This is a genomic window from Microbacterium sp. UMB0228, from assembly GCF_002871415.1.
Taxonomy (GTDB): domain Bacteria; phylum Actinomycetota; class Actinomycetes; order Actinomycetales; family Microbacteriaceae; genus Microbacterium.
Genome location: NZ_PNFU01000003.1, coordinates 26,109 through 79,959, shown reverse-complemented (window position 1 = coordinate 79,959; position 53,851 = coordinate 26,109). Strand labels below are relative to the sequence as shown.

Genomic DNA, 53,851 nt, shown 5'->3' with positions numbered 1-53,851 from the left:
ACGTTCTCCAGCACGGTCAGCGAGGGTACGAGCTCGAACTGCTGGAAGATGAAGCCCACGCTGCTGCGGAGCTGTCGCAGCGCCCGCCCCTTCATCGAGGGAACGGACGCGCCGAGCACCTCGACGGACCCGGAGCTGGGCAGCTCCAGGCCGTCGAGATGCCGCAGCAGCGTGGACTTGCCGGAACCGGAGAGCCCGAGCAGCACGACGATCTCTCCCTGGGCCACCTCGAGCGTGACGTCCTTGAGGGCGGTGGTGCTGCCGAAGGTCTTCGTGACGCCGGCGAGGCGGATGAGGGTGTCGGATGCCGCGGTCATGGCTTCTCCTGTCGTCAGGCGCGGGGCGTCAGCCCTGGCACTGCTCGGCTGCGGTCTCGGCGCAGATGTCGCGGATGAGGTCGTAGTACGCGTCGTCCACCGGCTTGGTAGCGAAGAACACGCTGCGGAACGCGTCCGAGTCCGCGCCGTCGATGCCCGCCGCGATGATGTCGTCAATGGTGACCTCGCCGAGGGCGTCGACGAGCTGCGTCGCCACCTCGTCCGGCAGGGACGAGGAGTAGACGAGCGGAGCGCCCGGGACCATGGTCTCGGCGATGACCTTCACCTTGTCTGACTTCTCGACCTCGGAGTCCTCGGCGAACCCGGCCTCGCACTCGACGCCCTCGCCGACCTTCTGCACGCTGACATCGTGCTTGCCCGCGAACACGGGGGTGATGTCGGTCTTCGGGTCGACGCCCGCCTCCATGAGGTTGTACGACGGGAAGAGGTAGCCGGAGGTGGAGGAGGGATCCACGAAGCACACCTTCTTGCCCGCGAAGTCCTCGAGGCTGGAGATGTCGCTGTCCGCCGGCACGATCGCCTGCGAGTAGTAGCCGGGCTCCTGGCCCTCCTCGGTGACGATGGAGGAGATCGGGGTGAGCTTTGCGCCGTTGTTGGTCGCGGTGACGTAGGTGAACCCCGAGAACGAGGCGACGTCGACCTTGCCGGCGACGGCGGCCTCGATGAGCGCGGCGTAGTCGGTGGACTCGTGGTACTCGACGGTCTTTCCGGTGACCTCGGCGATGTAGTCCATGAGCGGCTGGTAGTTCGTCTCGGTGTCCACCGAGTCGGGGACGACGCCGAAGACGAGCGTGTTCTCGTCGACGGCGAATCCGCCGGCTGACTGTGCGTCGCCGGGGGCGTCGGTGGCATCGGCCGATCCGGAGCAGGCGGCGAGGCCGAACGCGAGGATCGCAGCGCCGGCGAGGGCAGGGAGAGCGCGGAGCTTCATGAGGACCTTTCAGAGTGGGAGGAGTGATCCAGGGACGACTCTCCCAGCTGCGCGGCCGAGATGTATACCTATCTCGGAAGAGTTCAGGCGGCGTTCACCCGGCATTCGCCTGGGTGAACAGGCATGCAACGCCCGCTGTGCGATGGCGTCGAACGAAGTAATGTACCTATGTGGCCGAAGCTGTGTACACCCAGATCGCCGACGACCTCCGCACACGGATCGCCGACGGGACGCTCCGCCCCGGGGACGACGTGCCGACCGAAGCGGAGCTCGCGGACCGCTGGCGCACGTCACGCGGCCCGATCCGCAACGCCCTGGCGGCCCTCCGCGCCGAAGGGCTGATCGAGACGGGCCGCGGCCGCCCCGCGCGCGTGGTGGCGCGCAAGGCGAACCAGGCCGTGGACGTCTCGGTTCCCTTCACCCGCTGGGCGCGGGACCTCGGCGTCGCGCCAGGCGCGCAGACGCAGGAGCTGAGCCTGCGTCGCGCGGGAGACCTCGCCTCGGCCCTGGGCGTGGGACGCGACGACACGATCGTGAGCGTGGTCCGGCTACGGCTTCTCGACGGTCGGCCGACGATGCTGGAGCGCCTCGCGTACACCGAGGACGTCGGGCGCCGGCTGTTCGAGGTGGACCTCGACGAGGTGTCGATCACCGAGTACCTCGCGTCGGTCGGGCATCCGATCGTCACGCTGCAGCACGTGATCGATGCCGTGGCCGCCGACGATCAGGACTCGGCGCTCCTGCGCGTGCCCCGCGGGACGCCCATACTGCGGCTGACTCGGACGTCCAGGGACGCGAAGGGGCGCATCTTCGAGGCATCGGAAGACCGCTACCTCAGCGAGGTGGTGCGCTTCACAGTGGCGGCATCCGGGATCTCGACGGACGGGCACTTCATGAGAGCGGTGGGCGGCTGAGGCCCGGAGACAGATTCGCGACCGCGGGCGCGGGAGTCTAAGAAGCCAGAAAGATCGCGCCCGCGATCGCAGCGCTGGGGACGCTTTATCTGGGGAGCCTTCAGGATATGTCGGCGTCGTGAAGGCGATGAAGTACCGAATGGCGAGACACTCGTAGACTTTCGTCTACGGTCTCAGGCCCGGAATCACGGGCGTCCTCTCAGACTACGTGGGGCTCACACCACCGGCAAAACGGCGGAGACGAGCCAATGCCCGTCCACCTCCCCGGCGCTGAACTCGCCGCTGGCTCCCATCACGCGTTCGGCCATCCGTCCGAGTCCGGTCCGGCTGGAGGAGAGCTCGCGACGTGGCGTCGTGGGCAGCGGGCTGCGCAGCGACAGGTGGGCCTTGTCGTCGTCCACGGCGAGACGGATCTCGACGGTACCGGGGCCCGCATACTTCAGGACGTTGGTGGCCGACTCGCGCACGATGCGCGCGAGCACGATCTCCACGGCCCGGGGGATGCGTTCGTCGCCGGGGTCGCCATCGAGGATGACGTCGTGCCCGGCCGCTTCGAACTCGGTCTGCGCCTCCTCGACCGCCGCGACGAGGTCGCCCGTCGGCATGCCCGCGGCGCGAGGCCCATCGTCGGCGAGGTCGATCACGAAACGGAGGTCGGTCATGGCTTTTCGAGCGGCGACACGGATCGCCTCCCGGGAGCCATCGCTTGCTTCGGGGTCTTCGAGCAGCTGCACGTGCAGCGACACCACCGTGAGGTGGTGCGCGATGCTGTCGTGCAGCTCGCCGGCGATCCATCGTCGCTCGGCGAGGACGGCTTCCCGCTCCTGCTCCGCCGCAGCCTCCAGCTCGTGCTCGAGGCGACGACCCCGCGCGAATGCGAGACGAAGCGCGAGCCCGACGGCACCGGCCGCGGTTGCGAAGATCAGATAGATGCCGACGTTCACCGGCACTTCCGAGTCACCGTAGGCGATCACGCCTGTCGCGACCAGGAATCCGGCCGTGTACGAGAGGACGAGTGACGTCCATCCCAACCGCATCACCAGGGCCGCCGCAAAAGCGGCGGTGATGAGCACCTGGGTCTCGGTTCCGGTGAGGAAAGAGAGTCCGAGGGCCACTCCCATCGCGCAGGTCGCGACGAGGGGGGACCAGAGAAATAGGGCAAAGACCGCGGTCGAAGCGATGCTCACCGCGGATGTGAGGGGATTGACGTCCGGATCGGTGATGAGTCCGCTCACGTCAACGGCGATCATGATGCAGATGATCGCGAGGATGACATAGCGCTCCACGCGGCTGAGCCGCTCTCCTCGACCGAGGCGGAAGATTTCGGGCGTCGCCCGTTTCGTCTGGTCGAAGGCCATGGTGCGCTATCTCCTATTTGCCAGCTATTCTAGCGGTAGAGACCGAAGAGCTTGCCAACCTGCTGCCAGAAAGACATACTGTTCACCTCCTTGATGTGGTCGTTTGTCGATGTCTGTATTCATCTTCTCGGCGGCGCGCGGAGCGCACATCTGGCGTTCGTCCAGACCTCGATAGCCAAAGGTCTACATCCTCAGAGCGCCCGCTTCACGCCGTTAGGCTTCCTCCATGCAGGAAATCCGCGTCGTGATCGTCGATGACGATCCTCTGGTCCGCTCCGCGCTGTCGCACTTCGTGTCGCGCGCGCCCGAGATCACGGTCGTGGCGCAGGCGGAGGACGGTGTGGAGGCCCTCACGACGGTCGAGCGCGAGAAGCCCGACGTCGTGATGATGGACGTCCAGATGCCGGAGATGAACGGCATCGAGGCGACTGCGGCGATCGCCGAACGGTGGCCCGACGTGCGCATCCTCGCCGTGACCACGCTCGATGGCAGCGACACCGTGCTGCCCATGCTGAGCGCCGGCGCCTCCGGCTACCTGCTCAAGGACTCCAGTGCGGAGGAGATCGTCACGGGTGTGCGCGAGGTGTTCGCCGGAGCGAGCTCGCTGTCGCCCCGCATCGCGTCGATGCTCATCCGCCACGTGCGCGACTCCACTCCCACAGCCGCCGCGGAGACCCTCGAACCGCTCACCGAGCGCGAGGAGGAAGTGCTGCAGTGCCTCGCGAAGGGCATGTCCAATGCCGAGATCGCCAAGGCGCTCATCGTCTCGGAGGGGACAGTGAAGGCCCACCTCGGTCGCATGATGTCGAAGTGGCACCTGCGTGACCGCGTGCAGATCCTCGTCACGGCCGCCCACGCCGGCCTCGTCACCTTCCGGTGAGCCTCCGCCTCAGAGCGCGAGCAGCACGATCCCGGTGAGCACGACCAGCGAGGCGCCGATCCGCCAGCCGGGCCGCGACTCGCGCAGGACGAAGGCGCCGAACAGGCTCACGAGCACGACGCTGACCTCCCGCAGCGGTGCCACGAGAGCCACCGGAGCGATCTGGATCGCGGTCAGCACGAGGATGTAGGAGAGCGGCGACAGGATGCCGAACGCGAGGATGCGGCGCCACTGCGTGCGCCCCAGCGCCACGACCGCACCCCATCGTCCCCGCACCGCCACGGAGTAGAACGGCACCTGCAGCAGAGTGGTGCCGACCATGAACGCCACGGGAGACAGCTCCCACTCCCGGACGGCGTGGGCGTCCCAGATCGTGTAGACCGCGATCGCGACGCCGGTGAGGGCACCGAACAGGAGCCCGGGGTCGACACGGCGCCGGCTGCCCGCCGGACGGCGGTCGACGAACCCGATCGCGACGACCCCGGCGATCACCGCCGCGACGCCGACGAGCGCCAGGGCCGAGGGGCGTTCGCCGAGCAGGAGCACGGCGACGATCACGGAGAGGAAGGGGCCGGTGCCCCGCGCCGTCGCGTAGACGGTCGAGAGGCTGCCTTCCCGGTAGCCGCGCTGCAGCACGGCCATGTACGCGACGTGCAGGACCGCGGAGACCGAGACCCCGAGCGCGAACGAGCCGAGGTCGGCCGCACCGAGTCCGCCCGTGAACGGCACGGCGCCGATCCAGACGACCGTGCTGGCGACCGCACCCCACCACAGGAACGGCGAGCCGGCGCGGCTGATGCCGTGCGCGATGACGTTCCAGGACGCGTGGGCGATCGCGGCGGCGAGGACGAGGACGAGAGCGACAGCGGACACGGCAGACCCTTCCCTCCGCCGCGGGCGCGACGAATCGGGTCCTCCGGGCTTTTGTCCTGTCAGATGACGGTCCCCCTGCGGAGGAGGACCGTGGCGCCGCTCGGACCAGACGGGCGCAGACCCCGGAACCCTAGGCGCTATCGCCACCACCCTATCCCCGACCGGGAAGGGCGCGGTGACCGGCGCGACTACGCTCGAAGGACACCCCGCGCAGGAAGGTCATGCCATGCCCGTCACCCCGGACGCCCTCGCCCACGCCGAGGACCTCGCCGACTTCGTCGCCGCTTCCCCGTCGAGCTATCACGCTGCCGCCGAGACGGCCCGCCGCCTGGAGGAGGCCGGATTCACACGACTCCAGGAGGAGGACGCCTGGCCTGCGCAGCCCGGAGGCCGGTACCTCGTGGTCCGCGACGGCGCGACGATCGCGTGGGTGGTGCCGGAGGACGCGACCGCCACGACGCCCGTGCACGTGTTCGGGGCGCACACCGACTCCCCCGGCTTCAAGCTCAAGCCGCAGCCGACCACCGGAGCCCGCGGCTGGCTGCAGGCCGCCGTAGAGGTGTACGGCGGTCCGCTGCTGAACTCCTGGCTCGACCGGGAGCTGCGCCTCGCGGGCCGGCTCGCCCTCGCCGACGGCCGGGTCGTCCTCGCCGACACCGGAGCCCTGCTGCGCCTCCCCCAGCTCGCCATCCACCTCGATCGCGGGGTCAACAACGGCCTCGCGCTCGACAAGCAGACCGAGACGCAGCCGGTGTGGGGTCTGGGCGATCCGACCGAGGCCGATCTGCTGGCCGAGCTCGCCGACTCCGCCGGCATCGACGCCGCAGAGATCCGCGGCTACGACGTCGTGGTCGCCGACGCCGCGCGGGGCGCCGTGTTCGGCAAGGACGACGCGTTCTTCGCCTCCGGCCGGCTCGACGACCTCGCCTCCGTGCACGCGGGCGTCGTGGCCCTCGCGGCACACGCCCCCGTGGCGGGCGCGCCGATCGCGATCCTCGCCGCGTTCGACCACGAAGAGCTCGGTTCCGAGTCGCGCTCCGGCGCCGCAGGCCCCTTCCTCGAGGACGTCCTGGAGCGGCTGTACGCAGGACTCGGCGCCGACGGCTCCGCCCGCCGCCAGGCGTACGCGTCGTCGTGGTGCCTGTCCAGCGACGTGGGGCACTCCGTGCACCCGAACTACATCGGCCGGCACGACCCCGTCGTGCAGCCCGTGCTCGGCTCCGGACCCATCCTCAAGCTCAACGCCAACCAGCGCTATGCGACCGATGCGGTCGGCGCCGCCTCGTGGCGGAACTGGTGCGATCGGGCCCAGGTGGTGACGCAGGAGTTCGTCTCGAACAACAGCGTGCCGTGCGGCTCGACGATCGGCCCGATCACCGCAACCCGGCTCGGCATCCGCACGGTCGACGTGGGCATCCCGATCCTCTCGATGCACTCCGCCCGCGAGCTCGCCGGGGTCTCGGACCTGCACGACCTGACCCGCGTGGCCGGGGCCTTCTTCGCCGGCTGAATCGGGCCGCGCGGAGTGCGCCCCCGGAGTGCCAGGATGTGAGGATGACCGACATCAGGCCGGCTCTCATCGAGCGTGCAGGCATCGAGATCATCCCCGAGTCCGAGCGGACCGCCCAGCCCCGTGACCTGTTCTGGCCGTGGTTCGCGGCGAACGTCTCGGTGTTCGGGATGTCGTACGGCTCGTTCGTGCTCGGCTTCGGCATCTCCTTCTGGCAGGCGACGGTCGTCTCGGTCATCGGCATCGTCGTGTCGTTCCTGCTCTGCGGGCTCATCGCGATCGCGGGCAAGCGCGGGTCGGCGCCGACGATGGTGCTCTCCCGGGCCGCGTTCGGCGTGCAGGGGCAGAAGGTGCCGGGGATCGTGTCCTGGCTCACGTCGATCGGGTGGGAGACGTTCCTCGCGATCATGGCCGTGCTCGCGACGGCGACCGTCATCACGCAGCTCGGCGGCGACGGCGACAGCCTGTTGCTGAAGATCCTCGCGACCGTGATCGTCGCCGCGCTGATCGTCGCGGCCTCCGTGCTCGGGTATCACACGATCATGCGGCTGCAGTCGGTGCTGACGTGGATCACCGGCATCGTGACGATCGTCTACATCATCCTCGCCGCGCCGACCATCGACCTCGCCGCGGTGCTGGCCCGTCCTGACGGGGGCATCGGCCAGGTCGTCGGCGCGCTCGTCATGGTGATGACCGGATTCGGGCTGGGCTGGATCAACATCGCCGCGGACTGGTCGCGCTACCAGAAGCGCACCGCGTCCGACGGGGCGATCGTCGCCTGGAACACCATCGGCGGCTCGGTGGCACCGGTCATCCTCGTCGTCTTCGGTCTGCTGCTCGCGGGATCGGACGAGGAGCTCATGGTCGCGATCGCCGCCGATCCGATCGGTGCACTGGCGAGCATCCTGCCCGTGTGGGTGCTCGTGCCGTTCCTGTTCACGGCCGTGCTCGCGCTCGTCTCCGGCGCGGTGCTCGGCATCTACTCCTCCGGCCTGACCCTGCTCAGCCTCGGCATCCGCATCCCGCGGCCGTCGGCGGCGGCGATCGACGGCGCGATCCTCACCGCGGGCACCATCTTCGTGGTGTTCTTCGCGACCGACTTCCTCGGCCCGTTCCAGAGCTTCCTCATCACCCTCGGCGTGCCGCTGGCCTCCTGGGCCGGCATCCTCATCGCCGACATCCTGCGTCGCCGGAAGGACTACGACGAGGAGGCCCTGTTCGACAGCCGCGGCCGCTACGGCGCCTGGGACTGGACCGCGATCGGCACCATGGTCGTCGCGAGCGTGATCGGCTGGGGCCTCGTGCTCAACGGTTTCGCCGACGCGGCGCCGTGGAACAACTGGCAGGGATACCTCCTGTTCCTCGTCGGCGGAACGGACGGGGACTGGGCGTACGCGAACCTCGGGGTGTTCATGGCGCTCGTGCTCTCGTTCCTCGTGACCTGGTTCGCGCGGGCGGGGAAGATCCGGCGGCAGGAGTCGTGAGCCCTTCGACAGGCTCAGGGACCCAGGGGGCGGCAGGCTCAGGGACCCAGGGGGCGGCGGGCTCAGGGACCCAGGGGGCGACAGGATCCGGGGCCGAGGAGGCGGCAGGCTCTCCGGGCGAGAGCTGGCTCGTGGTGGTCGATCCGCAGGTGATCTTCGCGTCGCCCGACTCCGCCTGGGGCTCGCCGTTCTTCGCCTCCGCGATGACGAACATCCGGCGCCTCGCGGACGCCTTCGGCGAGCGCGTGCTCGTGACCCGGTGGCTGCCGACGGCCGACCGCTCGACCTCCTGGGGCGACTACTTCGCCGCGTGGCCGTTCGCCGACCGCCCCGCCGACGACCCGTTGTACGCGCTCGTCCCCGAGGCGGAAGGCCTGTCTCCTCATCCCACCGTCGACCTCCCGACGTTCGGCAAGTGGGGTCCGGAGCTGGAGGCGATCGTGGGGCGCGGTGGTCGGATCGTGCTCGCAGGTGTGTCCACGGACTGCTGCGTCGTGTCCACCGCTCTCGCTGCCGCGGACGCCGGGGCACGCGTGACGCTCGCGGCGGATGCCTGCGCCGGCTCCACGGCCGAGAACCACGCCGCCGCCGTGCAGGTGATGTCCCTGTATCCCCCGCAGGTCACCGTGACCGACACCGCCCCCCTCCTCTCCCCCTGACCCCCCTCCCCAGGCCCGACCCGGCGTCGGGATCAAAAACGCACCCTTGTGCGGGGATTCCGGAACGTTTTCGATCCCACGAGGAGGGATGCTGGCACACTGAGGCCGTGGAAGACCTCAGGAGCAACGCCGCGCCCGCCCCCTCGAAGCCTGCCCGCAAGCCCTGGCGTCGCACGAAGATCGCCGTGGGCACCCTCGCCGCGGTCGCCGCCGTCGCCGCGATCGTCGGCGCGCTCACCCCCTGGCCGTCCGCGATGATCATCCGCTCCGTGTTCACGAAGGGCGGTGACGAGACCGCCGCCGAGATGACGAAGCATGTCCCGGACACCGCCCTCGACGAGCGGAAGAATGTCGCCTACGGTGACGCCGGCGCGGACACGACGATGGACGTCTTCCGCCCCGCGTCCGCCGACGGCGCACTGCCGACCGTGGTGTGGATCCACGGAGGCGCCTGGATCTCGGGATCGAAGGAGGACGTCGACCCGTACCTCCGCATCCTCGCCGCGGAGGGCTACACGACCATCGGCGTGAACTACACCCGCGGACCCGAGGGCGTGTATCCGCTCGCCGTCCACCAGCTCGACGAGGCCCTCGCCTACATCGACGCGCACGCGGCGGAACTGGGCGTCGATCCGCGGCGCATCGTGCTGGCAGGAGACTCCGCCGGGGCCCAGCTCGCCAGCCAGATGGCGACGCTCATCACGAATCCGGACTACGCCGAGATCCTCGGCATCCGCCCGTCGATCCGCGCCGATCAGCTCGTCGCGACCGTGTTGAACTGCGGCGTCTACGACCTCGCCGCACTGGCAGAACTCGACGGGGTCGCGGGATGGGGCTTCAAGTCGGCGATGTGGGCGTACTCCGGCACGAAGACCTGGGCGGAGGACTCGACAGGCGCCACGATGTCGACCGTCGACTGGGTCACGGCCGACTTCCCCGCGACCTACATCTCCGGCGGCAACGGCGACGGGCTCACCTGGCTCCAGTCGATCCCGATGTCGAAGCGGCTCCAGGAGCTCGGGGTCGACGTGACGCCGGTGTTCTGGCCCGCGCCGCACGAGCCGGAGCTCCCGCACGAGTACCAGTTCCACCTCGATCTCCCCGAGGCCCGGAAGGCGCTCGCGGACACCATCGCCTTCCTCGACGCGCACACCCGCTGACCCGGCCCCTTTCGTCCGGCGCGGGGCTGCCACCGTTGCACGACCCCGCCACGGACGCACGACTCGTTCCGCCGGACGTCTGTCCATCCGTCCCCCGGTCGTGCAGGCGGACCGGGCACGGGTGCACGACCCCGCCACGGATGCACGAGCCGGGCACGGGCGCACGACCGAACGCTCCGGATACCCGTGCCGCTGTCGCCGGGTCGTGCAGCTGGACCGGGATCTGGACATAACGTCTCTGTGACGACCGGCACGGAAGTGATATGTTCACGGGATGCACACCGAGAACGAACGCGCGCTCGAGTCCGGGATCGTCACGGACCTCTCCGGTCGCATGACCTACGGCTCGTACCTCGCGCTCGACCAGCTCCTCACGGCACAACACCCGGTGAGCGCCCCGCAGCACCACGACGAGATGCTGTTCATCATCCAGCACCAGACGACGGAGCTCTGGCTGAAGCAGCTGCTGCATGAGCTCAGCTCGGCGCGGGAGCTGCTCGCGGCCGACGACCTGCGCGACGCCCTCAAGCGCATCGCCAGGGTCAAGCGCATCCAGGACGTGATGACGCAGCAGTGGTCGGTGCTCGCGACACTGACCCCGACGGAGTACGCCCAGTTCCGTGGCGCGCTCGGCAACTCGTCCGGCTTCCAGTCGGTGCAGTATCGCGCCGTCGAGTTCGCGCTGGGCAACAAGAACGAGAAGATGCTGAGCGTCTTCCGCGACCACCCCGCGAACCTCGCGCTCCTCACGGCCGAGTGGGAGAAGCCCACGCTGTACGACGAGTTCCTCCGCTACGCGTCGCGCCGCGGGCTCCCCGTCCCGCGCGAGATCCTCGACCGGGACGTGCGCCAGCCGTACCGCGAGACCCCGGCCCTCGTACCCGCCATCCGCGCGATCTATCAAGACCCGCGCACCCACTGGGACCTCTACGAGGCCTGCGAGGACCTCGTCGACCTCGAGGACAACTTCCAGTTCTGGCGCTTCCGCCACCTCAAGACCGTGTCCCGGACCATCGGGATGAAGGCCGGCACGGGTGGATCGAGCGGCGTCGGCTTCCTGCAGCGCGCCCTCGACCTGACGTTCTTCCCAGAGCTCCACACCGTCCGCACCGAGCTCGGCTCCTGATGCTCGCGGCGACGTTCTTCGGCGGCGAGCGCTGGCGCGACGGCGTCGTCGGGCTCGGCGCAGACGGGCGCCCCCAGCTCCGCGACGAGGCACCCTCCCCCGGCACCCCACCCCTGGTCGGACGCATCGTCGGCGGCTTCACCGACCACCACGTGCATCTGCAGCTCGTCGACCATGCACTCCTGGCCTCGTCGCGCCTCGGGCGGGTGGTCGACCTCGGCGGCGATCCGTCCACGGTCGCGGGGATCGCCCGGCACCACTCCGGAGATTCGTCGACCCGACGCGATTCTGACGCGTCGCGCACCGTCGACTACGCCGGCGCGTTCCTCACTCCCCCCGGCGGGTACCCTTCGGACCGTGCATGGGCGCCGGCGGGTTCGGTCCGGGAGATCGCCGACTCCGCGGCGGCCGCGACCGTTATCGAGGAATTGGCGGCGGCCGGTGCCTCCGGCATCAAGGTCGCGAGCAACAGCACCGCCGGCCCGGTCTTCTCCGACGCCCTCTTCCGCGCGATCGTCGAGCTCGCCGCTGCGCACGGCCTCCCCGTCGTCGCCCACGCCGAGGGCCCTGGCGAGGCCCAGCGCGTCGTCCGCCTCGGAGCGAGCCAGCTCGCGCACGCCCCGTTCACCGAGCGTCTGGATGACGAGGAGATCGCGGAGCAGGCCGTCCGGGCCTCCTGGATCAGCACCCTCGCCATCCACGATCCCGCCGCGAGGGCCATCGCGATCGACAACGCCGCCCGCTTCCATGCCGCCGGCGGCACCGTCCGCTACGGCACCGACATGGGCAACGGTCCGACCCCCGTCGACCTGAACCCCGACGAGGTCCATGCCCTCCGCACCGCCGGGCTCGACGACGACGCCCTCCTCCGCGCCCTCGCGCCGGTCGACCCGCTCGATCCCCGCGCTCTCCTCCTCCTGCTGCCACCGCGATCCGCCGATCCCCTGGCCGCCCGCCCCCTCACCGCCGCCGACCTGAAGGTGTGACATGACCGACCGCTCCGCCGACACCGCCCTCCTCGACGCCGCCCGCGCCCTGGACGCGGCCGACCCGCTCGCCGCGCACCTCGACGCGTTCGTCGAGGCCCCGGGCGTCACCGCCTACCTCGACGGCAACTCGCTCGGGCGGCCGCTGCGCGACGTGCCGGAGAAACTCGCCGCGTTCGTGCGCGAGGACTGGGGCACCCGCCTCATCCGCTCCTGGGACGAGCAGTGGATGGCCCTGCCGATGGAGCTCGGAGACCGCATCGGCGCCGTCGCCCTCGGCGCGGGCGCGGGGCAGACGGTCGTGTCCGACTCCACGAGCGTCCTGCTCTACAAGCTCATGCGGGGGGCCCTTCGACAGGCTCAGGGACCCACGGGTGCGGCTCAGGGACCCACGGGCGCGGCTCAGGGACCCACGGGTGCGGCTCAGGGACCCACGGGTGCGGCTCAGGGACCCGCGGGTGCGGCTCAGGGACCCACGGGCGCGGCTCAGGGACCCACGGGCGCGGCTCAGGGACCCACGGCGGGCGCGGCTCAGGGACCCGCGGGGCGGACGGAGCTCGTGATCGAGGAGGGGAACTTCCCCACCGACCGGTTCCTCGCCGAGGGCGTCGCGGCGGAGATGGGGGCCACGCTGCGCTGGATCACGCCCGACCCGGTGCACGGCGTCACGGTCGACGACGTCGCGGCCGTGGTCTCCGAGCGGACCGCGCTCGTCTCGCTCAGCCACGTCGACTACCGCTCCGGCGCCCTCGCCGACATGGCCGCCATCACCGCCGTCGTCCATGACGCGGGGGCGCTCATGCTGTGGGACCTCTGCCACTCGGCGGGCGTCGTGCCGATGCAGCTCGACGACTGGGGCGTCGACATGGCCGTCGGCTGCACCTACAAGTACCTCAACGGCGGCCCGGGATCGCCCGCGTTCGCCTACCTCCGCCACGACCTGCAGGGCCTGCTGCGGCAGCCGATCCAGGGCTGGTGGAGCGCAGCCGACATCTTCGCCATGGGCCCGGAGTACGTCCCCGCCGACGGCATCCGTCAGCTCCTCAGCGGCACGCCCCCGGTGACCTCGATGCTCGCGATGCAGGGGATGATCGACCTCATCGAGCAGTCGGGGATCGACGGCGTGCGCGCGAAGTCGGAGTCGCTCACCGCGCTCGCGGTCCGGGCGTACGACGAGCTGCTCGCGCCGCTGGATGTCCGCCTGCTCAGCCCTCGCGACCCGGCGCGACGCGGCGGACACATCACGATCGGCCACCCCGACTTCCGCGAGGTCACCCGGAGGCTCTGGGCCGACGGCGTCATCCCCGACTTCCGCTTCCCTGATGGGATCCGGCTCGGACTGTCGCCGCTCAGCACCTCGCACGCCGAGACCGTCGCCGGGGTGCTCGCGGTCAGGGATGCGCTGGAGTCCGGTGTCTCCTGACCCCGCGGCGCCGGTCGTGCTCGATGACATCGACGCCCGCCCGGGCAGCACCGCCTCGCTCCTGCGCACCCTGATCGGCCTGTATCTGCGCCCGCTCGGAGGCTGGATCTCGGCCGCCGATCTCGTGGCGCTGGCCGCCGACCTCGGCATCCCCGCCGCTCCCGCCCGGACGGGCATCGCCCGCCTCAAGCAGAAGGGCCTACTCCTGCCGGAGCACCGCGACGCCGTCGGCTACCGGCTGAGCCCGGCAGCGGTGCCGATGCTGGAGCGCGGCGACCGCCGGATCTTCCGGATGCAGGAGATGACCGACGACGATCCGTGGTGCCTCGTGTCATTCTCGATCCCGGAGAGTGCGCGCAGCGTGCGTCATCAACTGCGCCGGCGCCTGCAGTGGATCGGCGCCGGCGTGGTCTCCCCCGCCCTGTGGATCTGCCCCGGGCACCTCAGGGCGGAGGCGGAGCAGATCCTCGACGAGCTCGGTGCCCGCCGCTGGGCGACGCTGTTCGACGCGTCGGCCCCCGCCCCGGCCGGCACGCTGGCCGAGGCCGCGGCGGCGTGGTGGGACCTGGACGCGCTGCGCGGCGAGCACGAAGCCTTCCAGGCCTCGCTCGCGGCGCTCCCCGATGCGCCGTTCCCCGCGTACGTGCACCTCATCGACCGCTGGCGGGTGCTGCCCTACACCGATCCGGGACTGCCTCCGGCGATGCTGCCGGCCGACTGGCCGGGCGGACGCAGCTTCGAAGCGTTCGCCCGGCTGTCGGCGGCGTGGGCGGCACCCGCCCTCGCGCATGTCCGCGCCGTGACGGCCTAGTCGGTCCGGGCGACCTCGCGCACGAATCCGGTCACGTGCTCCTGCAGCCGCAGGATGCGCATCTCGCGCGCGAGCTCGCGGTCGTACCCCGGATAGGCCAATGGCGGGAGCGTGCGCACCGCCGCGTTGCAGCCGAACTCCGCGCACGCGAGCACACCGACCGTGTCGCCCTTGCGACCGGCGGCCCCGGCACGGCGAGCCACGTAGAGCTGCACGTCGTTGCGGAGCGTCACGTCCTCGCACCACGAGCACTGGGCGCGGGCGAGCACGCGCTGCTCGGCGCGCTGCAGCACGACTCCCACAGGCTCGTCGTCGATCCACACGACGACATAGGCGCGCCGGGGCAGCTTCGGGTCGATCCACCCGAGGTAGTCGAGCCGGTCGAAATCGGTCTCGGCGAAGCCGGGCGGCAGGGTGATGTCGGAGACCTCCTTGCGGGAGGCGTTGCAGAAGGAGGCGCGCAGGCCGCGCTCGTCGATGGGACGCATGAGGAAGAGCTTTCGGTGTGATCGCCGGAACGGCGAGACGGATCAGAGGATCACCCGGACGATGCCGGGGTACGACGCAGCACCGGGGACGGGGTTCCGCCTCCGGCCGGTCCTCAGCCTCTGCCTGCGGCGCTGAACGCGCCTGCAGCTCCGCTCCGCGCCCTGGGGGCGCTCATCGACGACAGCACCCCGCGAGCCTACACCCGTTTGTTTCGCCGCGTGTCGGGATCGCTGCGGGATCCCGACACGGTCGACGTACTCTGGCCGGACGCCGATCCGAAGGAGTCCCCGTGTCCACGCCGCTGCACCGCCGTCCGCCCCTCGAGGTGCGTGAGCGTGCGACGTGCATGTGCCGGAACGGCGGCCGCTGCTCCTCGTCGGCCCCCGGCCACGCCCTGCACCTGATCCAGGAGCGCCTCGCGGCGGCGACCCCGGCGCGATGGGCGGACGCGTTCGTGACCGCAGCGGATCCGGTCGCCGGAGACCTCGTCGTCCGCACGCTCGACGGCACCACGCACACTCTGTGGAACGGCTCCGGCGCCGCGCTGGAGGCCGCCATCGGCAGCCCGGTCGCCCTCCACCTGGACTACGCCGTGCTCGCCGTGGGACGCACCCGCTTCAACGTCGCCGTCGTGTGACGAGGGCCTGATCCCCTCGGGTCAGGCGCTCGCCATCATCATGTCGCGGACTGCCATGCACGCGTTCATGCAGGCCTGGCACGCCTGAGCGCAGAGGCGGCAGACGTCACTGTGATCGGCGTGCTGCATGCACTCGTCCATGCACATCTGGCACATCGCGATGCACGCGTCCAGCATCGCCATCATCGTGGCCGGGGTCATCCCCTGCATGCGGAGCATCGATCGCATCATCGTGTGGCACATGTCCGCGCAGTTCATGCACGCGGGGGCGCAGTCCATCTCCTGCGTCGCGCACACGGTGCAGGCCTGCTCGCAGGCGGCACACGCGTCCATACAGGCCTGGAGCACCGACATGTCCATCATCGCCATGTCGGGCATCGACTCCATGTTCTTGGACATGGCACCCATCATCATCGCGTCCATCGCACACCGCTCCCTTCGTCCAGGACGACGGGCAGGACACCCGCCTGGCGCCAGGCTAACCCCTGTGCGGTCGGGAGTCGATGGGGGCGGAACGCTGACACGCCCGTCGGTGAATGTCAATCCCGTGGACGGACCGCGACGCCGGTGCGACGCTCGAAGAGCAATCGATCCGTCCAGGAGAGGAGCCTCTTATGAGTGGCGCAGATGACATGAAGAATTCCGCTGAGAAGCTGGGTGGCAAGGTCAAGGAAGGCTTCGGCAAGCTCACCGACAACGAGAAGCTCGAGACCGAAGGTCAGGCGGATCAGGTGAAGGCCGACGCGAAGCAGGCCGGCGAGAACGTGAAGGACGCGGCGGGCAAGGCCGGCGACAGCGTCAAGGACGCGTTCAACCGCTGATCCCCTACCCGCTGAACCCATGAAGAGGGGGAGGCTCGCCGATGGCGAGCCTCCCCCTCCGCACTCGGGTCAGACCTTGCGGCTGCCGGTGATCGCTCGGATCAGCCAGGCGATCACGGCGATGGCCAGGAGCACCAGACCGACCCACAGCAGGAACTGGAGCGACTGCACCAGTCCTCCGGTGATCGCGAGGATCACGGCGATGACGATGACGATGATCAGGAGGATGTTCATCGGTCTTTCCCTTCTCTGGGGGCGCGGGCGCCCGACTGCGGTGACCTCACGCTAGACCCGGACCACACCCTCTCTGGAGGGGGTTGACTTCCACCCTTTCGATGCGCGAAGGAGCAGAGCAATGCCAGGACGACGCAACAACTCGCTGAAGGATCCGGAGCTGTACGAAGAGCTCCGCGATGACGGGGCTTCGAAGGAGAAGGCCGCCCGCATCTCGAACGCGGCCGCACGAGACGGCCGCAGCTCCGTCGGCCGCCGCGGCGGGAAGCACGGGGACTACGAGGACTGGACCGTTCCCGAGCTGCGGAAGCGCGCCAAGGAGCTGGGCCTCACCGGCTACAGCGGCAAGCGCAAGGCCGAGCTCATCTCCGAACTGCGAAACCACTGACCCGGATGACGCGCTTCGGGATCGAGGAGGAGTTCCTCCTGCTTGATGAGGATTCGCTCGTCCCCGTCGCCCTCAGCGGTGACATCCTGGAGCGCATCGGCGATGACGTCACCGCCGGACGCGTGACCACCGAGTACCTGGCCTCGCAGGTCGAGGCGCTCACCGATCCGGTACGCAGCGGCACCGAGGCCGTCCAGCAGCTGACGGCGTTGCGCACGACCATCGGGAGGCAGGCCCGCGTCCGGCGCGCGATCGCGGCTCCGACCGGCGCGCCGTTCACCACTCTCCGTTCGCCGCGCCTCTCGCCGTCGGCGCACTACGACGACGTCGCGCGGCGGCTGGCGCACCTCACCCGCGAGCACGAGGTCAACGGCCTGCACGTGCACGTGGAGGTGCCGGACGAGGAGGAGCGGGTCCGCGCTCTGAATCGGCTTCGCGCGTGGCTCCCCCTGCTGCTCGCCCTCAGCACGAACAGCCCGTTCGGCAACGATCTCGACACGGGCTTCGCGAGCTGGCGGAGCATGCTCATCCGCCGACTCCCCTCGTCGTGGTGCCCGCCCCGGTTCGCCGACGTCGACGACTACCGCACGCGCGTGGACCAGCTCCTCGACATCGGGACCATCGGCGACGCGACCTCCCTCTCCTGGGCGGTGCGCCTCTCCGAGCGCTACCCGACCGTCGAGGCGCGCGTCGCGGACACGCAGCTCACCGCGGAGGACGCCGTCCTCTCCGCGCTGCTGACCCGCGGGATCGCCCTGTCGTCCGGCCAGCGGATCGTCGCCGATGAGACGGAGACGATCGACGCGTCGATCTGGATGGCGTCGCGAGCCGGGATGACGGCCCGCCTCCTGGATCCGCTCACGGGCGAGATCGCCCCGGCCTGGACCGTGGCGGAGCACCTGCTCGACGACATCGGCCCGGTGCTGGACGAGCTCGGCGATGCGGACGCGGTGCAGGCGGGCCTCGCGCGGATACGGGCCGACGGGACCGGCGCGGCCCGGCAGCGTGCGGCGCACGCACGGGACGGGCTCCCCGCGCTCCGACGGCTCCTGCAGGAAGGTACCGGAACACCGGCCGCCTGACCGGCCCTCGCGTCCGTCGCCCGGAGTAGGGTCGGCCTGTGTCATCCTTCGCCCCGCTCCAGCGGCTCGTCATCGCGATCGCCGTGCTGGCCTCGTTCGTCACGTTCCTCGACGGGACAGTGGTGAACGTCGCCCTTCCCGCCATCAGCGAGGAGCTCGGCGGCGGGATCACCACGCAGCAGTGGGTCGTCGACGCGTACCTCATCACCCTCAGCGCGCTGATCCTGCTCGCCGGCTCCCTGTCCGACGCCTACGGACGGGTGCTGGTGATGCGGATCGGCCTCATCGCCTTCGGCATCGCGTCCGTCGCGGTCGCCGCCGCGATCGACCCGCTCATGCTCATCGTGGCCCGCGGGGCCCAGGGGGCGGCCGGGGCCCTGCTTGTCCCCAGCTCCCTCGCGCTCATCACCGCGACCATGCGCGGCGATCTGCAGGCGAGGGCCATCGGCGTCTGGACTGCCTTCACCACGGCCGCTCAACTGGTCGGTCCCCTGCTCGGCGGGCTCTTCGTCGACTTCCTGTCCTGGCGCTTCGTGTTCCTCATCAACGTCCTCCCCATCGGGGTGACGCTGGTGCTGCTCGCCCGCCTGCATCTGCCGGAGCACCCGCGAGGCGTCCGCGTGGACTGGTGGAGCGGTGCACTGTGCGCCCTGGGCCTGGGCGCCATCGTCTTCGCCCTCATCGAGCAGCCGAATCTCGGGTGGGCCTCCCCCGCGATCTGGATCCCCGCCGTGGCCGGGGCCGCGCTCTTCGCCGTCTTCCTGTGGCGCCAGGGCCGCTCGGCCGCGCCGCTCATGCCGCTTTGGCTGTTCCGGGTGCGCGACTTCGGGTGGGGCAACCTCGCCACGCTGTTCGTGTACGCCGCGCTCTCCCTCAACGGCTTCGTCGTCGGCGTCTACCTCCAGCAGGGGGCGGGACTCAGCGCGACGGCGGCGGGGCTCGCGAGCCTGCCGATGACGATCCTGATGATCCTGCTGAGCTCCCGTGCCGGCCGGTGGGCAGGGCGCTGGGGCCCGCGCATCTTCATGACCGTCGGGCCGCTGATCATGGCCGCCGGAGCGCTGATGCTGCTGACCGTGAACGCCGCGTTCGACTACTGGGCGCAGGTGCTCCCGGCCATGATCGTGATGGGTCTGGGCCTGTCGCTCACCGTCGCCCCGCTGACGGCCGCGATCCTCGGGGCCATCGATGAGAACCACTCCGGCATCGCCTCCGCCGTGAACAACGCCGTCTCCCGCGTCGCCGGTCTGCTCGTGGTCGCGATGCTGTCAACCATCGTCGGCGGCACGCTCGACCTCGACGGCTTCCACAACGCCGCGTGGGTGACGGCGGCGCTCCTCGTGCTCGGCGGCGTCGTGTCGTGGATCGGGATCCGCCGGAACCCCTCGGAGGCCGCGGCCCCGCCCGCCGACGCCCCGGCGCAGCCGACGCCTCAGCCGCGATGAGCCTCCCTCGTCCCCCGCGCGGTCGCGTACACGGCCAGCTCCGACGGCGTCTCGGCGAGCTGTGCCCCGATGCGCTTGCCTGCCGAGCGCCTCGGCGTCAAGTCCCTGGCGGTCGCCGCTCGCGCGGGTGAGGATGCGGGTGATCGATCCGATGGGAGCCCCTCCTCATGACCGTTTCCACCCTCGACGCCGACACCGCCGTCGCCTTCTCGCCGCGCGGCCCCTTGTCGAGCGCCGTCCTCGGCGTCCTCACGGGTCGCGGTGACGACGCCGCCACCCTCCCCGACCTCGCCGCCGCAGCCGTCGCCGCGAGCGACGACGTGGTCAGGGACGACGACATCCAGCTCGCCCTGTTCATCCTCTACGCGTCCTCCTACGGCTCGCTTCCGCAGCTGGATGCGACTCTCGAGTGGGATGCCGGGGTGGTCACGGCACGCCGCATCCTCGAGGACGCCTTCGAGGCCGCGCTGCGTGACACCGTGCCGGTGCCCGAGCTTCCCGAACCCACGGTCGACGCCGTGGGTCGCGCCCTGTTCGCCCTCGCCGCCGCGGACACCGGCCCCAGCCTGTCGCGCCACATCGCCAGGAAGGCCACCCGCGAGCAGGCCGAGGAGTCCCTGATCCTGCGATCGGTGTACACGCTGCGGGAGGCCGATCCGCACTCGTGGGCGATTCCGCGGCTGACCGGGCGCCCCAAGGCCGCGCTCGTGGAGATCCAGTCGGACGAGTACGGCGGCGGCCGCCCGCAGCGGGTGCATGCGGAGCTCTACGCCCGAGCGCTGCGCGCCGCAGGACTCGACGACACGTACGGCGCCTATGTCGACGACGCTCCGGCGATCACGCTCGCCTCGCACAACATGATGAGCCTGTTCGGGCTCAACCGCCGGCTCGTCGGCGCGATCGTCGGTCATCTCGCCGCCTACGAGATGACCTCGTCCATCCCGTGCCGGTTCTACGCCGACGGTCTGCACCGGCTGGGGTTCGCCGACGAGGTCGCCGCGTACTTCGAGGAGCATGTGGAGGCCGACGCGGTGCACGAGCAGATCGCCGCCCGTGACCTCGCGGGCAGCCTCGCCGAGGACCGTCCGGAACTGCTGGCGGACATCCTGTTCGGCGCGGCCGCGTGCCTCACGGTCGACGGCTGGGCCGGAGCCCACACCCTCGACGCCTGGAGCGAAGGGCGCTCGGCACTGCGGGAGAGGACGACCGCATGAGCGGCCGGGACGAACCGGTCACGGTCACCGCGTACCCCGACGGCCCGCTGCTCGTGCGCGGCGAGATCGAGCTGCACGCGAGCGATGGCACGGTGATCGACCCGCGCCGACGCACCGTGGCCCTATGCCGCTGCGGGCTCTCCGCGCTCAAGCCCTTCTGCGACGGCACGCACAAGGCGGCCGGCTTCCGCACCGAGGACTGAGCAGGGTCAGCCCTCCGGCCAGTAGTGACTGTCGGGGACGGCACGCGCACCGAAGATCGCCTGCCCGACCCGCACGCACGTCGCCCCCTCCTCGACGGCGATCTCATAGTCGCCGGACATGCCCATCGACAGGGCGCCGTCGCCGATGAGTTCGGGGGTCTCCTCGCGCGCCCTGTCCCGAAGAGTGCGCAGCAGCGCGAAGCACTCCCGCACCCGGGCATCGTCCGGTGTGAGCAGCGCGAGCGTCATCAGCCCGCGGACACGGAGGGCACCGTAGGACGGCAGGGCCTTGAGGAACGCCGGGAGCTCCTCAGGCGGCATCCCGAACTTCGAGTCCTCGGCCGAGGTGTTCACCTGCACGTACACGTCGAGGCTGCGCCCCGCGGCCTGCAGACGCCGGTCGAGGGCCTCCGCGACCCGGAGCCGGTCGAGCGCCTGGAACTCGGCGGCGAAGGAGGCGACGTCTCTCGCTTTGTTCGTCTGCAGATGGCCGATGACGACCCAGTCCACGTCGAGATCGGCCGTCTCCCGGTTCTTCCGTACGGCTTCCTGCACCTTGTTCTCCCCGAGCCGGTGCAGCCCCGCGCCGATGGCCACCCGCACCCGCTCGGTCGAGACGGTCTTGCTCACCGGGAGCAGGTGCACCGCACCGGGTTCCCGTCCCGCACGCTCGGCGGCGGCGTCGATACGGGCGCGGACGGCGGCGAGGTTGGCACGGAAATCCGCGGCGGTGACGGCCGTCGGGTAGCGCGCGGCGCCGTCTCCGACATGCTCAGACTTTGACATAGGTCAAAATCTAACATAGCTTCGGGACCACGTCGCGCGCCTGCCGACACCCCCTTCGCGAAGGAGCCCTCTTATGTCCGCACCCGGCCTGTTCTCCGACACCGCACTGACGGCTCCGCGCCTGCGCACCGAGGTCCCAGGGCCGCGGAGCCGGGCGCTGCACGAGCGCCGGCAACGGGTCGTCCCCCGCGGCGTCGGCAGCGTGCTTCCCGTCTACATCGAGCACGCCGACGGCCCCTGGGTCACCGACGTGGACGGCAACCGGTTCCTCGACCTCGGCAGCGGCATCGGCGTGACGACGATCGGCCACACCAACCTCGCCGCCGTCACCGCCGCGGCCGAGCAGCTCGATCGGGTCACGCACACGCTCTTCACCGTCACCCCATACGAGGGCTACGTGCGCCTCGCGGAGCTGCTCGCGGAGAAGGTGCCCGGCACCCACGAGACCCGCACGGCCTTCGCGAACTCCGGCGCCGAAGCCGTCGAGAACGCGGTGAAGATCGCCCGGAGACACACGGGACGGCGCGCTGTCGCCGCCCTCGACCACGCGTTCCACGGGCGCACCAACCTCGCGCTCGCCATGAACCACAAGGCGGCGCCGTACGGGACCGGGTTCGGCCCGTTCGCTCCCGACATCCACCGTGTCCCCAATTCCTATCCCTACCGGGACGGCCTCGACGGGACGGAGGCCGCGGCGCGCACGATCGCCCATCTCGAACAGCGCATCGGCGTCCACGACCTCGCCGCCGTCATCGCCGAGCCCATCCAAGGCGAGGGCGGCTTCGTCGTCCCTGCCGCGGGCTACCTGCCGACCCTGCAGGAGTGGTGCACCCGGAACGGCGTGGTGTTCATCGCCGACGAGATCCAGACGGGCCTCGGGCGCACCGGGACATGGTTCGCGAGCACGCACTTCGACCTCGTTCCGGACCTCGTGCTCACGGCGAAGGGCATCGCCGGCGGGTTGCCCCTGGCCGGGGTGACCGGCCGCGCCGAGATCATGGACGCACCCGACCCGGGCGGCCTCGGCGGCACGTTCGGCGGAAACCCGGTCTCGATCGCCGCCGCCCTCGCGGTGTTCGACGAGCTGGAGCACGGGACCTTCTTCGCAGACGCCCGGCGGATCGGCGCGCACCTGTCCGCGCGGCTCGAGGGGCTGCGCGCCCGTCACGCCGTCGTCGGCGACGTCCGCGGGATCGGTGCCATGCAGGCCTTCGAGCTGAGCACCCCTGGCACGACGCGACCGCTGGCCGGGGCCGCCTCCATGGTCGCGGAGTTCGCCGCCCAGCGCGGCATCCTGCTGCTCACGGCGGGCAGCGACGGCAACGTGATCCGCTTCCTGCCGACGCTCACGACGACGGACGAGCAGCTCGACGTCGCGGTGGACGTCATCGACGAGGCCCTCAGCGCGCTCCGCTGAGCACTCGCAGGCACAGCGCCTCGCCGCTCCAGCGCACACGGGCGAGGTCGTGCACGATGAGATCGGGGTGGGCCGTCGCGGAGCCGGCGCCCACCCCGACCACGAGCCCCGCGCCGGCCGCCCGCGCCGCACGGATCCCCGGAGCCGAGTCCTCGAAGACCACGCAGCCCCGCGGGTCCCGCCCGAGCAGACGCGCGGCGCGGAGGTAGGGGTCGGGAGCGGGCTTGCCGCGGTCCACGTCTTCGGCGGCGACGAGCAGGGCGGGTGCCGGGATGCCCGCACCCCGCATCCGCGCGGTCGCGACCGCCCTGTTGCTGCTCGTCGCGACCGCCCAGAGCTCGGACGGCAGCGCAGCGAGCAGGGCAGCGGCCCCCGGGATCCCGGTGGTCGCCGGGGCGACGGCGAGCTCTCGCGCGAGGAGATCGACGGTCGCCTCGGCAGCCCGCTCCGGCCCGACGATCGCCGCGACCACCTCACTCGGTCGCATGCCGTGCGGGGCGTCTCGGAGGAAGTCGAATCCCGGGGCGTACAAGTGGGCCCAGGCGTCCCACGCGATCGCCGCCGAGGGGACCGAATCCACCAGCACGCCATCGCAGTCGAACAGGACCCCCGCGGCGTGCACGATCACCTCGGAGCCCTGAACCTCCTGTGCTATTTTTGGCATAGGTCAAATCTATCCGAGGAGAGTGCATGTCCGCGTCCCGCACGCCCCGCACGGCCGTCGCCGTCCGCCACGTCCCCTTCGAAGACCTCGGGATCCTCGCTCCCCTGCTGACGGAGCGCGGTTACGAGACCACCCTCCTCGATGCCGGCATCGACGAACTCGACGCGGACGCCGTCGCCGGAGCCGACCTGCTCATCGTCCTCGGCGGACCGATCGGGGTGTACGACGACGATCGCTACCCGTTCCTGCGCTCCTCGAAGGCCGCCGTCGCGGCGCGACTCGACAGCGGCGGCGCCACGCTCGGCGTCTGCCTCGGCGCGCAGCTCCTCGCCGAGTCCCTGGGCGCAGCGGTCCGGCCGACCGGCGCGGTCGAGATCGGCTTCGGTCCGCTCACGCTCACGCCCGAGGGCCGGGAGTCGGTCCTGGCCCCGCTCGACGGCGAGCCGGTGCTGCACTGGCACGGGGACGAGTTCGCGATCCCCGCCGGGGCGCAGTCCCTGGCGCACACGCCCGGCTTCCCGCATCAGGCCTTCGCGGTGGGGCGCACTCTCGGCCTTCAGTTCCACCTGGAAGCCGACCACCGCGTCATCGAGCGCTGGCTCATCGGCCACGCCCATGAACTGCATCACCACGACATCGACCCGCGGGTGATCCGGGAGCAGGCACGCGCCCTCGGCCCCCGGCTCGAGACGCTCGCCACCCGCGTCCTCACCGACTGGCTGGATGCGGTCGAGGCCTAGCGAGCCGGCCGGGGCAGCGGAAGAGGCCGGACCCCCAGCGAATCCGGCCTCTGCTCCCCTCGACCTCAGGCGGCGCGACGCAGCGGCACCGTCGGGAAGTCGATCGGCACGTCGAGCGCGATGTTCACGTAGTTCGTGAAGAGGTTCAGCGCGACCTGGCCGATGGTCTCGACGATCTGCTCGTCGTTCCAGCCGTGCGCGCGGAGGGCGTCGACGTCGGCCGAGCTCACCTGACCCCGCTCCTCGACGAGCTTGAGCGCGAAGGCCAGCAGTGCCGCCGTGCGGGGGTCGTCGGAGGCGCCGTCCTGGGCGGCGGCGAGCACCTCGGTCGACAGGCCGGCCTTCTTGCCGAGCGCGGTGTGCGCGGCAAGGCAGTAGCCGCACGAGTTGCGGTTCGCGACGGCGACGGCGATCTGCTCACCCAGGGCCGCACCAAGCGTGCCCCCACCGTAGGCGCCGAACGCGCTCCACATGCTGGTGAGCGCGGCGGGCGAGTTCGCGACCGCGCGGAACATGGCGGGGACGGCACCGAAGGCGGAGCCGATCTGCTCGAGCTGGTCCTTGACGGGGCCGGTGGCGGTCTCACGGTCGACGAGAGGGACGTTGGGCATGGGTTGCTCCTTTGTTCGAGACGAGCCGGGTTCGGCTTCCCCTTCAGTCTTCCGCGGCAGTGAGTACGATACGTATCATTTGATCTTGCATTCATGACACATCGTCCAGAAGAATGGAGGAATGCCGCCGCTCGACCGCCTCACCCCGTTGCTCGACCGCTTCCGGGTGCGCAGCCGCCTGTTCCACACCGGACCACTCTGCGGCACCACGGTCTTCGCGGCGAGCGCGGGCCACGGCTTCCTCCACGTGCTGCGTCGCGGCGAGATGGAGGTGACGCATCAGCGCCCGGACGGACGCATCGAGCGCGAGACCATCACCCGCCCGAGCCTGTTGTTCTTCCCCCGCCCGATCGATCACACCTTCCTCAACGCCCCGACCGAGGAGTCCGACTTCGCCTGCGCCACGATCGACTTCGACGGCGGGACGACGCATCCACTCGTGCGCACCCTGCCCTCCGTGATCGTCCTACCGCTCGACGAGGTGGCCACCCTCGCGCCTGCGCTCGACCTCCTGTTCGCCGAAGTCGACAACGTGCGCTGCGGTCGTCCCCTGCTCGCCGACCGGATGTTCGAGGTCGTGCTCATCCAACTCCTCCGCTGGATGCTCGACCACTCCGGTGAGCTGGCGCTTCCCCCGGGACTGCTGCCCGGACTCTCGGACGAGCGTCTGGCACCCGCGCTCGTGGCGATGCACGAGGCGCCCGGCGACCCCTGGAGCCTCGACACGCTCGCGCGCACCGCAGCCATGTCGCGCAGCGCCTTCGCCGCCCGCTTCAAGGAGGTCGTCGGCCGCGCGCCGGGCGACTATCTAACGGAGTGGCGGCTCACGATCGCCCAGGAGCAGCTGCGTGCCGGCATGTCGGTGAGCGCGGTCGCCGCCGATCTGGGCTACGCCAGCGCGTCGGCGTTCTCTCGCGCGTTCGCCCAGCGGCTCGGCCATTCGCCGCGCGCCTGGCTCGGCCTCGCGGCCTGAGGGCGGCGCGGGTATCGGCTCAGAGGTGGAGGCAGGAATCGAACCTGCGTGCACGGTCTTGCGGACCGCGACCTGGCCACTCGGTCACTCCACCGGGTTCGGGCGTCGTCAGTTCCGGGGCGGTGAGCACCCCTGCAGGAACCTGCCGAAGCGCTGCACGGCGTCGACGAGGACGTCGGTCTCGGGCAGGAAGGCGACGCGCACGTGGTCGGAGTCCGTGCCGTTGAAAGCCCGCCCGTGCACCAGGAGGATGCGTTCCGCATCGAGGAGGTCGAGCACCAGGCGCTCGTCGTCCTGGATGCCGTAGACCTCCGGGTCGAGCCGCGGGAAGAGGTAGAGTCCGCCACCGGCCTCCTGCACCGCGACACCGGGGATCTCCCGCAGCGCCGCCGTCGCCGCGTCGCGCTGCGCCGTCAGACGCCCCTCGTCGGCGACGAGGGCGTCGAGCGACGTGTCGTGCTCCAGCGCCGCCGTGATCGCATGCTGCGCCGGTACGGACGCGCACATCCGCATCGAGGCGAGCAGCCGCACCCCGGAGAGGAAGGCGTCGTCTGCCGCGAACCCGGTCGTCAGCGCCCAGGCCGCCCGATATCCGGCGACGCGGTGCGTCTTCGAGAGTCCCGCGAAGGTCACACATGGCACATCGGGCGCGACCTGCGCCGTAGAGAGGTGCGTGAAGCCGGGGTACACGACGCGGTCGTAGATCTCGTCCGAGAGCAGGAGGAGTCCGTGACGACGGGCGAGGTCGGCGATGCCCTCCAGCGTCGCGCGGTCGTACACCGCCCCGGTCGGGTTGTTCGGGTTGATGATGACGATGGCCACCGTGCGCGGTCCGATCGCCGCAGCCATGGCCTCGAGATCGGGACGCCAGCCGGCCTCCTCGACGCAGGGGTAGTGGACCGGCTCTCCTCCGGCGAGGACGGTCGATGCCGTCCACAGCGGATAGTCGGGGCTCGGGATGAGCACCTCATCCCCCGGTTCCAGGAGCGCCTGCAGGGTGAGGCCCACGAGCTCGGACACCCCGTTGCCGACGGTCACCGCGTCGATCCCCAGGGCCGGGAATCCGGGACGGCGCGCATAGTGCGCGCAAATCGCCTCGCGCGTCTCCGGCAGACCGGGGGACTCGGAGTAGCCGTGGGCACGGGGAAGCGCCGCTCGCAGCGCCTCCACGATGACCGGCGGCGCCACGAAGCCGAACGGGGCGGGATTGCCGATGTTCAGGCGGAGGATCTGCTCGCCGCGGGCTTCCAGCTCTGCCGCCCGCTCCGCCACCGGACCGCGCAGGTCGTAGAGCACGCCGTCCAGTCGCGACGACCGCCCGACCCGGAAGACACCCGCTGTTTCGCCCTGCGTCACGCGCCCTCCTCGGTCGAGACCGGGCCGGCAGCTGCGGCGACATCGTCGGCCAGGCGACGCAGCTCCGCATCGTCGAGATCGTGCACGGTCACCCGCACCTGGCGCCCCCCGGCGGATTCGTCCTCCAGGGTGAACTCGGAGCCCGGACGGACGAGCCAACCGCGGCGCGCCAGTCGATCCGCGACCACGGCGGCCTCCTCGCGGACGTCGACCCACACGTTCAGGCCGCTCTCCCCAGAGGCCACCACTCCGCGGGCGGCGAGGAGCGCCACGAAAGACCGGTTGCGAGCGGCGTAGCGGGCGCCCGCCGTCGCGATCAGCCGATGGACCTCCTCGTCACGGAGCATGGCCGCGGCGAGCTGCTGCATGACATGGCTCACCCACATCGTCCCGGGGCTGAGCCGGAGGGCGAGCCGCTCCGCCGTGACCGGGTCCGAGGCCGTCACCGCCAGGCGCATGTCCGGCCCGAGGAACTTCGACACCGACCGCACGAGGGCCCAGCGTTCGTGCGCCGGGCCGATGATGCTCGCGTAGGGCGTGGGGGCGAGCAGGGAGAAGTGATCATCCTCGATCAGGAGGACATGCGGATGGGGCGCGAGCACCTCCTGCAGCTCCGCAGCGCGGGCGGCGCTGGTGCTGACCCCGGTGGGGTTGTGTGCACGGGGCGTGCAGACGATCGCGCGCACGCCGGCCTCCAGAGCCTCGCGCACTCCCTCCACGGTCAGCCCCTCGTCGTCGACCGGGATGGCGACGGGCGCGTACCCGGCCAGCCGCGCGGTCTGGATGCTGGAGAGGAAGCAGGGGTCTTCGAGGCCCACCCGGTCGCCGTGCACGAGCGTCTGGGCGAGCAGCCGCTCCACGGCGTCGACGGCGCCCGCGGTGACCGAGAGCCGGAAGGGGCGCGGCTGGTCCTCTGCGATCCAGCGCGTCGCCCATTCGGCGAGTTCGGCGTCGATCACCGACTCGCCGTAGAGGACGGACCGGGGATGCACCGTCGCGAGCGCCGAGGCGAGATCGGGAAGGAAGGTCGCCTGGGGGTTCCCACTGGCGATGTCGCGCAGGGCCGTTCCGGGCGTGAAGCCCTCATCCGGCGTGGCAGCCGGTCCGAGCACCGTCGTGCCGGTGCGCCCGCCGGTGGTCGCGATGCGCGCCGTCACGAGGGAGCGATAGGCCGCGAGCACGGTGTTGCGATTGACGCCGAGGCGCTGTGCGAGCGTGCGGACAGGAGGGAGGCGGTCGCCGGCGACGAGGGTCCCCCGTTCGACGAGGTCACGCACGCTCTCGGAGATCTCGGCGGCGGTGACACCGCTGATCGCATCGGTCTCGCCGTCTCTGCTCTCCGCCGTGCCCATGACTCGACGGTAGGGGAGATTTTGACCTATGTCAAAACCTCCCCCACCGATCAGGGACGGTCGTCGACCTCCACGCCGTCCTCGATCTCCTCCGGCTCCAGATCGGTCACGTCGACCTCCGGGGCGTCGCCTTCTCCGTTGTTGGCGGTCGGGGGCTCCCCCTGGAACCCGGTCGTCTCGTCCTGGCGCGGATCGGTCATACTGCCTCCTCGGTCGATGGGGTTCCATGATCTCCGTACCGTCGGACGGCGGCGAGCGCCTTGACAACGCCGACTCCTCCCGCTCCCTGCGCACGCAGGCGGAGTCCAGGGAAGCGCGATACCGTGCAGAGGCGATGTCCGCTCCGACGGACCCGCTCTCCACGATCACCGCGATCCCCCGACAGAGGACACGATGACCCCCGGCACCCTGCCCCTCGCCGCTTCCACCCCCGGCTACGACGGATTCATCGGCTGGGTGCTCAGCCTCATCGAGACCCTCGGCGAGGTCGGTGTCGGCCTCGCGGTGCTCATCGAGACGTTCGTCCCCCCGATCCCGTCCGAGGCGATACTGCCCGCGGCGGGTTTCCTCGCCTACGACGGCCGGATGAACGCCTGGGGCGCCTGGGCCGCGGCCACCCTCGGAGGGCTCGTCGGCGCGTGGATCTGGTACGGGCTCGGCGCGGCGGTCGGCCGGGACCGCACCCGACGCATCGTCGGACGCATCCCCCTCCTCGACCACGACGACTTCGACAAGGCGGAGGCGTTCTTCGCCCGCTGGGGCGGCGGCGCGGTGCTGTTCGGCCGCTGCGTTCCTCTCGTGCGCTCCTTCATCTCGATCCCCGCCGGCATCGAACGCATGGCGCTGTGGAAGTTCACGCTGTACACCCTGGTCGGGTCGGCCGTCTGGAACGGCATCTGGATCGGCCTCGGGTTCGCGTTCGGCCCCGCCATCCGGCCGATCCTCGAGCAGTGGAGCGGCGTGATCTCCGACGTGGTCGTCGGCCTGCTCATCCTGCTGCTCCTGGTGTTCATCGCGCTGCGCATCCGCCGCCGCGTGCGGGAGGCCGCGGCACGGCGCGCGGAGGACAACGGGTCCGCCTGAGTGCCCTCCGTCCGGCGGCTTCACGGAGAAGTCCGCCGAGACGAAGGGCACCGGGAGTCAGTCCCTCGGAGTGGCGGAACGAGCCGCGGCGACGGCGTCGGAGGGGATGACCAGCGTGGGCCTCGTGGCGTGGTGGAGGACGTTCGCGGAGGTGCTGCCGAGAACCGTCGCGGCGAGTCCCCGTCGTCCCCGCGAGCCGAGGACGATGAGCGTGCTGTCGCGTTCCTCCGCGGCGGCGATGATCGCCTCCGACGCGGAGACGACGCTGGACGACACCAGCGGTTCGGCGCGGAGGCCGAGCGCGCGGGCGAGTTCCGCTCCTGCAGCCGCGACCTGCTCAGACGCGTCGAGGAGCGCCGCATCCACGCCCTCCAATCTCTCGAGCACCGGGTGCCCCTGAAGGTGCGCCGCGAAGCCCTCCATCGGCTGCCGGGCGAAGAAGATCACGGCCTCCGCACCCGGGAAGAGGGTCGCAGCGGCCTCCACGGCCGTGCGGGAGTTCGGGGATCCGTCGTAGGCGATCAGGACTCTCGGAATGGACATGGTGGTCTCCTTCGTTCGGCGCGGCAGTTCCGGTTCCGCGGTGTTCACAGCGTGCGGGTGGAGATCGTCTCCACCGTCCGGTCGGGTCGGCGGGTGCGGAAGAGCACCGCGACGAGCAGGGCTCCGACCAGGGCGATCCCCCCGGCCGCGACGAACGCCGCGGAGTATCCGGAGGTGAGGGCCGCGGCGTCGCCCAGGTGGCTCGCACCGAAACCTGCGGCGACCGCCGACACCGCTGCGAGGCCGATCGCCGAACCGACCTGATAGCTCGTGTTGACGATGCCCGAGGCGAGGCCGCCCTCCTCCGGCGGTGCAGCCGAGATGGCCACCTGCAGGGACGGGATGAACGCGAGCGCCTGCCCGAAGGCGACGACCAGCGACGGCCCGAAGGCATCGACCCAGTAGTTCCCGTCCGGGCGGATGAAGGCCATCCAGCCGAGGCCGGCGGCGAGTACGACCAGACCCAGGACGATGGGCATCTTCGGCCCGAACGCGGCGATCACCCGCGGAGCCAGCACGATCATCCCGAGCATGATGAGAGCGGTCATCGGCAGCAGGGCCGCCCCGGCGGGGAAGGCGCTGAATCCGAGCACCTGCTGCAGGTAGAGGTTGAGGAAGAACCACATCGGGATCCATGCGGCGCCGAGCAGCACCTGCGCGAGGTTCGCCGCACCGAGATTCGGCGACCGGAAGATCGACAGGCGCATGAGGGGTTCCCGCTTCACACGCTGGATGATCAGGAAGAGTACGAGCAGGACGACACCGGCGCCGATGGCGATCCAGGTCTCAGCGGCCGCCCACCCGACGACCTCGGCGCGCACGATGCCGTAGACCAGCGCGGCGAGCCCGAGGGTCACGGTGAGGGCCCCGAGGACGTCGACGGAGCCCTTCGCGCCGAGCGTGCCACCGGGAAGCGCACGCCACATCAGGGCGAGGACCAGCACCGCGATGGGGACGTTGATGAAGAACACCCACGGCCAGGAGGCGAACTCGGTGATGACGCCGCCGAGGAACACGCCCGCGGTGCCACCCGCCGGGGCCGCCGCCCCGTAGAACGCCATCGCCTTCGTGAGCTCGCGCGGGTTCTGCCCGAACAGCATCATCAGCAGCGTGAGCGCGGCAGGCGCGATGAGGGCGGAGCCGGCGCCCTGCAGCACACGGCCGACGAGTTCGGTGACGACGTCGCCGGCGAACCCGGCCACCAGGGACCCGGCTGCGAGGATGACCCACCCGGTCGCGAACATACGTCGCGGCCCGAACAGGTCGGACAAGCGCCCGCCCAGGAGCAGCAGGCCGCCGAGGGCGATCACATAGGCGTTGAAGACCCAGGAGAGGGTATTCGGGGTGAACCCGAGATCCTCCTGCATCCGCGGCAGCGCCACGCCGATGATGGATGCGTCCATGATGACCATGAACTGCGCCAGGGCGATGAGGGTCAGCCCCCACCAGCGCGCGGGACTTCTCGTTGACGATGACACGTCGTGCTCCATTTCCGTCGGGAGGAGGCGCCGAACGGCGCCTCTCGTGTTAATACCCTAGGGGGGTATGGTATTCCGGACAAGCGGAGAGATCATCGCCGTGAGCAGTCGGCGGAACCCTCAGCGCTTGCGATCAGAGCCGCTCGAACGCGCCGACGCGCCGAAGGAACCATTCGTCGTCCCACCAGCCGGTCGCGCGCGCATGCTTGACGTCGTCCCAGATCCGGAAGAGGCCACGCCGCGCTGAGGCCCCGCGGGCGAGTGGACGACGGGCCACCGCGCGCTCCCAGAGCCTGAGCCCCTCGGCCGCGTCGGCGAGGTGGAACAGGTCCAGCTCGCGGTGCGAGTACCGCGCAGCACCGGGATCGATCACTCCCGTCAACACGAACGCCTCCGGATCGACGAGGAAGTTGCCGGCGTGGCAGTCGTCGTGGATGAAGACGGGAGGGTCATCGGCGAGCGGGCGGAGGAGGTCGGGCACCGCGCGTGCCGTCCCACGGATACGCTCCCGGAGTCCTGGGTCGATGTGATCCGCCTCCTCGAGCCAGGAACCGAGGTCACGGACATCCGCGGAGTAGCTGGCGAGGAAGTCGGCATGGGTGCCGCCGCGAAGGTCCTCGAACGCGGCCCCCTCCTGCGCATGCCAGTGGGTCACGACGTCCACGACCTGCTCGGCGAGAGCGTGCGCCGCCGCGGACGACGGTTCCGGCGTGGCCTCGGCGAGGGGCACTCCCGGCACATAGGTCTGCACCATGACCTCGCGGTCGCCCTCACGCTGCAGCGCGATCAGCTTCGGCACAGCGATCCATGGCGGCGTCATCCGGCCGAGCGCGGCGAGGGCCACCGCCTCCCGCGCTGCGGTCCCCGGGCGATGGAAGGCCTTCACCACCCGGCGCCCGCCGAGGACGTCTTCGACACGGACGGTCGCATAGAACCCTTCGAAGACCTGCATCGACGCCCTCCCCGCGAACTCCATCTCGCCCTGATCCTCGAACGTAGTCGGCACGCGACAGCCGGGAAAGCGCGGCGGTGTCGGCGGGGCAGGGCACGATGGGGTCATGACGGACGGCTACGACCCCGGGTTCCTCGGCATCCCGCTCCCGCTCCCCGTGCCCCCGATGGCGGTGCGCACCCTGCCGGCGCCGCGGTTCACGGTGCTGCTGGATCCGGAGCGGCGGCTCGCCGCGGTGACGGCCGTCACCATCGACGGCGCGCGCCTGCGGGATCTCCCCCGGACGGGCGAGTGGCGTCTTGACCCCCGGGTTCCCGCAAGGGAGCAGACGGGTCCAGCGGTCTATGCGAGGAACGACCTCGACCGCGGGCACCTCGTGCGCCGCCGCGATCCGGGCTGGGGCGAGCGCATCGACGCCCGTGCGGCCATGGAAGCCACCTTCACCTACCCCAACGCGGCGCCGCAGGCGGCCGTGTTCAACCAGTCGAAAGACCTCTGGCTCGGACTGGAGGATCACGTGCTCACGTATGCCGAGACGACCGCACAGCGCCTGTCCGTCTTCACCGCCCCGGTGCTCGCCGACACCGACCCGCCGTACCGCGGCATCCGCATCCCCCTCCGGTACTGGAAGATCGCGGCCTGGAGCTCCGAGGGCCGACTCGCCGCCGCCGCCTTCCTCCTCGACCAGACCGAGCTCGTCGACACCCGGGAGGGCGCCCTCGCCGTCGCGTCGCTCCGAGCCTTCCGCACCTTCCAGGTGCCCGTCGCCGAGGTCGCCACCCTCACCGGAGTCGACCTCGGCCCGCTGCCCGACGCCGACGTCCTCCCCCGACGCGGGATCCGCGAGACCGCATGGCGCCCGCTGCACACGGCCGACGACATCGTCGTGTGACAGCGGGCGCTCCGCATCACTCGCCGGCGCGCGCGACCTCCAGCGACGGGTAGTCGATGTACCCCTCGGCGGTCGAACCGTAGAACAGCTCGGCGCGGGGTTCGTTCAACTCGGCCCCGGTCCGCCAGCGCTCCACCAGGTCGGGGTTGGCGATGACGGGACGCCCGGCCGCGACCGCGTCCGCCCAGTCCTCGGCCACCAGCTCCTCTGCCGCGGCACGGGTGGTCTCGACGCCGAAGCCGGTGTTGACGATCAGCGGCGCGCCCGCTGCCCGGCGGATGGCCTGGACGAGCTCTCCGGCGGGCTCGGGGTGCAGCACATCGACGAAGGCCAGCCCCAGAGGAGCGAGCCCTGCGGCGAGCGCGGTGTAGGTCGCGAGGACGTCGGCCGCGTCGTCCTCGATGACGCCCTGGATGCCGTGGGCCGGCGAGAGCCGGATGCCGGTCCGATCGGCACCCACGGCGGCGGCGACCGCCGTGGTCACCTCGATCGCGAAGCGCGCGCGGTTCTCCGGCGAGCCGCCGTACTGGTCGTCGCGGACGTTGGACACGGGAGACAGGAACTCGTGGACGAGGTAGCCGTTGGCGCCGTGCACCTCGACGCCGTCGAAGCCGGCCGCGATCGCGTTCCGCGCGGCCTGGACGAACTGCTCGACGACCACCGGGATCTCGTCGAGGGTGAGGGCGTGCGCGACCGGCAGGTCGGCCTTGCCCTGGGGCGTCCGCGTCTGGCCGGGTGCCGCCAAGGCGCTCGGGGCGACGACGCGGGGCTCACCGGAGATCTCCGGGTGGCCCACCCGACCGCCGTGCATGAGCTGCATGACGATGGTGCCGCCCTCGGCGTGCACGGCGTCGGCCACGCGTCGCCATCCGTCGATCTGGGCGGGGGTCACGATCCCCGGCTGCCCGGGGTACGACTTGCCCTCGAGGACGGGCCACACGCCCTCGGAGATGATGAGCCCCTGCCCCGCGCGCTGTCGGTAGTACTCCTCGATGATCGCGGTCGGCACGCCGTCGGCGTCCGCACGCGTGCGGGTGAGCGGCGCCATGACGACGCGGTTGGACAGGTGCAGCGAGCCGAAGTCGGCGGAGTCGTAGAGAGTCACAGAGGGACCAAGGACACGGCCGGCCGCTGTATTCCCGTGAATCGACCAGGTGTCCCGGTGTATCAACCGCCCAGATCGGCGACGAGGTTCGCGAAGTGGTCGAGGTCGGCGGCCGTCCAGCCGCGCAGGCGCTCGCCGATGCGCCCCTCATACCGGGAGCGGGCGAGAGCGACGCGCTCCTCGGCCAGCGGGGTCGCCACCAGCACCCGGGCGCGGCGGTCCTCGGGATCGGGGATGCTCTCGACGAGCCCGAGCTGCTCGAGCTGACGCACCTGCCGGCTCACGGCGGATTTGTCCGTCTGCAGGCGCTCGATGAGAGCCCCCGCCGAGGTCGCCCGTCCGGCGAGGATCGAGGTCAGCACCTGGTACCCGAGCGGCTGGAGGTCCGGATGCACGGTGGCGGCAGCCTCGCGCCACCCGACGCGGATGCGGGCGAACAGACGGCCGAGCTCGTGCTCGACGCGGGCGACCGCCTGGTCGAGATCGTCGAGGGGAGCGTCGTCAGCGGGATCGTCGGACGAGGCGCTCATATCGCCAGTGTACGGCGAAGCCCCGCGACCGCAGGCGGTCGCGGGGCCCGGTTCAGACCTCGGCGAGGAGCCGGAACACCTTGGACGCGGCGTCGATCTCGGCGGGCGTGAGCTCGTCGATCACGGCGCGGAGCCGGGTGCCGTACTCTCGCCGGACCTCGGTGAGTGCGGTGCACGCGGCGGGCGTCGCGGTGAGCACCCGGAGCCGGCCGTCACGCTCGTCCGGCACGGAGGCGATCAGCCCGAGGTCCTCCAGCATCCGCACCTGGCGACTGACGACGGACTTGTCCATCTCGAAGCGCTCGGCGAGCTCGTGCGCGCTGGCCGAGCCCGCCCGGTCGATGAACGTGAGCAGCTTGTACCCCGCCACCTGCAGCTCCGGGTGGACCCGGGACGCCGATTCCTTCCACAGCGACCGGGTCCGCGCGAAGATGAGGTTGAGATGCGCCTGGAGGTCGCTGAGGGCGGTGTCGACGTCGGGGGTGCCGACCGCCTCGGACGCGATCATGTCAGCGCTCCTGCTTCCGATCGTCGCGCTCGAGCACGCTCACCGACCCCGTGGTGGTCGCCGGTCCGGCCTGCCCGGTGCGGATCGTCCCCGTCGAGAGGTGGGCCCCGACCTCGGCCTCGGAGACCTCGATGACGGACTCCTCGGCCTGCTCGCGCAGCTGCTCCGCGGCGTTCTTGGTGGACAGCGGCTTGTTCTTGATGAACGCGATCGCGATGATCGCGATCACGGCCAGCGGGATGGCGAGGATGAACGCGTCCGCGATGCCGTGCCCGTAGGCGCTCTCGACGATCGTGCGGATCGTGTCGGGCAGCTCGCCCACCTTCGGCACGTCTCCGGAGCCCAGGCGCTCCAGGGCGCTGATCTCGTCGGGCGTGGTCGGGACGAAGCCCTTCAGGCCGTCCTTCATGAAGTCGGCCACGCTGGTCGACAGCAGCGATCCCATGACGGTCACGCCGATGGTGCCGGCGATCGTGCGGAAGAAGTTGACGTTCGACGAGGCGGCACCCAGCTGCTGCGGTGCGGTGTCGTTCTGCACGATCAGAGTGAGGTTCTGCATGACCATGCCGAGGCCGGCGCCGAGGACGAACATGTACACGGCCACCAGGGTGAACGGGGTGTCGTAGCGCAGGGTGGCCATCAGGCTCACACCGATGGTGGCGAGGATCGAGCCGGTGACCATCCAGCCCTTCCACTTGCCGAAGCGGCTGACGAGCTGTCCGATGATGATCGACGCGCCCATCTGACCGATGATCATGGGGATGGTCATCAGGCCCGACTCGGTCGGCGTGGCGCCACGGGCCAGCTGGAAGTACTGCGCGAGGAAGACCGAGGTCGCGAACATCGAGACGCCGATCGCGATCGAGGCGATGACCGACAGCGTGAAGGTGCGGTTGCGGAACAGCGACATCGGGACGATGGGTTCCTTGACGAAGAACTCCACGGCGACGAAGGCGGCGATGGCGACGCCCGCGGTGACGGCGAGGGCGATGCTGGTCCCCGAGTCCCAGTCGAACTGGTTGCCGCCCATGGAGACCCAGATCAGCAGGGTCGAGACGCCGACGGCGAGCAGGACGATGCCGAAGTAATCGATGGACACCTTGGTGCCCCGCTGCGGCTTGGGCAGGTGCAGGGTGAACTGCAGCAGGACGAGCGCGACGATCGCGAACGGGACGCCGACGAAGAAGTTGGCGCGCCAGCCCCAGGCGTCGGTGATGACGCCGCCGAGCAGCGGGCCGCCGATCGTGCCGAGGGCCATGATGCCGCCGACGACACCCATGTACTTGCCACGCTCGCGCGGGGAGATGATGAGGGCCACGGCGATCATGACGAGCGACATGAGGCCGCCGACGCCGATGCCCTGCACGACGCGGACCGCGATGAGCATGTTCGTGTCGGTCGAGAAGCCGGCGATGACGGTGCCGACCGTGAAGAGGATGAGCGAGATCTGGATGAGGACCTTGCGGTCGACGAGATCGGCGAGCTTGCCCCAGATCGGGGTCGAGACGGCGGTGGCGAGAAGGCTCGCGGTGATGACCCAGGTGTACTGCGACTGGGTGCCGCCGAGGTCGGCGATGATGACGGGCATCGAGGTCGAGACGACCGTGCCGGAGAGCACGGCGACGAACATGCCGACGATAAGGCCGGAGATCGCGGTGAAGACCTCGCGGGCCGAGCGCGCGGTCTCGGAAGAGGATGAGGTGTGTGTCACGGGGGAATGCTCCTGCATAGAAAGTTGATCGAGATCAACCATACGCCGATAGTTGCTGTTTCGCAACTATCGACTCGTACCGCACCCGCGGGATGCGGTCAAGGACGTCGCCGCAGCGGACGGACCGGACGACCCTGACCCCATGACCACCGCTGCCCCCTCCCGCCTCGACCGGCGCCTGCTGCTGTCCGGCTTCCTGTTCGGGTGCGGGGTCGCCGCCTCAATGATCGACCTCTTCGTCTTCCACCTCGTGCTGCACTGGCACCACTTCTACGATCTGTCGACCTCCGACGTCGCCCTTGTCTCCGACGGCTTCTTCCATGCGTTCGGCTGGTTCCTCACGATCCTCGGCGCCTTCCTCCTCGCCGATGTCCGCCGCCGTGGCCCCGTGCGCTGGACGCGCTGGACAGGCGCGGTGATCGCCGGGGTCGGGTTCTTCCAGCTCTTCGACGGCGTCGTCGATCACAAGCTCCTCCGGATCCACCAGATCCGCTATGGCGTCGATCTCGTTCTCTACGACACCGTCTGGATCGTCTCGGCCGTCGTGCTGCTGGCTGCCGGAGTCCTCACGGTGTGGCGGACCCGACCCGCCCCGAGAGGGTGACAGCCGTGCACGACGGGCACGACGGGCACGACGATGCACCGCGGCTTCCGGGCCTCGGTGCGGACGCGACGGGCGGGGGCGTCGACGTCCTCCCGTTCCTCGCTCTCGCCCTCCTCCTCGGCGCCGCCGTGCTGTACCTGGTCGCGCTGCGGCGGACCCGCGACCGCAGCCCCTGGCCTCGACCGCGGACGGCCGCCTGGATGAGCGGTCTGCTGTGCGCCGCGGTCGGCACCGTCGGACCGTTCGCCGCCCTGGCCCACAGCAGCTTCCCGGTGCACATGGCCGGCCACGTTCTCGTGGGCATGCTGGCCCCCCTCCTCCTCGTGCTCGGGCGTCCGGTCTCCCTGGCCCTCCGCGCCCTTCCCGTCGCCGAGGCCCGCGCGCTCTCCCGGGTGCTGCGCAGCGCCCCGATCCGGGTGCTCACGCATCCGGTGGTCGCCGGCGCCCTCAACATCGGCGGGTTGTGGCTCCTTTACGCCACGCCGCTGTTCCCCCTCATGCACGCCTCACCGTGGCTGCATGCTGCGGTGCACCTGCACGTCCTGCTGACGGGGTATCTGTTCACCGCGAGCATCCTCGGCCTCGATCCCGATCCGCATCGAGCCTCCGTCACCGTACGGGCGGCCGTCCTCATCGTCTTCATCGCCGCGCACTCGATCCTCGCCAAGTGGCTGTGGGCCCACCCGCCCGCCGGCGTCGACGTCGGGGACGCGCGGATCGGGGCGGAGCTGATGTTCTACGCCGGCGACGCCGTCGACGTGCTGCTCATCGTGCTGCTGCTCCGGCAGTGGTACGTGGCGACGCGACCGCGGGAATCGGCTCAGCCGCAGAAGGAGGAGAGTCCGTCGTGGAGGCGCTCGATCGCCTCGACGGTCTCCGGGGCCTGAAGGTCGGTCATGCCGCCGAGCTGATCGGCGCCGGAGCGGATGAGGTCGCCGAGCTGCCCGTCCATTCCATCCGCGACGCCGTCGAGGGTGGCGACGAGGTCGTCGCGGGCGGCATCGAGTTGCTCCGCGGACACGTCACCCTGGGCGAGCAGGTCCTGGTACTGCGCGTAGGCATCGTCGATCGTGGCACAGGTCTCCGCGACCGGGACGCCGAACGCGTCTCCCGCGGCCTGGGTGACCTGGGCACACCCGGCGAGGAGACCGGCGGTGAGCAGCAGAGGGATAAGGGCGATGCGGCGCATGACCCGAGAGTAGCCGCGCCACCTGGGGCGCGGCTGACCCTCGGGCGGTACGGCGGTCAGCCGCCGGACGGGTTCTCGAGGGGCTTGCCCTCGTCGTCCGTCGTCTCGCGCTCGAGCACGTCGTCGGTGCTCTCGCCGCTGTCGTCGGGAGCGCCGCCGGAGGCCGTGTCGGCTTCCTCCTCGGCGCCGGGCGTGCCCTGCGTGTTCTGGGGGTCGCTCATTGCTCTCCTCCTCTGTTCGGTCAGACGACCGTACGCGCGCCGGTCGCGCCGGGCGCACGGGGTTGACCGGGCGTCCGGCGACGACCACACTGCCGCCGCCGCGACGTCACTCCGCCACCCAGAGCCGCTCGATCGGCACCGCGTGTCCGAGGATGCGTTCTGCGGCGCGGTGCCCGGAGAACAGGGCCGCGGGCACGGTCGCAGGATCGTCGGTCCAGGTCGCTTCGCCCGCGAGGTGGAGCACGCCGCCGACAGGGGTGGCGAGGTCGTCGTGATCCGCGGTGGTCGACCCCACGGTCATGTAGGCGTACGAGCCGTGGGCGAACGGATCATCCTGCCAGGCCGTGCGGTGGAGCCCGATCGGCTCGGGGACCTCTCCGCCGTACAACCGGCGAAGCTGCGTCATGATCGATTCCTGCACCTGCTCGTCCGTCCAGTCGCGCGTCGCGAGCGCCGCGGGCCCGGCGGCGAAGGTGAGCAGGAGCGGCTCGTCGTGCAGCGCCGTGAGGTCGTACCAGGAGTGCCACCACCGCGCCTCGGGGCCCTGCTGCCGGAGGGCGTACACCCCGTCCTCCCAGAACCGCGTCGGGAACCGCAGGAAGACCTTCTCGAACGCGTTCATGCGCAGCCGCCCCAGGGCGTCGGCGTTGACGGCCGGCAGGGGCGGGACGATCTCCATGGTTCCGGCCTGCAGCACGCCAACAGGGACGGTCACCACGACCGTCTCGCCGGAGAAGTCGCCGGCCGAGGTCCGGGCCCAGACGCCGTCCTCGCTCCAGTCGATACGGGTGACGACGTGCGCCAGCCGGATGTCGAGACCCTCGGCGAGCCGCTCCGCGAGCACGCCGTACCCATCGGGGAAGACGACCTCGTCACCGTCGATCGCGTCGTCATCGAGGCCGTGCGCGGCGAGATCCTCGATCCACGCGCCGTACTGCTCCTCGGCACGATGCTCCAGGTACTCGCGCACCCGCTGCGTGCGGTCGTCGTCCCACCCCTGGCGCGCGAGGGCTTCCTCCGTGACGTCTCGGTAGGACGCGTCAGGAGCGGAGGCGGAGATGACGTCCGGCAGCGCCGCGTCCACCGCGTGGACATCCGCCGCGAAGGCGCGCGCTTCCTCTGCGGAGAGAGGGCGCCCGTCGGGCCCGTGATAGGCGATCGGCCGGCTGTCCACCTGGAAACCGCCGACGGTGAACTCCACGGTCCGCATGCCGAACGCCTCTGCGGCGGCGGCCACGGAGCTGCCGTCGATGCCGTGGATCCAGGAGGCGCCCAGATCGAGGGTGCCGTCCGAGCGGTCCGTGTGCACCCGTCCGCCGATCCGGTCCCGAGCTTCGAGCACCACCACCGTCCGCCCCGCGTCCCGCAGCAGCCGCGCGGCCGTCAGCCCCGCGACTCCGGCCCCGACCACGATCGTGTCGACGTGCTCCATACGCTCCTCCTCGCAGCCCCGCCCCCGCCGAGCCGTGCCCCGACGATAGCCCAACGCGACGGACGCCGACAGGGATGCCGAGCCCGCCGACCGGACCGCCGCCTGGTCAGGACGCGTGCTGGATGAGCCCGAGGAAGTTCCTGTCCGGGTCGAAGAACTTCAAGAACAGGGCGAAGCCGCCGTCATCGAAACTCACGACGTCGACGCCCTCGGCCGCGCACCGTTCCGCGAGGGCGTGGATCTCGGTCGTGCGCAGGAAGAAGAGAGGCCGCTCCTCCCCCGACACCGTGAGCTTCATCGGCGCGTGCCCCGGCGCCTCCCAGAGCATGAGATCCGGACCGCCTTCGGCGCGGAGCATGGCGCTCGACCCGTAGTCCGTGAGGACGCGGAAGCCGAGCAGACGCTCGTACCACGCGATGGACGCCGCGAGATCGGAAACGGGAAGCTGGACGTGATCGAGTCCGGCGACGACAGCTGCCATGGGGAACCCTCCGTGGTCGTGTCCGTTCACCGTAGCGCCCACCACGGACCACAGCCCACGCCGGATGACAACCCCCTGGGCACCACCCCGGAGAGCGCGGACCCTGGGGTCATGAGCCACCACCCCGATGACATCAAACAGCCCTTGGACCACCTCCCGCCGGCGGACGAACGGGACAAGGCGGTCGAGATCGACGAGCCGCACTATCCGACGTCCGGCACACCCACCGATCGGCCGGACGTGACGCCGGAGACCGCGGCCGAGCCGGACAAGCCGAACCGCCACGGCGTCGACAAGCTTCCGCCGACCTCGCGCTGACCGTTCCGCCCGTTCCTCAACTATTGTTGAGGTCTACGGGAAGGCGGCTGATGGAACCGGACGATCTCCTCCCGATCGGGGAGGTCACCCGACGCACGGGCGTCGCGCCCTCCGCGCTGCACTTCTACGAGCAGCTCGGCCTCATCGCGTCGACGCGCACGCCCGGCAATCAGCGACGCTATCGCCGCCACATGCTGCGACGGATCTCGATCATCGTCGTGGCCAAGCGCATCGGCATCCCGCTCAGCGAGGTGCAGGAGCTCTTCCAGACCCTGCCCGTGGACGCGCCGCCTTCGCACGGCGATTGGCGCCGCGTGGCCAAGCGCTGGCGCGCCGAGCTCGAAGAGCGGCGCACCCAGCTCGAGCATCTGCAGCGCGAGCTCGCGGGCTGCATCGGCTGTGGCTGCCTGTCTCTCAAGGCCTGCCGCCTGCTGAACCCCGAGGATGCCCTCGGCGAGAGCGGCCCCGGCCCCCGCCGCATCTGAGAGCGGCGACCTCCGCCTCGGCCGGCTGGACGAAGGTGGGGTGGTGCAGAGCCCGGATCGGTGAGAGCGTGGAGACATCCCCACCAGCGATCAGTATGGTTGCGCCTCTTGGCAACGGGTTCCTGTGGAGATGGAACGAAGGATCCATCGAATGGGCAAGTTCATCTATGAGGGTGGTCCGAAGATCGAGATCGAGGACCGCGCTCTCACACATGTCCAGCTCGTCATGACGGCGAAGCTCCGGCGAGGCGAACCGATGCCGTTCTCGTGGAAGGAAGACGCCTCCGTCGGCGGCGGCCGGACGACGGTCTGGGTGCACGCGCACTCGAACATCGTGTTCAAGTTCTTCGGCAGCAGGCCTCCGGCGATCAACCGGCGGTGGGTGGACGCGCTGGAGTACACCGCGAACACGCCGAACGGTCTGTATCTGGTGCCGGAGCCGACCGAGTCGAGCACCGCCTCCCGGCAGCTGGCGGATCTCAACGCCTGACACCGGCTGCCGAACGCGAGGGCGCGGCCCCGGGGACTCAGTCCTCGAGGTCGGGGTCCTCCTCTTTCGCCTTCTCGGCGCGCTCCTGGGCCTTCTCCGCTTCCTTCTCGGCGCGCTCCTCCGCCTTCCGCTGCTCGTCAGCCGCCTTCTGCGCGGCCTTCTCCGCGGCTTCCTGCGCCTTGTCGACCTTCTCGCCGTCCTGCCCGCGGGGCACCGGTTCCGGTGCCGGTTCCGGAGCCGGGGCCTCGACCGGGGTCACCGACTCGTCCACCTCCTCCGGGACGGTGACGGGCACGATGACCGTCGGCGTGGACGACGAGCGCGGGGTCGGCTCGGTGTCCACAGGGGTCACCGCGGGATTCGGGTTGAGCGCTCCCGCCGCCCAGAGCGTTCCGGCGACGGTGACGGCGACCGCGACCGCCACGGCTCCGGTCAGGAATCCGCGGCGTCGCCGGGCCCGCTGCACTCGAGGAGTCCGGGCGCGGAGCATCCCGACCTCGGGAGACGAAGGAGTGGGCAGCACGAGGGTTCGTGTCGAAGCAGACGGACCGGCCGGCTCCTGCTCCGCGAACGCTGCGGCGGCGATCGGGGCCGGCACCGGCGGTCGCGGCGGAATCGACGGGTCGTGCGCGAGCGCGGAGACCGCCGCGAAGACGCCGGCGGCGCTCGGCCGGTCCTTCGGATCCGTCGCGGTCATCCGCTGCAGCAGCGCGGACCACGCCGGACCCACGGATTCCGGGATCGCGGGGGGATCGATCAAGCGGGCCAGGGTGGCACCGATCCCCTCGGCCTCCGCGAAGGCGCGCTCTCCCGTGAGCGCTTCGCGCAGGACCAGGCCCAGCGCATAGATGTCGGCGGCAGGCGCCGGCGCCGCGCCGTTCAACTGCTCCGGCGCCAGGTATGCCGCGGTACCGATCACGGTTCCGGGCGACGTCAGCCGGGCCGCGTCCACGAGCACCGAGATCCCGAAGTCGGCGAGCTTGGCGCCCGACCGGCTCCCGGCGAGGGAGCGCCCGGTGAGCAGCACATTGGAGGGCTTGATGTCGCGGTGGACGATCCCCGCGCCGTGCACGACATGGAGGGCCTCCGCCAGATCGGCCGCGAGCGCCGCCACCTCGTCCGAGGGCAGCGGCCCCTGGGCGATCCGCTCGGCGAGGGTCGGGCCGTCGACGAACTCCATGACCAGGTATTCGGCCCGTCCCGGATGCAGTTGCGCGTCATACAGCGTGACCAGCGCGGGGTGGTTGAGGGAGGCGAGCACGGTCATCTCGCTGCGGGCGCGCTCGGAGGCGGCGCCCTGTTCGGTCTCCGCGCGGAGCATCTTGATGGCGACCGTGCGCCCGAGCAGCGAATCCTCCGCGCGGTACACGCGGGCCATCCCGCCCTGCCCGACGCACTCCCGGAGATGGTAGCGCCCATCGAGCAGCGCCTCCGTGGGAAGCGAGTCATCCGTCATCGTCGAATCCTCCTGCCACGGCGTCGGGAGCGGCGCGGCGAAACCCCACTGTAGAAGCAGGGCCGGGGGCCGTCTCGGGCCTTGACAGACGGGCCGTCGATCGGGTGGCCCTCGTCCGCGGGAGAATGGGAGATATGCCCGCGCGTTCCCCCCAGCGACTGCTCCTGTCCGTCCGCCGGCTGCTGCACACGGATCCGTCCGCCGTCGCCCACACCGAGGCGATGCCCGTGATCGACGAGCACACGGTGCCGCGGGTCCTCGATCTGGCGACGCGCATCGGGGAGTCGATGTTCGCGGTCGGCGCCTCCGCGCACGAGGTCACGCTCGCGATCACGCGCGTCTGCGAGGCGTACGGCCTCAAGGGCGTCCAGGTCGACGTGACCTACAACTCGATCACGGTGTCCTTCCACCTCAGCGGGGAGGTGTGGCCGGAGACGCTCGTCCGCGTGGTCCGCGTGGCCGCCCCCGACCACGCCAAGCTGCAGCGCGTGCAGGCACTCGTGGCCGACATCGACGGCGGACTGGACCTGGAGGCCGCGCGCACCGCGTTCCGGGTCATCCGCCGCGTGCCGTTCCGCTATCAGCAGTCCGTGGTGATCGTCGCACGGGCGCTCCTCGCGGTCGGCGTGAGCATCATGCTCGGCGCCTCCCCGCTCATCGTGGGCCTCACTTTCGTCGCCGCGTTGGGGGCGGCGCTCACCCAAGCGGGCCTCGCCCGGCTGCGGGTACCGCTGTTCTTCAGTCAGATCGCCGGAGGCCTCGTCACCACGGTCGTCGCGGTCGCCGTCTCGGCGCTCGGCAGTGCGGGGATCGAACCGTTCGTCGGCATCCGCCCCTCGATCATCGTCGCCTCGGGCATCGTGCTCATGCTCGCGGGACTCACGGTGGTGGGCGCCGCGCAGGATGCCATCGACGGCTTCGCGCTCACGGCCGGCGGCCGCATCCTCGACCTCACGATGCAGACGCTCGGGGTCGTGATCGGCATCCTCGTCGGCCTGGAGCTCGGCGGCGTGCTCGGCTTCACGATGGAGCTGCCGGACGATCCCGCGCCCTTCGGCCCGCTGCTCAACCAGTTCGTCGGGGCCATCATCATCGCGGTCGCCGTGGCCGTGTTCAACGGCGCGGGCATCCGCATCATCCTCGTCAGCGCCCTGCTCAGCGCCGTCACCCTCGCCGGGTACGCGGGCACCGTCGCGCTTCAGCTCCACCCGGCCGCGGCGAGCGCGGTCGGAGCACTGCTGGCGAGCTTCATCGGCATGCTCATCGCGCACAACCTGCACGTGCCCTCGGTCGCGGTGACGACCGCCGCGATCGTCCCGCTCGTGCCCGGTGTCGCGGTGTTCCAGGGCCTCCTCGAGGTCGTGCACGCAGCGGGCACCTCCACCGGGATGCTCACCGTCGGCGGATCGCTGATCGACGCCGCCGTGATCGGGATCGCGCTCGCCTCCGGCGCCTCCCTCGGCCTCTACCTCGGAACGCCGGTGCGAGCGACCCTCGCCGGCGTCGCGAAGACCAGGGCGCGCGTGCGCCGCTGACCCGGCGCGGTCATCCCGCCGACACGACGATGCGCCCGCCGCGGACGGATCCACGACGGGCGCATCGGTCGGCGGTCAGTGGCCGCCGAGGTCCTTGACCAGCTCGGCCTCGTCCTCCTTCGACAGCGAGGTCTGCACGACGGTGCCGTTGTACGGGGCCAGCGCCTCGGCGAACTTGTCCTCGGTGAGCTTGAGCGCGTAGATGACGACGGCGGACTTGCCGGCCGTCACGGTGGCCTTCACGCGGTCGCGGAACTCGGCGTCGATGCCCGTCTTGTCGAGGCCGGAGAACAGGGCCCCGAGGAGGCCGCCGAACACCAGGCCGGCGACCGGGATGAAGAACAGGATGCCGATCAGCGCACCGAACAGAGCGCCGGAGGCGACGCCGAGGCCGATCCGGCTCCCGGCGCCCGGGTACTCCACCTTCGTCTTGCCCTCGCCGTCCACCTTCACGAGCGCGAGGCCGGCGAGCTCGACGACGAGGTCGTCCTGCAGGGCCTGGACGCGGTTGTAGGCACCCTCCGCGTCGCTCTCGGTGTCATAGGAGATGACGATCAATTCAGCCATGGTTTCCTGCTTTCGGTTGCGATCGGAGATGCTCTCCACGCGCGCAGAGGCACCGGTCTTCGCCACCGACCCTAGGCGCGCGCCTTCCGAGAGGACAGAGCCGCCGGAGATGTTCACCCTGGTGACTCCGCAACGGCGATGTCCGTGGCCCCGCCTACCGTCGCTGTCGTGCCCGAGCCCGTGCAGCAGTGGTGGGCGAGACGCCAGTTCTCGCGAGGACTCGACGTGCCCTATGCGGTCGGCACCTACCGGGCGGCGTGGGCGGCCTACCCGGAACTCATCCGCCAGTACCACCCGGAGCACAATCACGGCATCGCCCTCTCGCAGATCCCGTTGGCGGCCGATGTGCTGCTCTGCTGGGAGTGCGCCGTCGGCCACCTGTTCGCGGCGACCCCGACCGAGCAGCGCGAACGCCCCGGGAGAGTGCGACGGCGCTCGTCCTGGTGCCCCGAGTGCGCGGCGCTGGCACGGCCGCAGCCGGTGGTCCTCGGCGAGGCGCGGGCGCTCCCCGCACGCCCGAAGAAGCGGGCGCCGGCGCTGTGCACGAAGACTCCCGCGCTGCCGACGGGGACCGCGTTCCTGAGCGTGTGCGCTCCGAAACCCGCCTCGGCCGCCGAGGGGAAGCTCCGGCAGGCGCTCACCGAACGGCTGCTGTTCCCCGACGACGTCAACGCCATCAAGGTCGCGCGGCCGTTCTTCCGGCATACGGAGGTGTGGCCCGACATCCTGCTCCCGGACCTGCGGATCGCGATCGAGTACGACACGGTCGGCCGGCATGGGCTCGAGCACGTCGGGAAGAGGGAGGAGGCCGACCGTCGGAAGGACCGCGCGGTGCGGGGCGCCGGCTGGGAGGTGGTGCGCGTGCGGATGGGGAAGCTCGAACCGCTGGGACCGTTCGACCTCCCGCTCGCCTCCCTCGGCGCGAGCGGCATCACCCGGCTGGTCGACCGGCTCCGCGACATCCGTGGCGCTCTCCTCGTCGACGCCTACCTGCGCTGACGCGCGGTGCCTCACCCAGTTAGATACTCGAAGGCGGAGCGATTTAACCGTTCTCGCCCGCGAGCGCAACCCCCGTGCGCGACGGCGGCGGGCAGGCGATGATGCCCGCATGAAACTCGTCTCCTACGCCGGCCAGCAGCTCATCACCTCTGACGACGTCGCGGAGACGCTGCTCGCCCTGGCCGCCGCCATCGCCAGGGAGGGCGAGTCCGAAGCGGTCGAGATCCCGATCCTCCTGGAGGGCGAGAAGGACTGGGCCGACCTCCTCGTCGGCGTCGGCAACGACGTGCTCGTCAGCCCCCACCACACCGGGGAACCCGATCCCGACTTCTCCGCCGAGGTCGACGAACTGCAGGCCCACCGCCTGTTCCCGAAGCAGCGGGGTGACTCGTCGTCTCCCGGCGACATCGAGGTCCCCGCGCTCTCCGACTTCGACATGGGCCACGGCCTCTAATCGCGCTTCGCTGAGCGACTACTCCCCTCAGCGCGACGCAGAGAGCCTCATGCCGTCGCGGAGCGCGACCTCGCGGTCGGCATCGGCGATGAGGGTCGCATCGTGCGTGACACAGAGGACGACCGCGCCGCGATCCGCCTCCTCGCGCAGCACTGCCCGGATGCGACGGACCGATGCGGCGTCCAGGGCCGTCGTCGGCTCGTCCACGAGCAGGACGTCTGCTTCCCCCGCGAGCCCTTGAGCCAGGAGCACGCGCTGCTGCTGGCCGCCGGACAGCGTCGCGAACGGCAGACGCTGCAGAGTCGACACGGCGGTGCGCTCCATCGCCGCCGCCACCGCCGCACGCGCCCGCCGATCCCGCCGCCGGAAGGCCCCGAGCCGACGCCACGTCCCGACCGTCACGACGTCTCGCGCCGTGAGCGGAAGGCCCGGAGGCACCGCGGCGCGCTGCGGCACGAAGGCGATCGGACCGGTCGCACTCCGCCGCCCCCTGGTCGGTGAGCGCACCCCGGCGGCCACCTCCAGGAGCGTCGACTTCCCCGCGCCGTTCGGACCGGTGACGACGACGAACTCCCCCGCCTCCATCTCCAGGGTGACGCCGCGCAGGGCCTCGTGGTCTCCGAGCCGGACGGAGACGTCGTCGAGACGCAGGGCGCCGTCGGCAGGACGGGGGGTTCTTGTCATGTCTCCAGTTTATGAATTTGATAATCATTCTCAAGTACAAATAGGCTCGCGTTCCGTGACCCCCTCGCTCGCCGCCCTGCTCACCCCGTTCACGCTCGAGTTCTTCCAGCGCGGACTCGTCGGCGGCGCTCTCGTCGCGGTCCTCTGCGGGGTCGTCGGGACCTGGGTCGTCGTCCGCGGGATGGCCTTCCTCGGTGAGGCCCTGGCGCACGGAATGCTGCCCGGCGTCGCGCTGGCCACGGTGCTCGGGGCACCCGTGCTCGTCGGCGGGGCGGTCAGCGCCGTCGCGATGAGCATCGGCATCGGCGCCCTGCAACGACGCGCCCGGCTCTCCTACGACACGAGCATCGGACTGCTCTTCGTCGCGATGCTGGCGCTGGGGGTGATCGTCATCTCCCACTCCGGGAGCTTCGCCACGGATGCCACGGCGATCCTCTTCGGCGACATCCTCGCGATCACCCGCGCCGATCTCCTCCTGCTCGCCGCGGCCGCGGTCGTGGGAGTGACGGTCGCCGCCCTCTGCCATCGGCCGTTCGTCGCGCTCGCCCTCGATGCCCGCATCGCGACGGTGCTCGGGCTGCGTCCCCGGTGGGCCCAGGCGGCCCTGGTCGGACTGGTGACCCTCGCGGTGGTGGCGTCGTACCAGGCGGTGGGCTCGCTGCTCGTCGTCGGTCTGCTCCTCGCCCCCGCGGTCGCCGCCGGACAGTGGACGTCGCGCCTGCCCACGCGGATGGCGCTCGCGTGCGCCTTCGGCGTGGCTGCCGTCCTCGCCGGTCTCCTCGCGTCCTGGTATGCGGCCACCGCCGCGGGAGCGTCCGTCGCCGCCGCCGCGATCGCCCTCGCCGGTCTGTCCTGGGCGGCGCGGGTCGCCGTGCGAACCCGACGGCCGATCGCCCCTCCCGTCCCTGTCGCCGCCTCCTGACTCGTCCCGAAAGGCTCTTCGTGCATTCCCGCCTCCTTCTCCTCATCACCGTCGCCGCCCTGACTCTCCCCCTCACGTCCTGTGCCGGGCCCGCGGCGCAGAGCCCCGCCACCTCCTCCTCCGCCGGAGACGGCCACGGCGCGATCGCCGGAGCGGAAGAGGTCGCGGAACCGCAGCTCGGACTCACGACCATCGACGCGCAGGGTCGGGTCACCCACCTCGACCTCCTGGACGAGAGCGTCACCGACATCGGCACGGTGGCCGCCCCGGAGGGCATGACGACCGACGGCCGGTACCTCTTCGCAGACACCGGCGACGGCGTCGAGGTCGTCGACAGCGGCGTCTGGACGTGGGACCACGTCGACCACTTCCACTACTACCGCGCCGATCCCGGCCTGCTCGGCACGGTGGAGGGCGACGGCGCGGCGACGGTCGCGACGACGAACAGCTCGACCACCGGCGGCACCGGCATCTCCTTCTCCGGATCCGGAGACGCTGTCCTCCTCGACACAGAGGCCCTGTCGAAGGGGGAGATCCGTGAGCTGTTCCGCATCGAGCGCTCCCCGCACGAGGGGCTGGTGGTGCCGGCCGGGTCGTTCGCGCTCGTGACCGAGGCCGAGGGGGAGACGGGCGGAGTCGTCGTCGGCTACACGGCGGACGGCGAGCCCACCGGCCTCCGGGAGGACTGCGCCGTACCGACCGGCACGATCACGACCAGGGTCGGCGCGGTCATCGGCTGCGCCGACGGTGCCCTGCTCGCCCGTGTCGAAGCCGGGGCGCTCACCGTGGACCGCATCCCGTACCCGGACGGAGCGCCGGCCGGAGCCGTGTCCGCGTTCCACAACCGCGAGGGGCGCCCCACGGTCGCCGGCCTCGCCGGACCGACCGACATCCGGGTCCTCGACACCCGCGCGCAGGCCTGGACGCTGCTCACCGCCCCCACTCCCCTCGCGCAGGTCACCGCGGTCGGCGATGAGGACGACACCCTCCTCGCGCTGACGCAGGACGGACGCGTGCTCGTGCTCAGCGCGCTCGACGGGACAGTGCGGACGGAGACCACCCCGCTCGTGGCGGCATCGCTGGCGGCGGACGAGGCTCCGGCCCTCATCGCCGATCAGCACCGCGCCTATCTGAGCGGCCCGGCGGAGCACCGGCTGTTCGAGATCGACTACGCCGACGACGCCCGCCTCGCGAGGACCTTCGATACCGCCGACGCCCCGGCGTTCGTCGCCGAGACGGGACGCTGACATGCGCCTCCTTCGCCCTCTCGCCGCCGTTCTCGCCGCGCTCACCGCCGCCGCTCTGACCGCCTGCGCCCCTCCCGCCGATACGCGGCCGGTGGTCGTCGTCTCGACGAACATCCTGGGCGATGTGGTCGGCGAGCTCATCGGCGATCAGGCTCGCGTCGTCACCCTCATGAAGCCGAACGCCGACCCGCACTCGTTCGAGATCTCGGCGCAGGAGGCCGCCACGCTGCGGGTCGCCGACCTGCTCGTCTCCAACGGACTCGGGCTCGAGGAGGGTCTGCAGCAGCATCTCGACGCGGCCGTCGCGGCCGAGGTGCCGTCCTTCGTCGCGGGCGACGCGATCGACGTCCTGGACTACCGCGACGGCGACGCCGCGGGAATGCCGGACTCCCACTTCTGGACCGATCCGGCGCGGATGATCGACGTCGTCGACGCCCTGGAGCCCGCCCTGGCCGCGCTCGACGGGGTCGACGCCGACGTCCTCGCGGCGCACGTCGCCGACTATCGCGAAGAGCTGAGGGCGCTCGACGCCGAGATGACGAGCGCGTTCGCCCGCATCCCGGACGACCGTCGAGCGCTCGTCACCAACCACCACGTCTTCGGCTACCTCGCCGACCGGTTCGACTTCGACGTCGTCGGCGCCGTCATCCCGGGCGGGACCACGCTCGCGGCCCCCTCGGCCTCCGACCTCGCCGATCTCGTGGGTGCCGTGGAGGAGACGGGTGTGCCCGCCGTCTTCGCGGAGTCCTCCTCCCCCGACCGCCTCGTCCAGGCGCTCGCCGACGAGGCCGACGTCCACGTCGCGGTGATCGAGCTGTTCACCGAGTCGCTCACCGCGGAAGACGGCGGCGCCCCGGATTACCTGACCATGATGCGCGTCAACACCGAGCGCATCGCCTCCGGTCTCACCCGCTGAGACCATCCCTCACAAGAAAGAAGCACCGCATGAAGACACTCTCCCTGCGCCGGGCGCTGGTCGGGGCCGTCGCCCTCGGCGCCGCCGTGACGCTCGCCTCCTGCTCGACCACGGCCGGAGCCGGCTCCGCCGCGAGCGACGCCCCGGAACCGGGCGCCGGCCCCCGCGTGGCCGTCTCGTATGAGGGCGGCATCCTCGTCCTCGACGGCGAAACCCTCGACACCGTGGCCGACTTCGACTCCGAGCCGTTCACCCGCCTGAATCCGGCCGGCGACGGTCGCCATGTCATGGTGACGATGAGCGAGGGCTTCCAGGTGCTCGACACCGGGGCCGGGTCAGCCGACGAGGCGGTCCTGACCGACACGGTGTTCGCGGCCGACACCCCCGGCCACGTCGTCCGCCACGGTGGCAAGACCATCCTCTACGCCGACGGCACGAGCGACACCACGATCTTCGACACCGCCGACCTCGGCGACGGCGGTCTCCCGGAGGTGGAGACCGTCGACGGCGTCGAGGCGCACCACGGCGTCTCGGTGCTGTTGGAGGACGGCACGTTCCTCACCACGGTGGGCGATGCGGACGGTCGCAGCGGCATCGTGGTGCGCGATGCGGACGGTACGGAGATCGCCTCGTCCGACCAGTGCCCCGGCGTCCACGGCGAAGGCACCGCGGCCGACGAGGTGGTCGTCTTCGGCTGCGAGGACGGCGCGCTGGTCTACAAGGACGGCGAGATCACCAAGCTCGCCGCTCCCGACCAGCCATACGGCCGCATGGGCAACGCGTACGTGAGCGAGACGAGCCCGATCATCGTCGGGGACTACAAGAACGACCCCGACGCCGAGGGCTACCTGCTCGGCGCCGTCACGCTCATCGACACCGCGGCGATGACGTCCGAGGTCGTGTCCCTGCCCGAGGGGGCGGAGTACACGTTCCGCGACGTCGCGCGCGGCCCGGGCGACCTGGCCTACATCCTCGGTGCCGACGGCGCCATCCACGTGCTCGACCCCGAGACCGGCGAGATCACCGACTCCTACCCCGTCATCGAGGCGTGGGAGGGGCCGGCCGAGTGGCAGGACCCGCACCCCGCGATCGTCGTCGCCGGCGACATCGCGTACGTGACCGAGCCCGCCGCGGACAGCGTGCACGCGGTCGACCTCACCACCGGCGAGGTACTCGCGAGCGCCGAACTGGAGGTCACGCCGAACGAGATCGCGCCGGCCGCCGGCTGAGCCTCGACACGGCGGGTCCGTCCTCTCGGGGGCGGACCCGCCGTGCGTGGGCGGAGAGGTCGGATCAGCGCGATCCGGGATGCCCGTGCCGCGTGCGCCGAAGCCGCCGCGCCGCGAGGAGCGCGGCTCCGAGGAGGACGAGCAGACCACCGGCGCCTGCCGCCGCGGCCGCGCCCGGCGCGAGACCCGTCGTGGCCAGGTCGGAGGCCGCCCCACCGTCCGCCCCGGTCGCCGTCCCGGGGTCGACATCCGTTCCCGGATCCGGGTTCTCGGGTTCGGGTTCCGGCTCGGGCTCGGGGTCGGGACCGGAGCGGGGGTCGTAGACGTTCGTCACCGTGCACACGGTGTCGACCCCTGCGGTCACCTGGACGACGTCGCCCTCCAGCGCGCCCCCGGTGCACTCCCAGCCGTCGCTGCGGTAGTCCGCGGTGGGCGCGCCCGCGACCGCCCGCTCCGAGAGCCGGAACGCACCGGCCCCGAGCGGAGCCAGGGTCACCGCCGTCTCGCCGGACGCTCCCTCAATGCGCGGGCGCGGGAACTCCCCGCCACCGATCGCACGCAGGGTCCAGTCCGTGGCGGCGGCGGGCCCGGCCGGGGCTCCCGGACCGTCCCCGACGACGGTCTTCCGGAGCGTCAGAGTGCCGCCGACGAAGGTGTTCGTGGCGGTGCAGATCGCGTCTTCCCCGAATCCCAGCGTCGCCGTGGTCCCGTCCCAGGTCGTGCCGGTGCAGGACCACTCACCCTCATAGCCGCTCGGGCCGTCCTCGGAGAAGATGTACTCCCCCGGCGGAAGCTGCATGTCGGTGACGAACTCCGACCCACTGGGGCCGGAGAGCGCCGCGTTGCCCGGACCGCGGGCTTTCAACTCGAAGTCGCCGGGCACCGCGCGTCCGCGCTCGCCGTTCATGACCTGCTTGACGAGAGTCAGGCTCGGCGTGATCGATGCATTGGTGAG

The 53,851-nt window shown here is 71.0% G+C and carries 61 protein-coding genes, 1 tRNA gene and 1 pseudogene (1 of these 63 running past the window's edge); 34 read left to right on the top strand and 29 right to left on the bottom strand.

Features of this window, described 5'->3' with window-relative positions:
- Both phnC and phnD read right to left on the bottom strand, forming a co-directional pair.
- Positions 1–317, bottom strand: the 5' portion of a protein-coding gene (phnC, locus tag CJ226_RS07620) for a phosphonate ABC transporter ATP-binding protein (RefSeq protein WP_062633008.1). Its footprint begins 511 nt before the window's first position; only the first 317 of its 828 coding nucleotides appear in the window; the start codon lies at positions 315–317; its stop codon lies off the left edge, out of view.
- A gap of 28 nt (positions 318–345) precedes the next feature.
- Positions 346–1,269, bottom strand: a complete 924-nt coding sequence (gene phnD, locus CJ226_RS07615) for a phosphate/phosphite/phosphonate ABC transporter substrate-binding protein (RefSeq protein WP_062633010.1) — start codon at positions 1,267–1,269, stop codon at positions 346–348.
- Positions 1,270–1,439: 170 nt separating this feature from the next.
- Between phnD and CJ226_RS07610 the strand changes: the two genes are divergently transcribed.
- A complete protein-coding gene (locus CJ226_RS07610) occupies positions 1,440–2,183 on the top strand; it encodes a GntR family transcriptional regulator (RefSeq protein ID WP_257996566.1) in 744 nt (247 codons plus the stop codon).
- Between the two features lie 215 nt (positions 2,184–2,398).
- Here the strand turns inward: CJ226_RS07610 and CJ226_RS07605 are convergent, their stop codons facing one another.
- Complete coding sequence (locus CJ226_RS07605; RefSeq protein WP_102208819.1) at positions 2,399–3,541, bottom strand: sensor histidine kinase; 1,143 nt, start codon at positions 3,539–3,541, stop codon at positions 2,399–2,401.
- Positions 3,542–3,767: 226 nt separating this feature from the next.
- Between CJ226_RS07605 and CJ226_RS07600 the strand changes: the two genes are divergently transcribed.
- Entirely contained in the window at positions 3,768–4,421 is a 654-nt protein-coding gene (locus CJ226_RS07600) for a response regulator transcription factor (protein WP_231729504.1), read from the top strand.
- A 9-nt stretch (positions 4,422–4,430) separates the two neighbouring features.
- On the opposite strand, the gene CJ226_RS07595 is transcribed toward CJ226_RS07600, so the two are convergent.
- Positions 4,431–5,294 carry an EamA family transporter gene (locus tag CJ226_RS07595; protein ID WP_102208818.1) on the bottom strand — a complete coding sequence of 288 codons (864 nt, stop codon included), beginning with the start codon at positions 5,292–5,294 and terminating at the stop codon, positions 4,431–4,433.
- Positions 5,295–5,520: 226 nt separating this feature from the next.
- Between CJ226_RS07595 and CJ226_RS07590 the strand changes: the two genes are divergently transcribed.
- From CJ226_RS07590 to CJ226_RS07555, 8 genes are all read left to right on the top strand, one after another.
- On the top strand, positions 5,521–6,804 hold the full coding sequence (locus CJ226_RS07590; RefSeq protein WP_102208817.1) for a M18 family aminopeptidase: 1,284 nt from the start codon (positions 5,521–5,523) through the stop codon (positions 6,802–6,804).
- Positions 6,805–6,848: 44 nt separating this feature from the next.
- A complete protein-coding gene (locus tag CJ226_RS07585) occupies positions 6,849–8,288 on the top strand; it encodes a cytosine permease (protein WP_102208816.1) in 1,440 nt (479 codons plus the stop codon).
- A gap of 131 nt (positions 8,289–8,419) precedes the next feature.
- Complete coding sequence (locus tag CJ226_RS07580) at positions 8,420–8,947, top strand: cysteine hydrolase (RefSeq protein ID WP_102208815.1); 528 nt, start codon at positions 8,420–8,422, stop codon at positions 8,945–8,947.
- 107 nt (positions 8,948–9,054) lie between these two features.
- Positions 9,055–10,107 carry an alpha/beta hydrolase gene (locus tag CJ226_RS07575; RefSeq protein ID WP_062636854.1) on the top strand — a complete coding sequence of 351 codons (1,053 nt, stop codon included), beginning with the start codon at positions 9,055–9,057 and terminating at the stop codon, positions 10,105–10,107.
- 274 nt (positions 10,108–10,381) lie between these two features.
- The gene (locus CJ226_RS07570) at positions 10,382–11,233 is read left to right on the top strand and encodes a tryptophan 2,3-dioxygenase (RefSeq protein WP_102208814.1); all 852 of its coding nucleotides are present in this window, start codon (positions 10,382–10,384) and stop codon (positions 11,231–11,233) included.
- A complete protein-coding gene (locus CJ226_RS07565; RefSeq protein WP_102208813.1) occupies positions 11,233–12,219 on the top strand; it encodes an amidohydrolase family protein in 987 nt (328 codons plus the stop codon). Before CJ226_RS07570 ends, CJ226_RS07565 begins: the two co-directional genes overlap by 1 nt.
- Before the next feature lies 1 nt (position 12,220).
- Positions 12,221–13,642: a kynureninase gene (locus CJ226_RS07560; RefSeq protein ID WP_102208812.1), complete on the top strand. Its 1,422-nt coding sequence runs from the start codon at positions 12,221–12,223 to the stop codon at positions 13,640–13,642.
- The gene (locus tag CJ226_RS07555) at positions 13,632–14,453 is read left to right on the top strand and encodes a PaaX family transcriptional regulator C-terminal domain-containing protein (RefSeq protein ID WP_102208811.1); all 822 of its coding nucleotides are present in this window, start codon (positions 13,632–13,634) and stop codon (positions 14,451–14,453) included. Before CJ226_RS07560 ends, CJ226_RS07555 begins: the two co-directional genes overlap by 11 nt.
- On the opposite strand, the gene CJ226_RS07550 is transcribed toward CJ226_RS07555, so the two are convergent.
- Positions 14,450–14,941: an FBP domain-containing protein gene (locus CJ226_RS07550; protein ID WP_102208810.1), complete on the bottom strand. Its 492-nt coding sequence runs from the start codon at positions 14,939–14,941 to the stop codon at positions 14,450–14,452. The genes CJ226_RS07555 and CJ226_RS07550 overlap by 4 nt on opposite strands.
- A gap of 290 nt (positions 14,942–15,231) precedes the next feature.
- Between CJ226_RS07550 and CJ226_RS07545 the strand changes: the two genes are divergently transcribed.
- Positions 15,232–15,579 (top strand): hypothetical protein, encoded by a 348-nt coding sequence (locus CJ226_RS07545; RefSeq protein ID WP_180964567.1) that lies wholly within the window; start codon positions 15,232–15,234, stop codon positions 15,577–15,579.
- 21 nt (positions 15,580–15,600) lie between these two features.
- Here the strand turns inward: CJ226_RS07545 and CJ226_RS07540 are convergent, their stop codons facing one another.
- Positions 15,601–16,002: a hypothetical protein gene (locus CJ226_RS07540; RefSeq protein ID WP_025102514.1), complete on the bottom strand. Its 402-nt coding sequence runs from the start codon at positions 16,000–16,002 to the stop codon at positions 15,601–15,603.
- A gap of 191 nt (positions 16,003–16,193) precedes the next feature.
- On the opposite strand from CJ226_RS07540, the gene CJ226_RS07535 reads away from it, so the two are divergent.
- Positions 16,194–16,400, top strand: coding sequence for a CsbD family protein (locus tag CJ226_RS07535; protein ID WP_062636839.1), 207 nt, complete (start codon positions 16,194–16,196; stop codon positions 16,398–16,400).
- 69 nt (positions 16,401–16,469) lie between these two features.
- Here CJ226_RS07535 and CJ226_RS18085 read toward each other — a convergent pair whose 3' ends face one another.
- The gene (locus tag CJ226_RS18085) at positions 16,470–16,634 is read right to left on the bottom strand and encodes a hypothetical protein (RefSeq protein ID WP_164498167.1); all 165 of its coding nucleotides are present in this window, start codon (positions 16,632–16,634) and stop codon (positions 16,470–16,472) included.
- A gap of 121 nt (positions 16,635–16,755) precedes the next feature.
- On the opposite strand from CJ226_RS18085, the gene CJ226_RS07530 reads away from it, so the two are divergent.
- The 5 genes from CJ226_RS07530 (at position 16,756) to CJ226_RS07510 (ending at position 20,966) form a co-directional block, all read left to right on the top strand.
- The gene (locus CJ226_RS07530; protein ID WP_025102516.1) at positions 16,756–17,022 is read left to right on the top strand and encodes a Rho termination factor N-terminal domain-containing protein; all 267 of its coding nucleotides are present in this window, start codon (positions 16,756–16,758) and stop codon (positions 17,020–17,022) included.
- 5 nt (positions 17,023–17,027) lie between these two features.
- On the top strand, positions 17,028–18,104 hold the full coding sequence (locus CJ226_RS07525; RefSeq protein ID WP_102208809.1) for a YbdK family carboxylate-amine ligase: 1,077 nt from the start codon (positions 17,028–17,030) through the stop codon (positions 18,102–18,104).
- A 38-nt stretch (positions 18,105–18,142) separates the two neighbouring features.
- The gene (locus CJ226_RS07520; RefSeq protein WP_102208808.1) at positions 18,143–19,549 is read left to right on the top strand and encodes an MFS transporter; all 1,407 of its coding nucleotides are present in this window, start codon (positions 18,143–18,145) and stop codon (positions 19,547–19,549) included.
- A gap of 167 nt (positions 19,550–19,716) precedes the next feature.
- A complete protein-coding gene (locus tag CJ226_RS07515) occupies positions 19,717–20,763 on the top strand; it encodes an iron-containing redox enzyme family protein (protein WP_102208807.1) in 1,047 nt (348 codons plus the stop codon).
- A complete protein-coding gene (locus CJ226_RS07510; RefSeq protein WP_025102521.1) occupies positions 20,760–20,966 on the top strand; it encodes a CDGSH iron-sulfur domain-containing protein in 207 nt (68 codons plus the stop codon). Before CJ226_RS07515 ends, CJ226_RS07510 begins: the two co-directional genes overlap by 4 nt.
- A gap of 6 nt (positions 20,967–20,972) precedes the next feature.
- Here CJ226_RS07510 and CJ226_RS07505 read toward each other — a convergent pair whose 3' ends face one another.
- Entirely contained in the window at positions 20,973–21,752 is a 780-nt protein-coding gene (locus CJ226_RS07505) for a YggS family pyridoxal phosphate-dependent enzyme (protein ID WP_102208806.1), read from the bottom strand.
- Between the two features lie 73 nt (positions 21,753–21,825).
- Between CJ226_RS07505 and gabT the strand changes: the two genes are divergently transcribed.
- Positions 21,826–23,169, top strand: a complete 1,344-nt coding sequence (gabT, locus tag CJ226_RS07500; protein ID WP_102208805.1) for a 4-aminobutyrate--2-oxoglutarate transaminase — start codon at positions 21,826–21,828, stop codon at positions 23,167–23,169.
- Here gabT and CJ226_RS07495 read toward each other — a convergent pair.
- The gene (locus CJ226_RS07495) at positions 23,153–23,833 is read right to left on the bottom strand and encodes an HAD-IA family hydrolase (RefSeq protein ID WP_102208804.1); all 681 of its coding nucleotides are present in this window, start codon (positions 23,831–23,833) and stop codon (positions 23,153–23,155) included. The genes gabT and CJ226_RS07495 overlap by 17 nt on opposite strands.
- Before the next feature lie 26 nt (positions 23,834–23,859).
- Between CJ226_RS07495 and CJ226_RS07490 the strand changes: the two genes are divergently transcribed.
- Positions 23,860–24,573: a glutamine amidotransferase gene (locus CJ226_RS07490; RefSeq protein WP_062636826.1), complete on the top strand. Its 714-nt coding sequence runs from the start codon at positions 23,860–23,862 to the stop codon at positions 24,571–24,573.
- 65 nt (positions 24,574–24,638) lie between these two features.
- Here CJ226_RS07490 and CJ226_RS07485 read toward each other — a convergent pair whose 3' ends face one another.
- Complete coding sequence (locus tag CJ226_RS07485) at positions 24,639–25,184, bottom strand: carboxymuconolactone decarboxylase family protein (protein WP_062636825.1); 546 nt, start codon at positions 25,182–25,184, stop codon at positions 24,639–24,641.
- Positions 25,185–25,305: 121 nt separating this feature from the next.
- Between CJ226_RS07485 and CJ226_RS07480 the strand changes: the two genes are divergently transcribed.
- Positions 25,306–26,157: an AraC family transcriptional regulator gene (locus CJ226_RS07480; RefSeq protein ID WP_062636823.1), complete on the top strand. Its 852-nt coding sequence runs from the start codon at positions 25,306–25,308 to the stop codon at positions 26,155–26,157.
- A 23-nt stretch (positions 26,158–26,180) separates the two neighbouring features.
- Here CJ226_RS07480 and CJ226_RS07475 read toward each other — a convergent pair.
- The 4 genes from CJ226_RS07475 to CJ226_RS18080 all read right to left on the bottom strand — a co-directional run bounded on the left by CJ226_RS07475 (position 26,181) and on the right by CJ226_RS18080 (position 29,065).
- A tRNA-Cys gene (locus CJ226_RS07475) sits at positions 26,181–26,251 on the bottom strand.
- Positions 26,252–26,265: 14 nt separating this feature from the next.
- Complete coding sequence (locus CJ226_RS07470; RefSeq protein ID WP_102208803.1) at positions 26,266–27,513, bottom strand: aminotransferase class I/II-fold pyridoxal phosphate-dependent enzyme; 1,248 nt, start codon at positions 27,511–27,513, stop codon at positions 26,266–26,268.
- Positions 27,510–28,865, bottom strand: a complete 1,356-nt coding sequence (locus CJ226_RS07465) for an aminotransferase class I/II-fold pyridoxal phosphate-dependent enzyme (protein ID WP_102208802.1) — start codon at positions 28,863–28,865, stop codon at positions 27,510–27,512. Before CJ226_RS07465 ends, CJ226_RS07470 begins: the two co-directional genes overlap by 4 nt.
- Before the next feature lie 50 nt (positions 28,866–28,915).
- On the bottom strand, positions 28,916–29,065 hold the full coding sequence (locus CJ226_RS18080) for a hypothetical protein (RefSeq protein ID WP_153245002.1): 150 nt from the start codon (positions 29,063–29,065) through the stop codon (positions 28,916–28,918).
- 193 nt (positions 29,066–29,258) lie between these two features.
- Between CJ226_RS18080 and CJ226_RS07460 the strand changes: the two genes are divergently transcribed.
- On the top strand, positions 29,259–29,948 hold the full coding sequence (locus tag CJ226_RS07460; protein WP_102208801.1) for a DedA family protein: 690 nt from the start codon (positions 29,259–29,261) through the stop codon (positions 29,946–29,948).
- Positions 29,949–30,005: 57 nt separating this feature from the next.
- Here CJ226_RS07460 and CJ226_RS07455 read toward each other — a convergent pair whose 3' ends face one another.
- The 3 genes from CJ226_RS07455 to CJ226_RS07445 form a co-directional block, all read right to left on the bottom strand.
- Positions 30,006–30,491, bottom strand: coding sequence for a universal stress protein (locus CJ226_RS07455; protein WP_062636929.1), 486 nt, complete (start codon positions 30,489–30,491; stop codon positions 30,006–30,008).
- 44 nt (positions 30,492–30,535) lie between these two features.
- Entirely contained in the window at positions 30,536–31,969 is a 1,434-nt protein-coding gene (locus CJ226_RS07450; RefSeq protein WP_062636927.1) for an MFS transporter, read from the bottom strand.
- A gap of 133 nt (positions 31,970–32,102) precedes the next feature.
- A complete protein-coding gene (locus CJ226_RS07445) occupies positions 32,103–32,975 on the bottom strand; it encodes a phosphotransferase (RefSeq protein ID WP_180964565.1) in 873 nt (290 codons plus the stop codon).
- 52 nt (positions 32,976–33,027) lie between these two features.
- Here CJ226_RS07445 and CJ226_RS07440 point away from each other — a divergent pair, with 52 nt between their 5' ends.
- Complete coding sequence (locus CJ226_RS07440) at positions 33,028–33,813, top strand: DNA/RNA non-specific endonuclease (protein ID WP_102208800.1); 786 nt, start codon at positions 33,028–33,030, stop codon at positions 33,811–33,813.
- 16 nt (positions 33,814–33,829) lie between these two features.
- Here CJ226_RS07440 and CJ226_RS07435 read toward each other — a convergent pair whose 3' ends face one another.
- The 4 genes from CJ226_RS07435 to CJ226_RS07420 form a co-directional block, all read right to left on the bottom strand.
- Positions 33,830–34,918, bottom strand: a complete 1,089-nt coding sequence (locus CJ226_RS07435) for an alkene reductase (protein ID WP_102208799.1) — start codon at positions 34,916–34,918, stop codon at positions 33,830–33,832.
- 62 nt (positions 34,919–34,980) lie between these two features.
- Positions 34,981–35,448 carry a MarR family winged helix-turn-helix transcriptional regulator gene (locus CJ226_RS07430; RefSeq protein ID WP_102208798.1) on the bottom strand — a complete coding sequence of 156 codons (468 nt, stop codon included), beginning with the start codon at positions 35,446–35,448 and terminating at the stop codon, positions 34,981–34,983.
- A gap of 52 nt (positions 35,449–35,500) precedes the next feature.
- A complete protein-coding gene (locus CJ226_RS07425; protein WP_025102534.1) occupies positions 35,501–35,956 on the bottom strand; it encodes a MarR family winged helix-turn-helix transcriptional regulator in 456 nt (151 codons plus the stop codon).
- 1 nt (position 35,957) lies between these two features.
- Positions 35,958–37,685, bottom strand: coding sequence for an MDR family MFS transporter (locus CJ226_RS07420; RefSeq protein WP_102208797.1), 1,728 nt, complete (start codon positions 37,683–37,685; stop codon positions 35,958–35,960).
- A gap of 124 nt (positions 37,686–37,809) precedes the next feature.
- On the opposite strand from CJ226_RS07420, the gene CJ226_RS07415 reads away from it, so the two are divergent.
- Both CJ226_RS07415 and CJ226_RS07410 read left to right on the top strand, forming a co-directional pair.
- Entirely contained in the window at positions 37,810–38,271 is a 462-nt protein-coding gene (locus tag CJ226_RS07415; protein ID WP_062636806.1) for a DUF2243 domain-containing protein, read from the top strand.
- A 5-nt stretch (positions 38,272–38,276) separates the two neighbouring features.
- Positions 38,277–39,158: a cytochrome c oxidase assembly protein gene (locus tag CJ226_RS07410; RefSeq protein WP_082802969.1), complete on the top strand. Its 882-nt coding sequence runs from the start codon at positions 38,277–38,279 to the stop codon at positions 39,156–39,158.
- Here CJ226_RS07410 and CJ226_RS07405 read toward each other — a convergent pair.
- The 4 genes from CJ226_RS07405 to CJ226_RS07395 all read right to left on the bottom strand — a co-directional run bounded on the left by CJ226_RS07405 (position 39,092) and on the right by CJ226_RS07395 (position 41,594).
- Positions 39,092–39,460, bottom strand: coding sequence for a hypothetical protein (locus CJ226_RS07405; RefSeq protein ID WP_062636804.1), 369 nt, complete (start codon positions 39,458–39,460; stop codon positions 39,092–39,094). The genes CJ226_RS07410 and CJ226_RS07405 overlap by 67 nt on opposite strands.
- Positions 39,461–39,516: 56 nt before the next feature.
- Positions 39,517–39,681, bottom strand: coding sequence for a hypothetical protein (locus tag CJ226_RS18075; RefSeq protein ID WP_180964564.1), 165 nt, complete (start codon positions 39,679–39,681; stop codon positions 39,517–39,519).
- 106 nt (positions 39,682–39,787) lie between these two features.
- Positions 39,788–41,113 carry an NAD(P)/FAD-dependent oxidoreductase gene (locus CJ226_RS07400; RefSeq protein WP_102208796.1) on the bottom strand — a complete coding sequence of 442 codons (1,326 nt, stop codon included), beginning with the start codon at positions 41,111–41,113 and terminating at the stop codon, positions 39,788–39,790.
- Between the two features lie 106 nt (positions 41,114–41,219).
- Positions 41,220–41,594 carry a VOC family protein gene (locus CJ226_RS07395; RefSeq protein ID WP_102208795.1) on the bottom strand — a complete coding sequence of 125 codons (375 nt, stop codon included), beginning with the start codon at positions 41,592–41,594 and terminating at the stop codon, positions 41,220–41,222.
- Positions 41,595–41,705: 111 nt separating this feature from the next.
- Between CJ226_RS07395 and CJ226_RS07390 the strand changes: the two genes are divergently transcribed.
- From CJ226_RS07390 to CJ226_RS07380, 3 genes are all read left to right on the top strand, one after another.
- Positions 41,706–41,912, top strand: coding sequence for a hypothetical protein (locus tag CJ226_RS07390; RefSeq protein WP_062636800.1), 207 nt, complete (start codon positions 41,706–41,708; stop codon positions 41,910–41,912).
- 50 nt (positions 41,913–41,962) lie between these two features.
- A complete protein-coding gene (soxR, locus tag CJ226_RS07385) occupies positions 41,963–42,397 on the top strand; it encodes a redox-sensitive transcriptional activator SoxR (protein ID WP_025102542.1) in 435 nt (144 codons plus the stop codon).
- A gap of 151 nt (positions 42,398–42,548) precedes the next feature.
- Positions 42,549–42,887, top strand: coding sequence for an ATP-dependent DNA ligase (locus tag CJ226_RS07380; protein WP_102208794.1), 339 nt, complete (start codon positions 42,549–42,551; stop codon positions 42,885–42,887).
- 37 nt (positions 42,888–42,924) lie between these two features.
- On the opposite strand, the gene CJ226_RS07375 is transcribed toward CJ226_RS07380, so the two are convergent.
- Positions 42,925–44,343: a serine/threonine-protein kinase gene (locus tag CJ226_RS07375; protein WP_102208793.1), complete on the bottom strand. Its 1,419-nt coding sequence runs from the start codon at positions 44,341–44,343 to the stop codon at positions 42,925–42,927.
- 134 nt (positions 44,344–44,477) lie between these two features.
- Between CJ226_RS07375 and CJ226_RS07370 the strand changes: the two genes are divergently transcribed.
- Entirely contained in the window at positions 44,478–45,878 is a 1,401-nt protein-coding gene (locus tag CJ226_RS07370; RefSeq protein WP_062636797.1) for a threonine/serine exporter ThrE family protein, read from the top strand.
- Between the two features lie 75 nt (positions 45,879–45,953).
- Here CJ226_RS07370 and CJ226_RS07365 read toward each other — a convergent pair whose 3' ends face one another.
- Complete coding sequence (locus CJ226_RS07365; protein ID WP_025102547.1) at positions 45,954–46,445, bottom strand: DUF1269 domain-containing protein; 492 nt, start codon at positions 46,443–46,445, stop codon at positions 45,954–45,956.
- Positions 46,446–46,613: 168 nt separating this feature from the next.
- Between CJ226_RS07365 and CJ226_RS07360 the strand changes: the two genes are divergently transcribed.
- Both CJ226_RS07360 and CJ226_RS07355 read left to right on the top strand, forming a co-directional pair.
- On the top strand, positions 46,614–47,444 hold the full coding sequence (locus CJ226_RS07360) for a zinc-ribbon domain-containing protein (RefSeq protein WP_102209118.1): 831 nt from the start codon (positions 46,614–46,616) through the stop codon (positions 47,442–47,444).
- A 109-nt stretch (positions 47,445–47,553) separates the two neighbouring features.
- Complete coding sequence (locus CJ226_RS07355) at positions 47,554–47,898, top strand: hypothetical protein (RefSeq protein WP_102208792.1); 345 nt, start codon at positions 47,554–47,556, stop codon at positions 47,896–47,898.
- A 27-nt stretch (positions 47,899–47,925) separates the two neighbouring features.
- Here CJ226_RS07355 and CJ226_RS07350 read toward each other — a convergent pair whose 3' ends face one another.
- Positions 47,926–48,582 carry a metal ABC transporter ATP-binding protein gene (locus tag CJ226_RS07350; RefSeq protein WP_102208791.1) on the bottom strand — a complete coding sequence of 219 codons (657 nt, stop codon included), beginning with the start codon at positions 48,580–48,582 and terminating at the stop codon, positions 47,926–47,928.
- Between the two features lie 55 nt (positions 48,583–48,637).
- On the opposite strand from CJ226_RS07350, the gene aztB reads away from it, so the two are divergent.
- Genes aztB through aztD form a run of 4 tightly spaced genes read left to right on the top strand, consistent with a single transcriptional unit; the run spans position 48,638 to position 52,896 of the window.
- The gene (gene aztB, locus CJ226_RS07345; protein ID WP_257996560.1) at positions 48,638–49,504 is read left to right on the top strand and encodes a zinc ABC transporter permease AztB; all 867 of its coding nucleotides are present in this window, start codon (positions 48,638–48,640) and stop codon (positions 49,502–49,504) included.
- A 20-nt stretch (positions 49,505–49,524) separates the two neighbouring features.
- Entirely contained in the window at positions 49,525–50,751 is a 1,227-nt protein-coding gene (locus CJ226_RS07340; RefSeq protein ID WP_102208789.1) for an ABC transporter, read from the top strand.
- Between the two features lies 1 nt (position 50,752).
- Positions 50,753–51,667, top strand: a complete 915-nt coding sequence (gene aztC / locus CJ226_RS07335) for a zinc ABC transporter substrate-binding protein AztC (RefSeq protein WP_102208788.1) — start codon at positions 50,753–50,755, stop codon at positions 51,665–51,667.
- Between the two features lie 29 nt (positions 51,668–51,696).
- Positions 51,697–52,896: a zinc metallochaperone AztD gene (gene aztD / locus CJ226_RS07330; RefSeq protein ID WP_180964562.1), complete on the top strand. Its 1,200-nt coding sequence runs from the start codon at positions 51,697–51,699 to the stop codon at positions 52,894–52,896.
- 64 nt (positions 52,897–52,960) lie between these two features.
- Here the strand turns inward: aztD and CJ226_RS07325 are convergent.
- Positions 52,961–53,851 (bottom strand): annotated as a pseudogene (locus tag CJ226_RS07325) (hypothetical protein); the annotation flags it as partial.

Bases quoted from the DNA above. Each gene is read 5' to 3' on its own strand.
- phnD (WP_062633010.1), bottom strand. From the start codon at position 1,269: ATGAAGCTCCGCGCTCTCCCTGCCCTCGCCGGCGCTGCGATCCTCGCG.
- CJ226_RS07605 (WP_102208819.1), bottom strand. From the start codon at position 3,541: ATGGCCTTCGACCAGACGAAACGGGCGACGCCCGAAATCTTCCGCCTC.
- CJ226_RS07600 (WP_231729504.1), top strand. From the start codon at position 3,768: ATGCAGGAAATCCGCGTCGTGATCGTCGATGACGATCCTCTGGTCCGC.
- CJ226_RS07590 (WP_102208817.1), top strand. From the start codon at position 5,521: ATGCCCGTCACCCCGGACGCCCTCGCCCACGCCGAGGACCTCGCCGAC.
- CJ226_RS07585 (WP_102208816.1), top strand. From the start codon at position 6,849: ATGACCGACATCAGGCCGGCTCTCATCGAGCGTGCAGGCATCGAGATC.
- CJ226_RS07570 (WP_102208814.1), top strand. From the start codon at position 10,382: ATGCACACCGAGAACGAACGCGCGCTCGAGTCCGGGATCGTCACGGAC.
- CJ226_RS07565 (WP_102208813.1), top strand. From the start codon at position 11,233: ATGCTCGCGGCGACGTTCTTCGGCGGCGAGCGCTGGCGCGACGGCGTC.
- CJ226_RS07560 (WP_102208812.1), top strand. From the start codon at position 12,221: ATGACCGACCGCTCCGCCGACACCGCCCTCCTCGACGCCGCCCGCGCC.
- CJ226_RS07550 (WP_102208810.1), bottom strand. From the start codon at position 14,941: ATGCGTCCCATCGACGAGCGCGGCCTGCGCGCCTCCTTCTGCAACGCC.
- CJ226_RS07540 (WP_025102514.1), bottom strand. From the start codon at position 16,002: ATGGACGCGATGATGATGGGTGCCATGTCCAAGAACATGGAGTCGATG.
- CJ226_RS07535 (WP_062636839.1), top strand. From the start codon at position 16,194: ATGAGTGGCGCAGATGACATGAAGAATTCCGCTGAGAAGCTGGGTGGC.
- CJ226_RS18085 (WP_164498167.1), bottom strand. From the start codon at position 16,634: ATGAACATCCTCCTGATCATCGTCATCGTCATCGCCGTGATCCTCGCG.
- CJ226_RS07530 (WP_025102516.1), top strand. From the start codon at position 16,756: ATGCCAGGACGACGCAACAACTCGCTGAAGGATCCGGAGCTGTACGAA.
- CJ226_RS07525 (WP_102208809.1), top strand. From the start codon at position 17,028: ATGACGCGCTTCGGGATCGAGGAGGAGTTCCTCCTGCTTGATGAGGAT.
- CJ226_RS07515 (WP_102208807.1), top strand. From the start codon at position 19,717: ATGACCGTTTCCACCCTCGACGCCGACACCGCCGTCGCCTTCTCGCCG.
- CJ226_RS07510 (WP_025102521.1), top strand. From the start codon at position 20,760: ATGAGCGGCCGGGACGAACCGGTCACGGTCACCGCGTACCCCGACGGC.
- CJ226_RS07505 (WP_102208806.1), bottom strand. From the start codon at position 21,752: ATGTCAAAGTCTGAGCATGTCGGAGACGGCGCCGCGCGCTACCCGACG.
- gabT (WP_102208805.1), top strand. From the start codon at position 21,826: ATGTCCGCACCCGGCCTGTTCTCCGACACCGCACTGACGGCTCCGCGC.
- CJ226_RS07495 (WP_102208804.1), bottom strand. From the start codon at position 23,833: ATGCCAAAAATAGCACAGGAGGTTCAGGGCTCCGAGGTGATCGTGCAC.
- CJ226_RS07490 (WP_062636826.1), top strand. From the start codon at position 23,860: ATGTCCGCGTCCCGCACGCCCCGCACGGCCGTCGCCGTCCGCCACGTC.
- CJ226_RS07485 (WP_062636825.1), bottom strand. From the start codon at position 25,184: ATGCCCAACGTCCCTCTCGTCGACCGTGAGACCGCCACCGGCCCCGTC.
- CJ226_RS07480 (WP_062636823.1), top strand. From the start codon at position 25,306: ATGCCGCCGCTCGACCGCCTCACCCCGTTGCTCGACCGCTTCCGGGTG.
- CJ226_RS07465 (WP_102208802.1), bottom strand. From the start codon at position 28,865: ATGGGCACGGCGGAGAGCAGAGACGGCGAGACCGATGCGATCAGCGGT.
- CJ226_RS18080 (WP_153245002.1), bottom strand. From the start codon at position 29,065: ATGACCGATCCGCGCCAGGACGAGACGACCGGGTTCCAGGGGGAGCCC.
- CJ226_RS07460 (WP_102208801.1), top strand. From the start codon at position 29,259: ATGACCCCCGGCACCCTGCCCCTCGCCGCTTCCACCCCCGGCTACGAC.
- CJ226_RS07455 (WP_062636929.1), bottom strand. From the start codon at position 30,491: ATGTCCATTCCGAGAGTCCTGATCGCCTACGACGGATCCCCGAACTCC.
- CJ226_RS07440 (WP_102208800.1), top strand. From the start codon at position 33,028: ATGACGGACGGCTACGACCCCGGGTTCCTCGGCATCCCGCTCCCGCTC.
- CJ226_RS07430 (WP_102208798.1), bottom strand. From the start codon at position 35,448: ATGAGCGCCTCGTCCGACGATCCCGCTGACGACGCTCCCCTCGACGAT.
- CJ226_RS07425 (WP_025102534.1), bottom strand. From the start codon at position 35,956: ATGATCGCGTCCGAGGCGGTCGGCACCCCCGACGTCGACACCGCCCTC.
- CJ226_RS07420 (WP_102208797.1), bottom strand. From the start codon at position 37,685: ATGCAGGAGCATTCCCCCGTGACACACACCTCATCCTCTTCCGAGACC.
- CJ226_RS07415 (WP_062636806.1), top strand. From the start codon at position 37,810: ATGACCACCGCTGCCCCCTCCCGCCTCGACCGGCGCCTGCTGCTGTCC.
- CJ226_RS07405 (WP_062636804.1), bottom strand. From the start codon at position 39,460: ATGCGCCGCATCGCCCTTATCCCTCTGCTGCTCACCGCCGGTCTCCTC.
- CJ226_RS18075 (WP_180964564.1), bottom strand. From the start codon at position 39,681: ATGAGCGACCCCCAGAACACGCAGGGCACGCCCGGCGCCGAGGAGGAA.
- CJ226_RS07400 (WP_102208796.1), bottom strand. From the start codon at position 41,113: ATGGAGCACGTCGACACGATCGTGGTCGGGGCCGGAGTCGCGGGGCTG.
- CJ226_RS07395 (WP_102208795.1), bottom strand. From the start codon at position 41,594: ATGGCAGCTGTCGTCGCCGGACTCGATCACGTCCAGCTTCCCGTTTCC.
- CJ226_RS07390 (WP_062636800.1), top strand. From the start codon at position 41,706: ATGAGCCACCACCCCGATGACATCAAACAGCCCTTGGACCACCTCCCG.
- soxR (WP_025102542.1), top strand. From the start codon at position 41,963: ATGGAACCGGACGATCTCCTCCCGATCGGGGAGGTCACCCGACGCACG.
- CJ226_RS07380 (WP_102208794.1), top strand. From the start codon at position 42,549: ATGGGCAAGTTCATCTATGAGGGTGGTCCGAAGATCGAGATCGAGGAC.
- CJ226_RS07375 (WP_102208793.1), bottom strand. From the start codon at position 44,343: ATGACGGATGACTCGCTTCCCACGGAGGCGCTGCTCGATGGGCGCTAC.
- CJ226_RS07370 (WP_062636797.1), top strand. From the start codon at position 44,478: ATGCCCGCGCGTTCCCCCCAGCGACTGCTCCTGTCCGTCCGCCGGCTG.
- CJ226_RS07365 (WP_025102547.1), bottom strand. From the start codon at position 46,445: ATGGCTGAATTGATCGTCATCTCCTATGACACCGAGAGCGACGCGGAG.
- CJ226_RS07355 (WP_102208792.1), top strand. From the start codon at position 47,554: ATGAAACTCGTCTCCTACGCCGGCCAGCAGCTCATCACCTCTGACGAC.
- CJ226_RS07350 (WP_102208791.1), bottom strand. From the start codon at position 48,582: ATGACAAGAACCCCCCGTCCTGCCGACGGCGCCCTGCGTCTCGACGAC.
- aztC (WP_102208788.1), top strand. From the start codon at position 50,753: ATGCGCCTCCTTCGCCCTCTCGCCGCCGTTCTCGCCGCGCTCACCGCC.
- aztD (WP_180964562.1), top strand. From the start codon at position 51,697: ATGAAGACACTCTCCCTGCGCCGGGCGCTGGTCGGGGCCGTCGCCCTC.